Source organism: Pseudomonas sp. S32, from assembly GCF_016648095.1.
Classification (GTDB): Bacteria; Pseudomonadota; Gammaproteobacteria; order Pseudomonadales; family Pseudomonadaceae; genus Aquipseudomonas; species Aquipseudomonas parafulva.
Genome location: NZ_JACVVF010000041.1, coordinates 1 through 43,802, shown reverse-complemented (window position 1 = coordinate 43,802; position 43,802 = coordinate 1). Strand labels below are relative to the sequence as shown.

The 43,802-nt window shown below is 63.2% G+C and carries 42 protein-coding genes and 1 pseudogene; 15 read left to right on the top strand and 28 right to left on the bottom strand.

Translation table 11 applies throughout. The features are described 5' to 3' along the window. Nucleotides 1-81 precede the first annotated feature (81 nt). From IAE38_RS18925 to IAE38_RS23950, 3 genes and pseudogenes are all read left to right on the top strand, one after another. A pseudogene (locus IAE38_RS18925) lies at nt 82-864 on the top strand (LysR substrate-binding domain-containing protein); the annotation flags it as partial. An 81-nt stretch (nt 865-945) separates the two neighbouring features. Further along, nucleotides 946-1,650, top strand: a complete 705-nt coding sequence (locus tag IAE38_RS18920; protein ID WP_201218672.1) for an SDR family oxidoreductase — start codon at nt 946-948, stop codon at nt 1,648-1,650. A 141-nt stretch (nt 1,651-1,791) separates the two neighbouring features. Then, nucleotides 1,792-2,013 carry a hypothetical protein gene (locus IAE38_RS23950; RefSeq protein WP_060483132.1) on the top strand — a complete coding sequence of 74 codons (222 nt, stop codon included), beginning with the start codon at nt 1,792-1,794 and terminating at the stop codon, nt 2,011-2,013. A gap of 20 nt (nt 2,014-2,033) precedes the next feature. Here IAE38_RS23950 and uvsE read toward each other — a convergent pair whose 3' ends face one another. The 6 genes from uvsE to IAE38_RS18890 all read right to left on the bottom strand — a co-directional run bounded on the left by uvsE (nt 2,034) and on the right by IAE38_RS18890 (nt 9,462). Beyond that, on the bottom strand, nt 2,034-3,047 hold the full coding sequence (gene uvsE, locus IAE38_RS18915) for a UV DNA damage repair endonuclease UvsE (protein WP_201218670.1): 1,014 nt from the start codon (nt 3,045-3,047) through the stop codon (nt 2,034-2,036). A gap of 27 nt (nt 3,048-3,074) precedes the next feature. After that, complete coding sequence (locus tag IAE38_RS18910; RefSeq protein ID WP_201218668.1) at nt 3,075-5,267, bottom strand: xanthine dehydrogenase family protein molybdopterin-binding subunit; 2,193 nt, start codon at nt 5,265-5,267, stop codon at nt 3,075-3,077. Then, complete coding sequence (locus tag IAE38_RS18905) at nt 5,264-6,265, bottom strand: FAD binding domain-containing protein (RefSeq protein WP_201162851.1); 1,002 nt, start codon at nt 6,263-6,265, stop codon at nt 5,264-5,266. Before IAE38_RS18905 ends, IAE38_RS18910 begins: the two co-directional genes overlap by 4 nt. Then, complete coding sequence (locus IAE38_RS18900; RefSeq protein ID WP_201218666.1) at nt 6,262-6,768, bottom strand: (2Fe-2S)-binding protein; 507 nt, start codon at nt 6,766-6,768, stop codon at nt 6,262-6,264. The genes IAE38_RS18905 and IAE38_RS18900 overlap by 4 nt, the downstream gene beginning before the upstream one ends. 155 nt (nt 6,769-6,923) lie before the next feature. After that, nucleotides 6,924-8,297: a nucleotide 5'-monophosphate nucleosidase PpnN gene (gene ppnN / locus IAE38_RS18895; RefSeq protein ID WP_028633765.1), complete on the bottom strand. Its 1,374-nt coding sequence runs from the start codon at nt 8,295-8,297 to the stop codon at nt 6,924-6,926. A gap of 103 nt (nt 8,298-8,400) precedes the next feature. Next, the gene (locus IAE38_RS18890; protein WP_201162853.1) at nt 8,401-9,462 is read right to left on the bottom strand and encodes a YeiH family protein; all 1,062 of its coding nucleotides are present in this window, start codon (nt 9,460-9,462) and stop codon (nt 8,401-8,403) included. A gap of 109 nt (nt 9,463-9,571) precedes the next feature. On the opposite strand from IAE38_RS18890, the gene IAE38_RS18885 reads away from it, so the two are divergent. Next, complete coding sequence (locus IAE38_RS18885) at nt 9,572-10,447, top strand: LysR family transcriptional regulator (protein ID WP_201218664.1); 876 nt, start codon at nt 9,572-9,574, stop codon at nt 10,445-10,447. Between the two features lie 23 nt (nt 10,448-10,470). Here the strand turns inward: IAE38_RS18885 and yidD are convergent, their stop codons facing one another. Further along, nucleotides 10,471-10,719: a membrane protein insertion efficiency factor YidD gene (gene yidD, locus IAE38_RS18880; RefSeq protein ID WP_201218663.1), complete on the bottom strand. Its 249-nt coding sequence runs from the start codon at nt 10,717-10,719 to the stop codon at nt 10,471-10,473. Nucleotides 10,720-10,918: 199 nt separating this feature from the next. On the opposite strand from yidD, the gene IAE38_RS18875 reads away from it, so the two are divergent. Beyond that, nucleotides 10,919-12,100 (top strand): N-acetylmuramoyl-L-alanine amidase, encoded by a 1,182-nt coding sequence (locus tag IAE38_RS18875; RefSeq protein ID WP_201218662.1) that lies wholly within the window; start codon nt 10,919-10,921, stop codon nt 12,098-12,100. A 47-nt stretch (nt 12,101-12,147) separates the two neighbouring features. On the opposite strand, the gene IAE38_RS18870 is transcribed toward IAE38_RS18875, so the two are convergent. The 5 genes from IAE38_RS18870 to IAE38_RS18850 form a co-directional block, all read right to left on the bottom strand. Next, nucleotides 12,148-12,546: a GFA family protein gene (locus IAE38_RS18870; RefSeq protein ID WP_201162857.1), complete on the bottom strand. Its 399-nt coding sequence runs from the start codon at nt 12,544-12,546 to the stop codon at nt 12,148-12,150. An 83-nt stretch (nt 12,547-12,629) separates the two neighbouring features. Further along, entirely contained in the window at nt 12,630-13,916 is a 1,287-nt protein-coding gene (locus IAE38_RS18865) for an NAD(P)/FAD-dependent oxidoreductase (RefSeq protein ID WP_201218661.1), read from the bottom strand. Then, on the bottom strand, nt 13,913-14,656 hold the full coding sequence (locus tag IAE38_RS18860) for an amino acid ABC transporter ATP-binding protein (RefSeq protein ID WP_201218660.1): 744 nt from the start codon (nt 14,654-14,656) through the stop codon (nt 13,913-13,915). The genes IAE38_RS18865 and IAE38_RS18860 overlap by 4 nt, the downstream gene beginning before the upstream one ends. Continuing rightward, complete coding sequence (gene ehuD, locus IAE38_RS18855; protein WP_201162859.1) at nt 14,653-15,309, bottom strand: ectoine/hydroxyectoine ABC transporter permease subunit EhuD; 657 nt, start codon at nt 15,307-15,309, stop codon at nt 14,653-14,655. The genes IAE38_RS18860 and ehuD overlap by 4 nt, the downstream gene beginning before the upstream one ends. Before the next feature lie 45 nt (nt 15,310-15,354). After that, nucleotides 15,355-16,113 (bottom strand): ABC transporter substrate-binding protein, encoded by a 759-nt coding sequence (locus IAE38_RS18850; RefSeq protein WP_028633771.1) that lies wholly within the window; start codon nt 16,111-16,113, stop codon nt 15,355-15,357. Nucleotides 16,114-16,264: 151 nt separating this feature from the next. Between IAE38_RS18850 and IAE38_RS18845 the strand changes: the two genes are divergently transcribed. Beyond that, nucleotides 16,265-17,047 carry an IclR family transcriptional regulator gene (locus IAE38_RS18845; RefSeq protein ID WP_201162861.1) on the top strand — a complete coding sequence of 261 codons (783 nt, stop codon included), beginning with the start codon at nt 16,265-16,267 and terminating at the stop codon, nt 17,045-17,047. Nucleotides 17,048-17,087: 40 nt separating this feature from the next. Here IAE38_RS18845 and pncB read toward each other — a convergent pair whose 3' ends face one another. Together pncB and IAE38_RS18835 are read right to left on the bottom strand one after the other, a co-directional pair. Further along, a complete protein-coding gene (pncB, locus tag IAE38_RS18840) occupies nt 17,088-18,287 on the bottom strand; it encodes a nicotinate phosphoribosyltransferase (protein ID WP_201162862.1) in 1,200 nt (399 codons plus the stop codon). Continuing rightward, complete coding sequence (locus IAE38_RS18835) at nt 18,284-18,934, bottom strand: isochorismatase family protein (RefSeq protein WP_201218659.1); 651 nt, start codon at nt 18,932-18,934, stop codon at nt 18,284-18,286. The genes pncB and IAE38_RS18835 overlap by 4 nt, the downstream gene beginning before the upstream one ends. A gap of 138 nt (nt 18,935-19,072) precedes the next feature. Here IAE38_RS18835 and IAE38_RS18830 point away from each other — a divergent pair, with 138 nt between their 5' ends. Continuing rightward, nucleotides 19,073-19,777, top strand: a complete 705-nt coding sequence (locus tag IAE38_RS18830) for an NUDIX hydrolase (protein ID WP_201164670.1) — start codon at nt 19,073-19,075, stop codon at nt 19,775-19,777. Between the two features lie 9 nt (nt 19,778-19,786). Here the strand turns inward: IAE38_RS18830 and IAE38_RS18825 are convergent, their stop codons facing one another. Further along, on the bottom strand, nt 19,787-21,199 hold the full coding sequence (locus IAE38_RS18825) for a purine-cytosine permease family protein (protein WP_201164671.1): 1,413 nt from the start codon (nt 21,197-21,199) through the stop codon (nt 19,787-19,789). Between the two features lie 379 nt (nt 21,200-21,578). On the opposite strand from IAE38_RS18825, the gene IAE38_RS18820 reads away from it, so the two are divergent. Together IAE38_RS18820 and IAE38_RS18815 are read left to right on the top strand one after the other, a co-directional pair. After that, entirely contained in the window at nt 21,579-22,211 is a 633-nt protein-coding gene (locus IAE38_RS18820) for a LysE family translocator (RefSeq protein ID WP_201218658.1), read from the top strand. Between the two features lie 85 nt (nt 22,212-22,296). Continuing rightward, entirely contained in the window at nt 22,297-24,468 is a 2,172-nt protein-coding gene (locus IAE38_RS18815; protein WP_201218656.1) for a response regulator, read from the top strand. Here the strand turns inward: IAE38_RS18815 and IAE38_RS18810 are convergent. From IAE38_RS18810 to IAE38_RS18765, 10 genes are all read right to left on the bottom strand, one after another. Then, entirely contained in the window at nt 24,465-26,261 is a 1,797-nt protein-coding gene (locus tag IAE38_RS18810) for an ATP-binding protein (protein WP_201218653.1), read from the bottom strand. The two genes, IAE38_RS18815 and IAE38_RS18810, sit on opposite strands and share 4 nt — an antisense overlap. 73 nt (nt 26,262-26,334) lie before the next feature. Beyond that, the gene (locus tag IAE38_RS18805) at nt 26,335-26,898 is read right to left on the bottom strand and encodes an NUDIX hydrolase (RefSeq protein WP_201218651.1); all 564 of its coding nucleotides are present in this window, start codon (nt 26,896-26,898) and stop codon (nt 26,335-26,337) included. 2 nt (nt 26,899-26,900) lie between these two features. After that, complete coding sequence (locus IAE38_RS18800) at nt 26,901-27,653, bottom strand: GntR family transcriptional regulator (protein WP_060483146.1); 753 nt, start codon at nt 27,651-27,653, stop codon at nt 26,901-26,903. An 89-nt stretch (nt 27,654-27,742) separates the two neighbouring features. Continuing rightward, nucleotides 27,743-28,132: a carboxymuconolactone decarboxylase family protein gene (locus tag IAE38_RS18795; protein ID WP_060483147.1), complete on the bottom strand. Its 390-nt coding sequence runs from the start codon at nt 28,130-28,132 to the stop codon at nt 27,743-27,745. Between the two features lie 62 nt (nt 28,133-28,194). Then, on the bottom strand, nt 28,195-28,680 hold the full coding sequence (locus IAE38_RS18790; protein WP_028633784.1) for a flavin reductase family protein: 486 nt from the start codon (nt 28,678-28,680) through the stop codon (nt 28,195-28,197). Between the two features lie 13 nt (nt 28,681-28,693). Continuing rightward, nucleotides 28,694-30,175 (bottom strand): aldehyde dehydrogenase, encoded by a 1,482-nt coding sequence (locus IAE38_RS18785; protein ID WP_201218649.1) that lies wholly within the window; start codon nt 30,173-30,175, stop codon nt 28,694-28,696. Continuing rightward, nucleotides 30,172-31,005 carry an alpha/beta fold hydrolase gene (locus IAE38_RS18780; protein ID WP_028633786.1) on the bottom strand — a complete coding sequence of 278 codons (834 nt, stop codon included), beginning with the start codon at nt 31,003-31,005 and terminating at the stop codon, nt 30,172-30,174. Before IAE38_RS18780 ends, IAE38_RS18785 begins: the two co-directional genes overlap by 4 nt. Nucleotides 31,006-31,073: 68 nt before the next feature. Further along, complete coding sequence (locus IAE38_RS18775) at nt 31,074-31,670, bottom strand: amino acid synthesis family protein (protein ID WP_003256068.1); 597 nt, start codon at nt 31,668-31,670, stop codon at nt 31,074-31,076. Nucleotides 31,671-32,018: 348 nt separating this feature from the next. Then, nucleotides 32,019-33,059 carry an LLM class flavin-dependent oxidoreductase gene (locus IAE38_RS18770; protein WP_060483149.1) on the bottom strand — a complete coding sequence of 347 codons (1,041 nt, stop codon included), beginning with the start codon at nt 33,057-33,059 and terminating at the stop codon, nt 32,019-32,021. 75 nt (nt 33,060-33,134) lie between these two features. After that, nucleotides 33,135-33,620 (bottom strand): flavin reductase family protein, encoded by a 486-nt coding sequence (locus IAE38_RS18765; RefSeq protein ID WP_028633788.1) that lies wholly within the window; start codon nt 33,618-33,620, stop codon nt 33,135-33,137. A 314-nt stretch (nt 33,621-33,934) separates the two neighbouring features. On the opposite strand from IAE38_RS18765, the gene IAE38_RS18760 reads away from it, so the two are divergent. After that, entirely contained in the window at nt 33,935-35,335 is a 1,401-nt protein-coding gene (locus tag IAE38_RS18760) for a purine-cytosine permease family protein (RefSeq protein WP_201164676.1), read from the top strand. Between the two features lie 57 nt (nt 35,336-35,392). Here the strand turns inward: IAE38_RS18760 and IAE38_RS18755 are convergent, their stop codons facing one another. Both IAE38_RS18755 and IAE38_RS18750 read right to left on the bottom strand, forming a co-directional pair. Then, nucleotides 35,393-37,018: a methyl-accepting chemotaxis protein gene (locus tag IAE38_RS18755; RefSeq protein ID WP_201218647.1), complete on the bottom strand. Its 1,626-nt coding sequence runs from the start codon at nt 37,016-37,018 to the stop codon at nt 35,393-35,395. Nucleotides 37,019-37,237: 219 nt separating this feature from the next. Further along, nucleotides 37,238-38,149 carry an AraC family transcriptional regulator gene (locus IAE38_RS18750; RefSeq protein WP_201164678.1) on the bottom strand — a complete coding sequence of 304 codons (912 nt, stop codon included), beginning with the start codon at nt 38,147-38,149 and terminating at the stop codon, nt 37,238-37,240. Nucleotides 38,150-38,250: 101 nt separating this feature from the next. Here IAE38_RS18750 and IAE38_RS18745 point away from each other — a divergent pair, with 101 nt between their 5' ends. From IAE38_RS18745 to IAE38_RS18725, 5 genes are all read left to right on the top strand, one after another. Then, a complete protein-coding gene (locus IAE38_RS18745) occupies nt 38,251-38,814 on the top strand; it encodes a carboxymuconolactone decarboxylase family protein (RefSeq protein ID WP_028633792.1) in 564 nt (187 codons plus the stop codon). 99 nt (nt 38,815-38,913) lie between these two features. Next, nucleotides 38,914-39,978: an acyl-CoA dehydrogenase family protein gene (locus tag IAE38_RS18740; RefSeq protein WP_201218645.1), complete on the top strand. Its 1,065-nt coding sequence runs from the start codon at nt 38,914-38,916 to the stop codon at nt 39,976-39,978. After that, nucleotides 39,975-40,796, top strand: coding sequence for an ABC transporter ATP-binding protein (locus IAE38_RS18735; protein ID WP_201218643.1), 822 nt, complete (start codon nt 39,975-39,977; stop codon nt 40,794-40,796). Before IAE38_RS18740 ends, IAE38_RS18735 begins: the two co-directional genes overlap by 4 nt. Next, the gene (locus tag IAE38_RS18730) at nt 40,783-41,988 is read left to right on the top strand and encodes an ABC transporter substrate-binding protein (protein ID WP_201218642.1); all 1,206 of its coding nucleotides are present in this window, start codon (nt 40,783-40,785) and stop codon (nt 41,986-41,988) included. Before IAE38_RS18735 ends, IAE38_RS18730 begins: the two co-directional genes overlap by 14 nt. Next, a complete protein-coding gene (locus tag IAE38_RS18725) occupies nt 41,988-42,743 on the top strand; it encodes an ABC transporter permease (RefSeq protein ID WP_028633796.1) in 756 nt (251 codons plus the stop codon). The genes IAE38_RS18730 and IAE38_RS18725 overlap by 1 nt, the downstream gene beginning before the upstream one ends. Before the next feature lie 33 nt (nt 42,744-42,776). On the opposite strand, the gene IAE38_RS18720 is transcribed toward IAE38_RS18725, so the two are convergent. Continuing rightward, entirely contained in the window at nt 42,777-43,463 is a 687-nt protein-coding gene (locus tag IAE38_RS18720) for a GNAT family N-acetyltransferase (RefSeq protein WP_028633797.1), read from the bottom strand. Nucleotides 43,464-43,802: the final 339 nt, after the last annotated feature.

Sequence of the window (43,802 nt, the reverse complement as noted above, 5' to 3'; positions counted from 1 at the left end):
CAACCAAGGGCATGACGTGATTGTTGTGGTGGCTCGCAGATCGAGCGCCGCGCGGGCGGCGCTCGGTCTCATAGGCGAAACCAGCAGGTGCGTGGGCTGGAGGCCACCCTGCAGGTACGCCTGTTCGAGCGGTTGCCACGCGGGCTCGGGCTGACCGATGCAGGGCGTGCCTATAGCCACAGCGTGCGCAGCGCCCTGGCCATGATCGACGATGCAACACGGTCGCTGCGGCCGGCGGCCTTGCACCTTACGGTCAGCGTGACCCCTACGTTCGCCTCCAAATGGCTGATCCCACGGTTGGGCCAGCTTGCAGAGCTACACCCCGGGATTGACCTGCGGGTACTGGCCACTGACCGGCTTTCACATTTTCATACCGATGGCGTGGACCTGGCGGTGCGCTACGGTCGCCCGCCATTTGGCCCTGGGCTGGAAACCCTGCTGCTGATGGAGCAGCCCATTGTTGCCGTGGTGAGCCCGGGGTTGCTGAGCGAAAACGGGCCGCCAGAGACGTTTGCCGCGTTGCAACGCTACGTGGCATTGCACGATGCGCATGACTTCTGGCCTTCGTTTTGCGCCACGGCATTCCCCGGCCACCCGCCGGCCGCTGCCCGATCAGTGCGTTTCAACCAGACCTCGCTGGCTATCGAGGCGGCGGTGGGCGGGCAGGGCATCGCGTTGGCAAGTTACGCGTTTGTCTGCGACGACATTGCCGCCGGCAGGCTGGCGTTGGCGCTGCCCCAGCAACTGCAGCTGGACAAGGCGTTCTATCTGGTCTGGCCGCGCAAGGGCCAGCCTCACCCTACGTTGCAGGCGGTGATCGACTGGTTGCAAACCGAAGCAGGCGATAGAAAATCTACTGCCTAGCCCAGTGCCGGCTGCCTACCTGCACCTTGGTATCGCTGCTACCGTGAGTTCACGCATTTCCCGCGAACCACTGGAGGCAATATGGCAACTGAAAAGGTAGCGATCATCACGGCAGGCGGTAGCGGCATGGGCGCAGCGGCAGCCCGCCGGCTTGCCGCCGACGGTTTCAAGGTCGGCATCCTGTCGTCATCTGGCAAAGGCGAGGTATTGGCTGAGGAGCTGAATGGCTTCGGCATCACTGGCAGCAACCAGTCGGTCGATGACCTCCAGCGCCTTGTCGAGGGAGTGGTGCGCAAGTGGGGCCGCATCGATGTACTGGTCAACAGTGCCGGCCATGGCCCCCGGGGGCCGATACTGGACATCAGTGATAACGACTGGCACCTCGGCATGGATACCTACCTGCTCAATGTGATCCGCCCCACGCGGCTGGTGACACCGGTGATGCAGCGTCAGCAAAGCGGGGTCATCATCAATATCTCCAGCGCCTGGGCCTTCGAACCCAGTGACCTGTTCCCCACCTCGGCGGTGATGCGCGCGGGCCTGGCTGCCTTCAGCAAGATCTACGCCGACACCTACGCCGCCGACAACATTCGCATCAACAATGTGTTGCCAGGCTGGATCGACAGCTTGCCCGCCACCGATCAGCGCCGCGACAGCGTGCCACTCAAGCGTTACGGCAGCAGCGATGAGATCGCCGCCACGGTCGGGTTCCTGGCCAGCGACGGCGCCGCCTATATAACAGGCCAGAACATCAAGGTGGATGGCGGGCTTACCCGCAGCGTCTGAAACTGCAGTTGAACGATGCGTCAGGCCCAGCCACTAACCGTAGGTCAGGGCAACCGGCAATCGGGCGCCTAATTGCATGAGTATGCTTGATGCTTTCTCATAGCAGGACTAATACTAAGGTACTGCCGGAGAGGGACGATCATGCAGACGCGCTTCGTTGTGGTTCCCGCTGTACCGTTGATACGAGAAATACACCCACGACGCATCGGCTTTCCATCCGCACTGGGGGAAGGGTATGACCTCTACGATACCCAGGACAAAATACGGCTGAGCCTGAACCTGCCCACCCGCGCGCAGGCGGAGTACGAGTGCACGTGCCGCAATGGCTGTGTGGAAACTGAGGGCCGAACCGGCAGCGACTAAAGGCTGCCGGGGGCCGTAGGTCAGGCCAGGTAACGGTGGTAGTAGTCCAGGGTTGCGAGGTTCTTGTCCTTGGCTTCGAACATGATGTCGAACCACTGGGTGAACTGCAGCGCGTAGCGGTTGGTCCAGTCGTTCCACATCATTGCGCTGTGGGCATACAGGTCGCGCTTGTTCACCTGCGCCAGCAACTCGTCCATCACCAGTTTGCGCTCGGCGGTGAAGCCCAATGCCTGCAGGTGCTCAGGGGGTTGCGAGTAGTGCATCGTGGGGCGCACACCGCGCCAGCTGTCGATCACCCGCGCCACCCGTGGGTCGGCGGGGTCGATGTAATCGCCCTCGTGGATCCAGCAGTGGTGGATATCCAGCACCACCGGTGCCAGGTCGGCCAGTGCCAGGCAAGCGTCCAGGCCATAGGTTTTTTCGTCGTTCTCGAACGTGATCACGTTGCGCGCCACCTGGGACAGCCGCGGCCATGCATGCCGGATGCCTTCACCCCCCAGGCGGCCTGCAATGTGGATATTGCATTTGAAGTCCTGGAATACCTTGCCGTAGCCCATCATGCGGATCATGTCTGCATGGTATTCGAACTCGGCCAGGCTGTTCTCCACCACCTCCGGGCGATCCGAGCCTAGCACGCAGTACTGGCCAGGATGGAACGACAGCCGAATATCCTGCTGACGCGCCAGGGCGCCGATCGCCGCAAACCGCTCAGCCATCAGCCCCTGAAAATCGGCTTCCTGGTACACATGCGCCACGCTGGGGTGGCTGTACAACGGCAACAGGTCACTGCTCAGCCGCAACATGCGCAGGGCAGGGGGCAGCTCGCTGACATAGGCCAGCAGCCGAAGCTGGGCGTCGAGGTTGTGCTGCACCAGTTCGAGCAGTTTGGCGCGGGCCGCCTCCTGGCTGGCCCCGCTGACCCAACGCAAGGTGGTGGTACGCGGGTTGAACGTGCGTTCGATGGTTTCCAGCGCCTTCACCGCCAGGCTGCGGTGAGGGTGCCGGTACATGCAGGCAAAGCCCAGGCGTGACATGGGGATGCTCCAGAGGGCCCAGCCCGTTCAGATCAGTTTGTCCAGCGTGATGGGGAACTCACGCACACGTTTGCCGGTGGCATGGTAGATGGCATTGGCCACCGCTGCCGCCACCCCCACCACGCCGATTTCACCCACACCCTTGGAGCCCAGCGCGTTGACCACGCGGTCGTCTTCCTCGACGAAGATGACGTCGATGTCGCCGATGTCGGCGTTCACCGGCACATGGTACTCCGCCAGGTTGTGGTTGAGGATGCGCCCCAGGGCATGGTCGGTCTGGCTTTCTTCATGCAGCGCCATGCCTATGCCCCAGACAACGCCACCGAGTATCTGGCTGCGTGCGGTTTTGGGGTTGACCACGCGCCCGGCCGCCACCGCGCTGACCACTCGGGTAACGCGGACCGTGCCCAGGTCGTCGTCCACCTGCACCTCCACGAACACGGCCGAGTGGGTAGCGGTGGAGTAGGGCTTGCGCTTGTCGTCCGGGTTGGCTTCGACCTGCACCTCCAGGCATTGCTGCGGGTCCACGGCCAGCAGCTCAGCCAACGGGACCGAGTGCTTGCCGGCCTTCAGCTGGCCGTTTTCAAGGGTGAAAGCGGTATCCGCTTCGCTTGCCAACTCAGGCCGCTGCTGGCGGACACGCTCGATCAGCCGCTCGCGTAACGTCAGGCACGCCTGGCGTACCGCAGAGCCAACCGAAGACACGGTGAACGAGCCCCCTTGCAACGGCGCGGCAGGCAACGAGGAATCGCCCAGTTTGAAGGTCACGTTCCCTACCTCGATACCCGCGGCATCGGCCGCAATCTGGGTCATCACCGTGTACGTACCCGTGCCGATGTCAGTGGTCGCACTGCTGACAGTCAGGTGCCCGGTGCTGTCCAGGCTGGCCTTGGCACTGGCCTTCATCTGCATGGCCTCCCACACACCACCCGCCATGCCCCAACCGATGCGCTGGTTACCGTCGCGCATGGACCCGGGCGTGGCCTGCCGCCGGGCCCAGCCAAAGCGTTCGGCACCCTGCTCGTAGCAGGCAAGCAACTCCTTGCTCGAGTAGGGCTTGCCCTCGTTGCCATTGTGGCTGGCGAAGTTGCGCTTGCGCAGTTCCACCGGGTCTAGCCCGGCGGCACTGGCCAGTTCGTCCATCGCGCACTCCAACGCCAGTACTCCGGAGCCTGCGCCTGGGGCGCGCATGTCCAGGGGTGTGTAGACATCCAGCGGCGCCAGGCGGTAGCTCAACGCCACGTTGTCACACTGGTACAACATGCCGCTCCATTCCACCAGGTGTTCGGTGAAGTCTTCGAAGCGCGATGTCTGGCCGATGGCATCGTGCCCGATGGCGACCAGGGCTCCGTGTTTATCCACGCCCAGGCGCAGGCGTTGCTGGGTGCGTGGGCGATAGCCGAAAGTGAACATTTGCTGGCGCGTGAGGGTGAGACGCACCGAGCGCTTGAGGTGCAGCGCAGCCATCACCGCCAGGGGCAGCTGGTACTGCGGGCGCAGGCCGGAGCCGAACGCGCCACCGACGAAAGCCGCTTTGACCCGCAGCTTGTCTTTGGGCAGCCCGAAGACATTGTGCAGGTATTCCTGGCAATTCTGCGTGCCCTGGGTTTTGTCGTGGATGACCAGGCTGCCGTCGGCCTGATAGCACACCGTCGAGGCGTGGGGCTCCATGGGGTTGTGATGCTCGTTGGCGGTCAGGTAGGTCACGTCCACCTTGGCATCGGCCCCCGCGAAATGCCCTGCAAAATCACCGCGAGGTTCTGGTGTTTCGGCGGGGGCTTCGTGGGTTTGCTGTAGCGCAGCGAGCAAGTCGGATTGATGCGCTTGCTGGCTGTACTCAATGGTGACGAGTGAGCCGGCGTAGCGGGCCAGCTCCAGGGTGTCTGCAATCACCAGCACCAGCGGCTGGCCGCTGTACAGTACGCGCTCATTGAACAATGGGCGGAAGGGCGAGCCTTCGGCGGCGTCGTCGTCGCTGTAGTCGTCATCGTAGCTGGACACGTGCGGGCGGTTGGTATGGTCCAGCACGGCGATCACGCCGGGCACTTGCAGGGCCTTTTCGCTGTTCACCTTCACCACCCGTCCACGGGCGATGGTGCTGGACACCACGCTGGCATGCAGCAGGCCTTCTTGCGGGTGATCGGCGGCATAACGGGCCTGGCCGGTGACTTTGGCCGCGCCGTCCACGCGGTCCATGGGTGTTCCCACGACACTGTTCATTGCATACCCCCCTGGCTGTTGTCGGCTGCGCAGGCCTCGCTCAGTGCGCGGATAATGGCGTTGCGCGCAAGCGGCACTTTGAAGCCGTTCTGGGCAAGCGGTTTTGCCGCCTGCAGCAGGGCATCGGCAGCGTGAGTGAACAGCTCGGTACTGGCGGGTTTACCCTGCAACAGGGCTTCCACTGCCGGGTCTCGCCATGGCTTGTGTGCGACACCACCCAACGCCAGGCGCGCCTCGCGAATAACCCCGTTCTCGATCTGCAACGCAGCCGCCACCGACACCAGGGCGAAGGCATAGGAAGCCCGGTCACGCACCTTGATATAGCGGCAATGCGCTGCAAACGGTTCAGCGGGCAGCTCGATGCCGGTGATCAACTCATCCTGGGCAAGCTGGTTGTCACGCTGCGGCGTGTTCCCAGGCAGGCGATGGAAATCGGCAAACGGTATTTGCCGCGCCCCTGCGGGCCCGTGAACGTGCACCACTGCCGCGAGTGCGGCCAGTGCCACGCACATGTCCGAAGGGTGTGTGGCTACGCAGTCGTCACTGGCGCCAAGGATGGCGTGCATACGATTGAGGCCTTGGCGCGCGGGGCATCCGCTGCCTGGCTCGCGCTTGTTGCAAGGGGTCCCGGTGTCGTAGAAGTAATAGCAACGGGTACGTTGCAGCAGGTTGCCGCCGGTGCTGGCCATATTGCGCAGCTGCGGGGACGCGCCGGCCAGAATGGCCTGGGCCAGCAAGGGGTAGCGCGCTTCGACAAGCGGGTGCCAGGCCAGGTCGGCGTTGCTGACCAGCGCGCCGACCATTACGCCACCTTCGGGGGTTTCCTCGATCGCCTTCAGGGCCAGGCCCGTGATGTCGATCAGGTGTTCCGGGCGCTCGACGTTTTCCTTCATCAGGTCGACCAGGTTGGTGCCCCCGGCAATGAAGCGTGATGACGGGCCTGCAAGGCTCACGGCCTCATCGAGTGACGCCGGCTTGTGATAGCTGAAAGGGGTCATGGGCGTGCCCCTTTGATCAAGGGCAAGGCCTCTTCCACCGCAGCAACGATGTTGCTGTAGGCGCCGCAGCGGCACAGGTTGCCGCTCATCAGTTCACGGATGTCATCGCGGTTGTGGGCTCGCCCTTCATTGGCAAGGCCCACCGCCGAGCAGATCTGCCCTGGTGTGCAATACCCGCACTGGAACGCATCCTGAGTGATGAAGGCTTGCTGCATGGGGTGCAAGCGGTCGCCGTCGGCCAGGCCTTCGATGGTGACCAGCTCGGCACCTTCACACATCACTGCCAAGGTCAGGCAGGCGTTGATGCGCTTGCCATCGCGCAGCACCGTGCAGGCGCCGCATTGGCCGTGGTCGCAGCCTTTCTTGGTGCCGGCCAGGTCCAGCTGTTCGCGCAGCAGGTCGAGCAGGGTGGTCCAGGGGTATACGGTCAGCGCCTTGTGCTCACCGTTGATGGTCATCTGCAAAGGGCGCTGTAGGGCGCCCTGGTCAGGGGTTGCGGTCATGGTGCAGGTCCTCACGGGTCGGGTGCGCACAGTGGTCTGTGTCTTAGTGCTGCGACTTGCGTGGGGCCAGGAACGTTCAGCCTGTGTGCCCAGGCGCAGTTATTTTTGCCCGTGAGTACTGTGGTTTGCCTTTTATGCAGCGGCAGTTGGGTGGGTCAGGTCACCACTTGGTAGCAAGGCACGTACGCCGCCCCACCGGGTAACTTCATCCGGTGCTGGTCGACAAACGCCTGCAGCAAACGCCCCAGCGGGTCCAGCACGGCGCTGTCGCCGCGGATCTGGTAGGGCCCGTGCTCCTCGATCAGGCGGATCCCTTTGTCCTTCACGTTACCCGCCACAATGCCGGAAAACGCCCGGCGCAGGTTCGCCGCCAGTTCGTGCGGCGGCAGGTCGCGGCGCAGCGCAAGGTCGGCCATTGCCTGGTGCGTGGGGTCGAACGGCCGCTGGAAGCTTTCTTCGATCTTGAGCAGCCAGTTGAAGTGGAACGCATCGTTACGTTCACGGCGGAACTGCTTCACCTGCTTGAGCCCCTCCACCATGTGCCGGGCAACCTCTGCCGGGTCGTCGATGATGATCTGGTAGAACCGGTGCGCTGCCTCGCCCAGGGTCGCGCCGACAAACGCATGCAATTGCTGCAGGTAGGGCTCGGCGCTACGGGGGCCGGTCAGTACCACAGGGAACGGTACATCCTGGTTGTCCGGGTGCATGAGGATGCCCAGCAGGTAGAGGAATTCTTCCGCCGTGCCCGCACCGCCCGGGAAAATGATGATGCCGTGGCCGACACGCACGAACGCTTCAAGGCGTTTTTCGATATCCGGCAGGATGACCAGCTCGTTGACGATCGGGTTAGGCGCCTCGGCGGCGATGATGCCCGGCTCGGTCAGGCCCAGGTAACGGCTGCCCGGCATGCGCTGCTTGGCATGTGCGATGGTGGCGCCCTTCATGGGGCCCTTCATCACACCCGGGCCGCAGCCGGTGCAGATATCCAGCTTGCGCAGGCCCAGCTCGTGGCCGACTTTTTTGGTGTATTGGTATTCCTCGGTGCTGATCGAGTGGCCACCCCAGCACACCACCATCTTCGGTTCCACGCCCGGGCGCAGGGTACGGGCGTTGCGCAGCAGGTGGAAGACGTAATCGGTAATGCCCTGGGAGCTTTCCAGGTCGATGCGCTGGCTGGCCAGCTCGCTCTCGGTATAGACGATGTCGCGCAGGGCGCTGAACAGCATTTCACGGGTGCTGGCGATCATCTCGCCATCGACGAACGCGTCGGCGGGCGCGTTCAGCAGCTCCAGGCGCACGCCACGGTCCTGCTGGTGGATACGCACTTCGAAGTCCTGGTAGGCCTCGAGGATGGTCTTGGCATTGTCGACATGGGCGCCGGTGTTGAGGATGGCCAGGGCGCACTGGCGGAACAAGGTGTAGAGGCTGCCGGAGCCGGCTTCGCTCAGTTGCTGCACTTCACGTTGTGACAGCGTCTCCAGGCTGCCTTTGGGGCTGACGGATGCATTGATGACATGGCGTTGAGGCATCTAAGTCTTTCCTGTGCGGGTAAAACATCCTTCTTTGACAACACCATACCGAGAAATGTGGGCGGCAACGAGGGGGGTAGAAAAAAAGCCTCCAAATGGCCCATTACCCCAGCAGCTTCAGCACGCCGAGTGTGATGCCCAGGCCGCCGACCAGCAGCCACAGGTTCAGGATCGCCCCGGTAATCAGTGCCCGAGGCCCTGCCTGGCGAATCTGATCGATACGCGTCTCCATGCCCAGGGCAGTCATGGCCATGGTCAACGCGAAGGTGTCCAACCCATTTACAGCCTGGGTGAAGCTTGCCGGCAGTACCTGCAGTGAGTTCACCACCACCAGTGCGAGGAAACCAAAGGCGAACCACGGCACGTTGGTGCGGCCTTTGCCTTGGGCCAGCCCGGCCTGGCGTGTGCGGTTGACCCACACACCAACCAGCAGCAGCACCGGCACCAGCATCATGACCCGGGTCATCTTCACGATCGTGGCAATGTGGGTAGCCTGCGGGCTGATGTTGCTGGCTGCCCCCACGACTTGCGCTACTTCGTGGAGTGTGCCGCCCACCCACAGCCCAGCCGCCAGGGTATCAAGGTGCAGCCAGCCGCTTTTGACCAGCAAGGGGTATAGCAGCATCGACACGGTACCGAACAGCACCACGCTGCCCACCGCCATCGCACTTTTGTGTGGCGCGCTGCGCAGCGCCGACTCGAATGCCAGCACTGCCGCAGCGCCGCAGATCGCGCTGCCTGCGGCCGTGAGCAGGGCTGTGTCGCGGTCCAGCCCCAGCAGCCGGGTGCCGCACCACAGGCCGATCAGCAGTGTGCTACCCACCACCAGTACAGATACCAGTAGCCCTGGCCAACCCACCTGGGCGATCTCCTGCAGGCTTACCCGCAGCCCGAACAGGGCAACGGCGATACGCAGCAGGCCGCGCGCAGAAAAGTTCACACCAGCAGCCCAGCTGGCAGGCAGCCCCTCGCGCAACGCATTGCCATAAAGCGCACCCGCAACAATGCCGACGATCAACGGGCTGATGCCAAGGCCGGCGATGAAGGGCATGGCGGCCAGTTGGGTGACGGCGAGGGCGAAGAGTGCCACGAACAGCACACCGTTGAGCCGACCGCGGGTGGTCAGTACCGGGGTTGCCGCCGAGGGGGTGGAAGACGTGATCATGGCATTCACCTGGCAGGGGACAAGACAGGGCCACGATAATCTGGTTATAAGCTTATAAAAAATCGTAATTTGAAATGGCAAATATCCGCACAGCTGATACTTTACATTCATGACACCAGAACAGCTTATAACCTTCGCTACCGTCGCCCAGTTCGGCAACATCAGCCACGCGGCGCAGGCACTGCATCTGTCCCAGCCCGCCGTGTCGGGGCAGTTGAAGGTGCTGCAGGAGACCTTTGGCGAGCCTCTGTATCAACGGGCGGGCCGCGGGGTAAAGCTCACCGACGCCGGCCTGCAGTTGCTGGCACACGCCACACGCCTGCGCGACACCTACCGCCAGGCCCAGGCGCTGCGGGAAGCCATGCGCGGGCTGGAGCGGGGCACCTTGCGCATCGGTGCCAGTACCACGCCAGCCAGCTACCTGCTGCCCTATCTGATTGCCGACTTCCAGGCGCGCTACCCTGACGTGCTCATCACCACCACCCAGGGCAACACTGCCGAGATTCTGGCAGCGCTGGACAGCGTAGACATCGCCATGATCGAGGGCCCTGCTGGCCAGGCATTGCCGGTGGGCACCGAGGTCACAGCCTGGCGAGAAGACGAGATTGTCGCCATCGTGCCCGGCGGCCACCCGCTGGCCGGCACCGCTTCGCAAACCATGGCAGCACTGGGGGCTTACCCGTTGGTGCTGCGCGAGGGTGGCTCCGGGGTACGGCAGATCGTAGAGCGGGCTTTTGCCCGCAGCGGCGTGGCGATGCGAGTGGCTCTGGAGATTGCCGGGGTAGAAGGGGTAAAGGAGGCGGTGCGTGCGGGCATGGGCATTGGCTTTGTATCAGCCATGTCGATCCGGCACGAGGATGGCGCCTTGTGCAGAATACCCATCGCGCCGCAGGCGCTGGTCAGGCGGTTTTCAATCCTGATGCCCCATGCGGCCAGCCCATCGCGGGTGGCGGCGCGGTTTTACGAGCTTTGTGTCGGGCAGTAGGGGCCTGAAGCGCGTTGAGGGGCTTACGGCGCATCAGTGCTGTTGTTCCCAGGCGGCACCGGGTCGACCCCGCCTGGGTGTAGCGGATGGCACCGCAGCAGCCTGCGCAGCGTCAACCAGCTGCTCCGCCCAGCGCCGTGCACCCGCAGGGCCTCGATGGCGTAGTGTGAACAGGAAGGGTAGAACCGGCAGCGCGGCCCAAGCAGAGGGCTGATGATCAGCTGGTAGCCGCGGATCAGAGCGACGAGTGCCAGACGTGGCCAGTGTTTCATATCACGCTCCTGGGGCAGGCGGGCGCCTTGCGCAGTATCTTCAATGCCAAAGCATGCCCAGCAATCGGGCCGATGCTAACAGTCTGGCAGCTAGCTATGACCGCGATTTTCCCCGCAATGGGCTAGGTACAGTAACAGACATAAGTGTTATAACGTAACACTTTCGTACGTACCAGAGAAACCATGGTGTGGAAGCAGTATGGACAGACGTAGCCTTTTGAAATTTTTACTGGCGGGACTGGCGCTTCCGGCTTCGCTGCAGGCCTATGCAGCACAGCGCCTGCGAAATGTTGAAATTATGCGTTCACCAGGTGTCACCAAGCTGGTACTGAGCCTTGATGGCCCGGCGGTCGCCAACAGTTTCAGCCTGCAATCGCCTCCTCGGGTGGTCATCGACCTGCACAATACACAGCTCGGGACGCCATTGGCCGCCTTGAACCTGCACGACACACCGGTGGTCGCGATTCGTAGCGGCACAACCTCGTCTGGCGACCTGCGGATCGTGCTGGACCTCGCAGGGCCAGGCATTCAGGGTGAGTTGCATCATCGCGGGGGCAGGCTGGAACTGTGGTTGCCAACGGGCACTGACAAGCGCCTTGCGCCCCTCGCAGCCCCGGCTACCGCGCTGGCCTCGCGCGGCCGTGACCGCGACCTTCTGGTGGTAATCGATGCCGGGCACGGCGGTAAAGACCCAGGCGCCGTGGGTGCCCGGGGTGAGCAGGAAAAGCGCGTGGCGTTGGACATCGCCAAGCGCTTGGCCAGGCGGGTGGATGCGCAGAAGGGCTACAAGGCCCGGCTGGTGCGCAGCGATGACGTGTTCATCCCACTGCGCAAACGCGCCGAGGTGGCGCAGCGGCTCAATGCAGACCTGTTCATTTCGATCCATGCCGACGCGGCGCCCAGGCTTACCGCCTCAGGGGCCTCGGTGTTCGCCCTTTCACAGGGCGGCGCCAGCTCCTCGATGGCCCGGTGGATGGCAGCACGTGAAAACGGTGCGGATGCGGTGGGAGGAGGGCTGGCGGTGAAGCTGCAACAGGATGACCCCATGGTCGCCGGGGTGCTGCTGGACATGGCGATGAATGCAACGATCTCCACCAGCCTGGACCTTGGCCATGCTGTGCTCGAACAACTGGGCGGTATCGCCCGCCTGCATCAGGCGCGGGTGGAGCAGGCAGGCTTTGCCGTGCTGAAGTCGGCTGCTGTGCCGTCGATACTGGTGGAAACCGGCTTCATCTCCAACCCAACCGACTGCCAGCGGCTGCATGACAGCCGGCATCAGGACAAGATCACCCAGGCGATCTTGGCGGGTATAGAAGGCTACTTCCGGACGCGGCCACCGGCAGGCAGCCTGATAGCGGCGATGTACAGTAACGTGGGTTAAAACGGCATGCGGTGCCCTTGGTCCAAACCGCGCTGCCCCAGGGCAGCCTAAAACTGCCCCGGTCTAGCGCCGGCGTCAAACCACCAGCGGGGCTGCTTGTCTTCGAACGCATGAAACCTCGGTTGCAGCTCTGCCAGGTCATTGTCGTCAAAACCACCGACCAGCAATGCGACCGTCGAATCATCGTCAATGGCACCGACAGAACTGCCACACCGGCTGCAGAACGCCCGGCTGGAGTAATCTGATGACCTGAACAAGGAAGGCACGCCACCACCACCCACCCAGGTGACGCTCTGCTGTGTGAACTCCACCCACACCGCCGTCACGGCACCGGTATGGCGTTGGCACGTTTTGCACGAACAGGTGTGTGGCTGTATCGCGGGGGCCAGGGCTTTGTACCTGATCCAGCCGCACAGGCAGCCACCTTCGTAGGCAGTGCTTTGCATACCCATTCCTCTTCAGCTTGTGCGAGAGATGCAAGCTTAGCCGCAGTGGTTCCACTGCGACGGCTATTTGTTCAGCTGACCGTTCAACCAAAGGTATCCAACAACCGATACCAGGCAATGCCCGCGCCAAGGTACAGACGCTGCAAACCATGAAACGGGATCGGGTTGACTGGCGTGACCGGAAACACCAGGTCATTCGAGGCGCCCAGCAGGTGACCCGACAAATGCCGGGCCAGCGTAGTCGACATGGCGATGCCCCGGCCGTTGTAGCCCAGCAGAATGCTGAGCCCTGGCGCCGGTTCGTGGACGTGTGGCAGGAAGTCCCGGGTCAGCGCCACCCTGCCGCTCCAGTGATGTTCGAAGCCGATCCCTTCCAGTTGCGGGAACAACGCCGTGACGGCGCGCTTGAGCTGGTTGAAGTCGTCTGGCGAGCGCGGCTCGGAGAACGGCCCGCGGCCGCCTAGCAGCAGCCGCCCTTGCGCGTCCTTTTTGTAGTACAGCAGCAAGCGGCGGGCATCCGAGCAGACTTCGCCCCGCGGCAGGATCTGCTGCGCCAGTGCTGGGGGTAACACCGGTGTGGACACGATGAAGCTGTTGGCCGCGATGAGGGTTTGCCTCAGGCCGGGCCACAGGTCATCCGAATAGCCATTGGTCGCCAGCACCACACGTTGCGCGGTGACCCGGGCGCCCTGTTCGGTGGTGAGCACCCATTGATTGCCCTCGCGTTTAAGGCCGGTGACGCGGGTATGGCCATGTATTGCAGCGCCGTGATGGAGTGAGGCACCGGCCAGCCCCCGTGCCAGCTTCAGCGGGTGCACGCTGCCGGCGCGGGGGTCGACCCAGGCGCCCAGGTAGCCCTGGCTGCCGATGCGGGCAGCAGCGCCGCGTGCATCGAGCAGCTCAGCCGCAACGCCCCTGCGCTGCCACTGCTGGGCCCGCTGTTCGATGGCGCGCATGGCCGCCGGGGTGCAGGCAGGCTGTATCCAGCCCTGGCGTACCGCATCGCAGTCGATGCCGTAGCGGTCGATCAGCTTGAACACTTCATCCGCAGCCCCCCCGGCAACGCGAATGATCGCCTCCGCTTTCTCATCACCGAACAGCTTCATCAGCTCGTCCGGGTCGTACTTCAGGCCCGGAATCACTTGCCCACCGTTACGCCCCGAGGCACCCCAGCCTGGCTCACCTGCATCCAGTACACAGGTGGCTGTGCCAGCGCTAGCCAGATGCAGCGCTGTGGTGAGGCCCGTATAGCCGGCCCCGACAATGGCCACATCGACCTGTTTGTCCTCTGTCAGCGGCGGTGTTTGCGGCCCTGGCTGCGCCGTGGCAGCCCACAGGGACGGGGGCATGGCAAATGAATGTACGCTCATGCCTGTGCCTCGCTGCTGTTGAGAAGACGGCGCAGGAAATCCTGGGTGCGCGGGTGAGCAGGGCGGCCGAACACATCCTGGGGCACACCCGCTTCCACGATCTTGCCGCCGTACAGGAAGCACACTTTGTCGGAAACCTCCCTGGCGAAGGCCATCTCGTGTGTGACCACCACCATGGTCATGCCCTCTTTGGCCAAGGTGCGCATAACGCCCAGCACCTCGCCCACCAGTTCGGGGTCGAGCGCGGAGGTGGGTTCGTCGAACAGAATCGCCTTGGGCCGCATGGCCAACGCCCGTGCAATCGCCACGCGTTGCTGCTGGCCACCCGACAGTTGATCCGGGTAGGCGTCCAGGCGATGGCCAAGGCCCACCTTTTCCATCAGTTCCACCGCGTGCGCGCGGGCGGCGGCCGGGCTCTCTTTCTTCACGTACACCGGGCCTTCCATCACGTTCTGCAGGGCAGTGCGGTGCGGGAACAAGTTGAAGCGCTGGAACACCATGCCCACTTCGGTACGGATGGTGTGGATCGACCTGGCGTGCCGGTCTACCCGCTCGGACGACACCAGAATGTCGCCACCCTCGTAGGTTTCCAGGCCGTTGATGCAGCGCAGCAGGGTGGACTTGCCCGAGCCGGAGGGCCCGATCAGGCACACCACTTCGCCGCTGTTCACTTCCAGGTCGATACCCTCGAGCACGCGGGTGGACCCATAGCTTTTGTGCAGCGCCTTGATACTGATCATGCGTTGTTCCTCGTCCCAAGGCGGGCTTCCAGCCGCCGCAACCCATACGACAGTGGCAGGCTCAGCGCCAGGTAGAGCAGGGCCACCAAGGTATAAACCGTCATGTTCTCGAAGGTGGACGATGCGATCAGCTGGCCGGCCCGAGTCATTTCCGCCACGGTGATGGTGGACACCAGCGAGGAATCCTTGAGCATCATCACCAAGGTATTGCCGTAGGGTGGCAGGGCGATCTTGAAGGCCTGTGGCAGCACCACCCGGCGCATGATCATCGCCCCGCGCATGCCGATCGATTCGGCGGCCTCGATCTGCCCTTGCTGCACTGCCTGGATACCGGCGCGGAAGTTCTCGGCCTGGTAAGCCGAGTAGGCGATGCCCAGGCCGATCACACCCGCTTGAAACGCACTCAGCTGTATGCCGAAGTCGGGCAGCACGAAGTAGATGTAGAACAGCTGCACGATGATCGGCAGCCCGCGGATGATGTTGACGAGTGTGTAGCCGGTTCTGGCGATGAGCTTGCTGTTCGACACCATCATCAGGGCAAACACCAGCCCGATGACCGAGCTGAGAATGAACGACAGCGCGGTCACTTTAACCGTGACCACTGCCCCTTCCAGCAACACAGGAAGAAAGTCCAGAGCGTTCTGCAGAAACATAGAAGTACCCGCTTGTCCGGTAGGCGCCTGACGCGCGTAATGGCGTCAGTTGATGTGCCACTTGGCGATGATCGCATCCAGCGTGCCGTCCGCTTTTACCGCATCGATGCCGCGGTTGATCTGTTCCAGCAGCTGTTGGTCGCCTTTGCGCACGATCAGGCACACTTCGCCGTTGAGGCTGGGTTTGTAGCCGTCAACCAGGCGTACTTTTTTCAGCAGCCCTTGAGACGCCTGGTAAGTGAGGATCGGCTTGTCGGCAAAGCCCGCCTTGATTCGCCCCAGGGCCAGGTCGCGCAGCAGGTCGGAGATGGAGTCATACCCCCTGACTTCCTTGTAGATGCCACGGCGCTTGAGCTCGTCGATGAACACCGTGCCGACCTGCGCGCCTACCACTTCACCCTTGAAGTCGTCCATGCTGGTGTACGTGCCGTTGTCATCCTGGTTGACCACCAGCGCCTCGCCGTACTCATACACCGGCTTGGAGTACTGCACCACTTTCTCCCGCTCAGGGGTTTTAAGCATGGCTGCAGAAATGATGTCGATCTTGTTCGCCGTGAGTGAGGGGATCAGTGCCGAGAAGTTGTTCTGCAAGATGGTGACGTCAAACCCGCCCGCCTTGGCGATGGCCTGCGCCGAGTCGATCATCATCCCTTGTATCTGGTTGCTCTTCACATCCAGGAACGTGAAAGGCACGCCGGTGGCGGTGGCACCGACCCGGTAGGTGTCTGCGCTGAAGGCAGTACCGGTGATGAAGCTGGCTGCCAGGGCGGCTGCGCAAGTGAGTGCACGAAGTTGTGAACGCATGGGGTGGACTCCTGATTTCGTGGTTTTTATCGTTATCGAAAGAGTGAGGCCTTGGACCAGGGCAGGGGCCTTGAGTCGAATATAATTGATTTACAAAAATCGTAAAGAGATTTATAAATATCGCATATCGATATTTATAGGGTGAAAAACCGTGAGTGACATTGAAAATGCCCTGTTCAATCAATCCCTTGAGAAGGGGCTGGCGGTTTTGAAAGCGTTCAATGCGCGGCGCAGAACAATGAACCTGGCTGAAGTTGCCCAGGCAGCCGGCATCAATAAAAGCTCCGCCCAGCGCATGGTCCACACCCTCGAGGCCCTGGGCTACGTGCGCAAGAACGCAATCACCAAGCGTTTCCAGCTAACGCCCGAGGTGATGGAGATTGGTTACAACTACCTGGCGTCGAACACCCTGGTAGACGTGGCCAACCCGTTTTTGGCAGAGCTTGCCCAGGTGACCGGCGAAACCACCAACCTGACCGAGCCGGTGGCAGACGACATGATCTACGTGGCCCGGTTCGTGGGCCCCAAGTTCATCCCCATCCATATGCCCCTTGGGAGCCGTATTCCCATGTACTGCACAGCCTCCGGGCGTGCGTACCTGAGCGCACTGCCCCGCGAGCAGGCCCATGAACACCTGAGCGGCTGCACCTTCGTGCAGCACACGCGCCAGACACGGGTTGGCCTGGACGACATCCTCGAGCGGGTGGACCAGGCGCGCAGGGACGGGTTTTCGACCAACTGCGAGGAATTGTTCCTCGGGGACATGGCCCTGGCGGCGCCCGTGCGCAACAGCGAGGGTTTGCCCGTGGCGGCGGTGCACGTGGTGGCGCCCACCAGCCGGTGGACGGTGGAGGAAGCGGAGCGGCGGCTAGGGCCCGCAGTGCTGGAGTGCGCGCGGGCGATTACAACTTCGATACGGGCGTTGCAGTTGTAGGCTTAGTCGAGGCGCTTCGTTCTGCCGCCTCTGCTACCGCTCACCCCACGTTGAATACATGCCGCAGATACCCCACAAAGTTCTCATCCCGGCACTGCGTCTTCCCTGGGCTGTCCGAGATCTTGGCCACCGGCGCTCCATTGCACGCGGTCATCTTGATCACCATGTTCATCGGCTCCACGCCCGGTATATCGCACGTCAGCTTGGTACCGATGCCAAAGCTCACTTGAATGCGCCCGTGCAGTGCCCGGTACAGTGCCAGGGCCTTGGTGAAGTCCAGCCCGTCGGAGAAGATCAGCGTCTTGCTCATGGGGTCGATACCCAGTTTCTCGTAGTGAGCGATGGCCTTTTCTGCCCAGGCGAGTGGGTCGCCAGAGTCGTGGCGCAAGCCGTCGAAGAGCTTGGCAAAGTACAGGTCGAAGTCGCCAAGGAAGGCGTCCATGGTGATGCAGTCGGTGAGGGCGATGCCCAGCAAGCCGCGGTATTCGCGAACCCAGCATTCCAGCGCCGCCGCCTGGCTGTCCACCAGGCGCGGGCCCAGCTGTTGGTGGGCCATGAACCATTCGTGGGCCATGGTGCCGATGGGGCGCAGTTCGTATTCGCGGGCCAGGTGCACATTGCTGGTGCCGACGAAGCGGCCGGGGAAGTCGCGCTTGAGGATGTGCACCACCTCTTCCTGCACCCGGTACGAGAACCGCCGGCGGGTGCCGAAGTCGGCCAGCTGGAAGCCCGCCAGTTCGTCGGCGCTGGCCTCGGCCTTGAGCCAGTCGAGGTTCTGGTACAGCCGCTCGCGCACCTGTTCGATCACCACTTCGCGGTAGCGATAGCGGTTGCGCACTTCGCTGATGATGGCCAGCAGCGGGATTTCGTAGAGGATCACGTGCAGCCACGGGCCGCGAACGCGAATGGCCAGTTGCCCGGCATCGTCCAGGCCAACCTGTACGTAGCGCAGGTTGAAACGGAACAGGCTTAGAAAACGGATGAAGTCGGGTTTGATGAACGGGATTTTTTCCAGATAGGCCAGTTGGTCCTGGGTGACGCTGACCTCGGCCAGTTGCTCCACCTGGTAGCGGATCTCGGCCAGGTATGGGGCCAGGTTCTCGCCGTTGCGGCAACGGAACTCCCACTCCACCTCGGCATTGGGGTAGTTGTGCAGCACCGCCTGCATCATGGTGATCTTGTAGAAGTCGGTGTCCAGCAAATTCTGGATGATGCGTGGGCCGAAAACACTGTCGCTCATGAGCGCTGCTCCTTGATCAAAGCCAATTGGTGGTCGAGGGCGGCTTCATCGCCGCACAGCACCACACCCTCTGCTGCCAGCGCGCCGCAGGTTTCGATGGCACCGGCCTGGGTGAGGGCGCGGCAGGCCGGCAGGTACAGCAGCACCTGGAAGCCCGCCTGGCGCAGTTGCCGGGCGGTGGTCTTGACGCAGTAATCCAGGGCCAGGCCACCGACGATCACTGCACCTACCTGCTGCACCTTGAGGTATTCGATCACACCGGTGGAACGGCGCTCGGCCAGGTCGTGATAACAGGCGCCGTAGGGGTGCAGGTCGGGTTCGACGCCTTTCCACACGAAGTAGTCGTAGTCGATAGGGGCGGGCAGCCCCGGCAGCAGTTCGAAACCGGGGGTGCCGGGTACGCAGTGGCTGACCCAGGTAAGGTCGGCGTTGGCCAGGCTCAGCGGTTGCAGCATGTGTGCAGGGTCTGCCACAACCCAGCTGGCGTTGGCCGGGTGGGCGTCCTTGCTGCCAAGGCGCACGTCAGCGCGCAATGCCATGGCGTTGAGGTCGGGTGCGATCTCGTTGCCGTCGGGCACCGGCAGCTCGTGAGGGGCGTTGGCGGTGAAGCCGTTTTGCGCATCGACATCGAAACTGGCGATCTTCATGGCGGATCTCCTCGCTGGAATGGCTACATAATCCACCTGGTGTATTATGTATGTCAAGCCGCATCTGATAACTGCATTGGGCTTGCATTACTTTGCTGCTCTGGTGAATTATCACGGCCATTAACCAGGAGCCACCCTTTGAGTACAGCCGAAGTACTGGCCAGCGTCGACATCGTCGCCTTGCGCCTGTCGCCCGATGGCCAGCAACTGCAGGTGCTGCTGCACCGCCGCGAGCGTGAACCCCATGCAGGCCAATGGGCACTGCCCGGGGTCATCATCAATGGCCGCATCCCTGACACCAGCCTGGATGGCGCTGCCGACCGCGCCTTGCGTGAAAAAGCCCGGGTAACCCCCTGCTACCTGGAACAGGTGGGCACCGAAGGCAATGCCTTCCGCGACCCGCGGGGCTGGTCGCTTAGCACCTGCTACCTGGCATTGCTGGGCCCGCAACAGGCGGTAGACGGTGAGCAACTGGGCTTCTTCGACCTGGGCAGCGTGGTTGACCGCAAAGTGTTGCTGCCGTTCGACCACAACCTGCTGGTGCAGGGTGCCCGTGATCGGCTGGCCGCCAAGACGGTATACAGCAGCCTGCCGCTGTACTTGATGGGGGAGAGGTTCACCGTGCTGGATGCGCTGGGCGCCGTGCAGGCGTGCCTGGGGCAGCCGGTGAATGGCACCTCGCTGCGCAAGCGGCTTGAGCGCCTGCGCGAGCTGGGCTGGGTAAGGGACACCGGGCAGAAGAATCAGCCGCGGCTGGGGCGGCCGCAGCAGCTGTACCAGTACACGCCCCAGGGCGAGCGGCCGTTCATGTTCGACCGCAGCCTATTGCCTGAGGGCAGTTGAGCGGTACGGTCAGTGGCCCAGTGCTACCTTGGCGCTGGTCTGGCGACGACGGTAGGCGCTGTCGCGGCTCGCCAGCCACCAGTACAGCGGCGAGGTGACCGCCAGGCCAACCAGCCAGGACAGGTCGGCGCCGTTGATGTGCTCGGAGATCGGGCCCACGTACAGCGGGGTATTCATGAACGGAATCTGCACCGCGATGCCGATCGCATAGGCCAGCAGAGCCTGCGGGTTGTAGCGGCCGTAGATACCGCCGTCCACCTGGAAGATCGACTGAATGTCGTAGTCGCCTTTGTGAATGGCATAGAAGTCGATGAGGTTGATGGCCGTCCAGGGCACCAGCACCACCAGCAGCACCAGCACCATGTCCACGAAGTGGCCGATGAAGTCGGCCGAGGCGAACACCGCCGCCACGCAGCAAGCGCCCAGCACGATCAATGAAAGCACCGCACGGCTCTTGGCCGTGGGGATCCAGCGGTAGGCGAAGGTTTGCACCAGGGTGATGATCGACAGCACTGCCCCATACAGGTTGAGGGCGTTGTGGCTGATGACGCTGAGCAGGAACAGCACCAGCATCAGCGGGCCGAGGCTGCCGGTGGCCAGCTTCACCGCCTCCATGGTGTCCATGCCAGCCGGGATCGCCAGCACAGCGACGGCGCCGAAGATGAAGGACAGGCTGGAGCCCAGGGCCGAACCCAGGTAGGTGGTCCAGAACGTCGAACTGACCTTCACATCAGCGGGTAGGTAGCGCGAATAGTCCGACACATAGGGTGCGAAGGCGATCTGCCACAGGGCTGCAAGTGAAACGGTGGCCAGCCAGCCGGCCAGGTTGAAGCCCCCGCGGGTGAGGAAGTCGTCACTCTGCACATGGCTGAAAATGTAGCCGAAGCCCACCACGATACCGATGCCCAGCACCCAGGTGCCGATACGGTTGAGCACGTGGATGAAGCGGTAGCCGATGATGCCGATGATCCCCGACCCCAGCGCACCGATGATGATGCCCACGGGCACCGGCACCGACTCGGCCACGCCATGCAGGGACTTGCCGGCAAGCACGATGTTGGATGCGAAGAAACCGATGTACATCACGCCGGCGATTACCACCACCAGCAGTGCGCCGAGCGAACCGAACTGGGCGCGGCTCTGAATCATCTGCGGGATGCCCATTTGCGGGCCTTGGGCAGAATGCAGCGCCATCAGCACACCACCAACCAGGTGGCCCACCAGGATGGCAACGATGCCCCACACCAAGTTCAGGTGAAACAGTTGCACGCCAAGGGCGCCAGTGACGATGGGGAGCGGCGCGATGTTGCCGCCGAACCACAGTGTGAACAGATCCCTTACCTTTCCATGGCGGTCTTGCGGGGGCACATAGCCGATCGTGTGTTTTTCGATGAGAGGGGCCGAGCTGGCTGCACTGGTCATGACTGACTCCAAGGCAAGGTAGGGCATGGGGAACTGCCCGGGGGCGTGCCGGCGAAGGGCAACGCGTTCTTGTTGGAGCGATGATGCGGGGCGCGGGGGGTAACGAGAAATTAGTAAATATGTACCCATAAACCTTAAAAAACCTAAGGCTGACAAAAGCTTAAGCGGTGGACGGCAGCAAGAAGGGTGCCAGTGCCCTGAAGGCCCCGCTGCAGAGCCCCTCGACCGATGACGCCTGCTTGCCCATGGGCCGAACTGGTGCGTGGCGGGCCAACACAGGGCATGAAAAACAGCTGTGCCGGCGGCACGCCGGTGAATTCCCGTGCGCAACCGCTTCGGCTAAGCTGGCACCTCCCATTGCGCGACAAGGATGTGCCTGATGCCCGATACCACCCAACTGCTGGCCTTCGCCCTGATATCCCTGGGCATGGTGCTCACGCCCGGGCCTAACATGGTCTACCTGATCTCGCGGTCCATCTGCCAGGGCCGCATGGCCGGCCTGATCTCGTTGGGCGGTGTGGCCATGGGTTTTGTCTTCTACATGCTCTGTGCGGCCCTGGGGATCACTGCCCTGGTCATGGCGGTGCCTTACGCCTACGACGGCCTGCGCATTGGCGGCGCCCTGTACCTGCTGTACCTGGCCTGGCAGGCGGTCAAACCCGGTGGGCGCTCACCGTTCCAGGTGCGTGATCTGCCTGCCGACAGCCCGCGCCGCTTGTTCGCCATGGGCTTCGTCACCAACCTGCTCAACCCGAAGATCGCCGTGATGTACCTGTCGCTGATGCCGCAGTTCATCAATCCGGAGCACGGCAGTGTGCTGGCACAATCCGTGGTACTGGGTTCGCTGCAGATCGCCATCAGCGTAACGGTCAATGCACTGATCGCGGTGATGGCCGGCTCCATCGCCGTATTCCTGGCGGGGCGCCCGCTGTTCCAGCAGGTTCAGCGGTGCCTGATGGGTACGGTGCTGGCGGCACTGGCCGTAAGGATGCTTGCTGAAGGTCGGCGTTGAACGAGCGTTCAATGAACGGGGAACGAACGCCGGTTGCGCTGCTCTTATCCGAAGACGGATGGCACAAGCCGCGGACTCCCCCGAAATGAAATCCCTTCAACAACCACCTGTGCATGCAGGGCAACCACCGCTGTGCTTCCTGCTGAACGGCGGCACCATCGGCGGTTTGATGCAGTCGATGCAGTGGGGCGATTCGCCGCTCGGGCCGCCCCATGGCTGGTCACCGCACCTGCAAGCGGTGATGGCCACTCTGTTGCCCGCCCAAGCGCAGGTTGTGTTGTTCTGGGGTGAGTCCTATGTGGCGCTGTACAACGATGCTTACGCCCCCACCATCGGCAACAAACACCCCCATGCCCTGGGCCGGCCCGCCCAGGAGAACTGGTCTGAGCTGTGGGACGACCTTGAGCCGTTGCTGCGCGGGGTGCGCGAAACAGGCCAGACCTTCTCGGCCAAGGATCGCCCTTTCTATATAGAACGCAGTGGGCACGGCGAGACGGTGTATTTCGACGTGTCCTATTCCGCGGTGCGCGAGGCCGATGGGAGCGTGGGTGGCATTCTGTGCCTGGTATCGGAAACCACCGAGCGGGTGCGCTTCCAGCAACGTCAGGCCTTCTTGCTGGAGCTGGGCCGTACATTGCCCGGGCTGGGCGGTGCCGAGCGCATCGAGGCCTACGCTGTGCAACGCCTGGCCGAGCAACTTGGCGCTGCGCGGGTCTGTTTTGGGGAAGACCAGGGTGATGGCGAGTGCTTCACGGTCAGCCAGGACTGGGTCGACGGCGTGCCTTCAGTGGTCGGTACCCACCCATACCAGGCCTTCGGTGCTGACTTCCATGAGCAGTTGGCGGCTGAGCAGACGGTGCTGCAGGTGTATGACAAGGCACCGCCGCACCTGGCAGGCCTGGGCGCTGCCCTGCATGTACCGGTGGTACGTGCAGGCCGCCTGGAAGCGGTGCTGGGCGTGTATTTCCGCGACGCGCGCAAGTGCCTAGAGGAAGACTGCCAATTGGTGGAAGAAACCGCCAAGCAAACCTGGGCCGCCATCATTCATGCCCGCGCCGAACGTGCCTTGCACTTGCTCAACCAGAGCCTGGAAGAACGCGTGGCGGCCGCACTGGCGCAGCGTGAGTCGGCCATGGTGCAACTGCATGAAGCCCACAAGATGGAAATGATCGGGCAATTGACTGGCGGCATCGCCCACGACCTGAACAACATGCTCACGCCCATCATCGGCTCGTTCGAGCTGTTGCACCGCCAGCCGAACGCCGAGCGTGCCCCGCGGCTGATCGACGGCGGGCTTCAAGCTGCAGAGCGGGCCCGCAACCTGGTCGCGCGCCTGCTGAGCTTCGCCCGCCGCCAGACACTCAAGCCTCAGGCCGTGTGCCTGGCGACACTGCTGGACGACATGCGTGAGTTGATGGCACGTTCCATCGGGCCCACCCTGACCGTGCACGTGGATATCGACCCGGCACTGCCCTCTGTGGTGGTCGACCCTCACCAGCTGGAGCTGGCGTTGCTCAACCTGGTGGTCAATGCCCGTGATGCCACGGGGGACGGGGGCTACCTGCAGATCGTTGCCGGGCATGACCCGCATTGCCCTGTACCGCCAGAAGGCATGGCTGCTGAGCGCCTGGTATGGATCGAGGTCAGGGACAACGGCTGCGGCATGGACGAAGAGCAGGTGCGCCGCTGCATGGAGCCGTTTTTCTCGACCAAGGGCATCGGCAAGGGCTCTGGGTTGGGCCTGCCGATGGTGCAGGGGCTGGCGGTACAGTCCGGCGGAGGGTTTGCCATCCGCTCAACGCCGGGGCAGGGCACCCAGGCTACCTTGTGGCTGCCGGCCAGCAATTCATCGGCTGCCAGCCGCGGCAGTGAAAGCGGTGAAGCACCGACGGCCGCCCGCCCAAGCCGGGTGCTGCTGGTGGACGATGAGGAAATCGTGCGCCATGCCACAGCCCTGCAGCTGCGCGACCTGGGCTACGAAGTGACCGAGGCGGCGAGTGCGGCCGCCGCGCTGCGCCTGGTAGACAAAGGCTGGTTGCCGGACCTGCTGGTAACCGACCACGTGATGCCGGACATGACCGGTGTGCGTTTTGCCCAGCAGATGCGCCAGCGGCATGCCGAATTGCCGGTGTTGATCATCACCGGCTACGCCAACCTTACGCCGTCCCAGTTGAGCGGCTTTGAGGTATTGCGCAAACCTTACCGGCGCATGGAACTGGCGCAGAGTGTGGCGAAGTTGCTGGCGGCCAAGCGTTAACGTTCGCCCGGTAACGCAGCGTCTTGCGCCTGCTGGGGCAGGTACAGCGTGAACGTGGTGCCCTGGCCCTCAATGCTGTTGACCTTAACATCACCCCCGGACTGCTTGGCGAAGCCGAACACCTGCGAGAGGCCCAGGCCAGTGCCTTCACCCGGTGCCTTGGTGGTGAAGAAGGGGTCGAAGATACGCTCGAACAATTCCGTAGGGATACCGGCCCCGGTGTCGCTCACCGAAATGGCGGCGAAGGCGCCGGCCTGTGGCGCCTGGCCTTGTGCTGCCGGCAGATGCTGATCGGCCAGCAGGCGCAGCTGCAGTGTGCCGGCACCGCCCATGGCATCCCGGCCGTTGAGCATCAGGTTGATGACGGCGGTTTCCAGCTGGCTGATGTCGGCCCGGATATGGCAGGGCGCCTCGGGCAGTTGCAGTTGCACGTGGATGCGCGCACCCGCCGCCGTGTCGAACATGTCGGCCATTGCCTCAAGCCGCTCGCTGGCTTCGAACACCTGCGGGTTCAATGCCTGGCGCCGGCCAAAGGCCAGCAACTGGCCTGTGAGCTTGGCGCCGCGTTCCACGGTTTCGGATATGGTCTTGATATACCGATCGCGCCGCTGCTCATCCAGGTTGGGGCGCTGCAGAAAATGCAGCGACGCGCGGATGATGGTCAGCAGGTTGTTGATGTCATGTGCTACCCCGCCAGTCAGCTGGCCGATGGCTTCGAGTTTTTGCGCCTGGCGCAACTCGGCCTCGGTGTGCAGCAACTGAGCGGTGCGCTCCTGCACCCGCTGCTCGAGGTTGGCGTTGAGGGTTTCCAGCGCTGCGATTGCCTGCTGCACTTCACCGTGGGCCTGAGCCCGCTGGATATGCGCCCAGCTGCGTTCGGTCACTTCACTGATCAGCGCCCGTTCGTAGGCGCTCCAGGCGCGCGGCGCACTGTTGTTGATGGCCATCAGCGCGGTCAGCCTGCCGGCTTTTATCAGCGGCATGCAACAGGTGGCCGCGATGCCGATGGCCGCAAAAGTGGCGGCCTCGTCGGGGGCCAGTTCGCGGTGGCTGTCGTGGATGATCAGGGGTTGGCCGTTGCGCAGGCGGTTCACCGCCAGGCGGCCGAAGTCATGCAACTGGTAATCGCCCAGCAGGTGAGGGGCCCCGGGGGCCACCGCTTCGCCGCAGATGGTGAAAGTGTCCTGGTCGGCCTGCATCACCGCATAGGCGCAGCTGGACAGCTCAAGGTGTTCCACCAGCATGCGCGTGGTAATCGCCAGAATGTCTTCGGGCGCTGAAGCTTCAGCGACTGCCCGTGCCAGGCTGTCGAGAAACTTCAGCCGCTGGTTGCTCACCACGTTGGCGGTGGTTTCGGTGACGGTGTCGAGCATGCCCAGCACTGTGCCGTCATGGCCGCGGATGGGGCTGTAGCAGAACGTGAAATAGGCCCGCTCCGGCGTGCCATTGCGGTCGATGAGCAGCGGGAAGTTCTCGATGAAGACTGCTTCGCCCGCCAGTGCACGGTCTGCCAGTACGCGGATGTCCGACCAGGCCTCGCGCCAGACTTCACTGAACGGGGTGCCCAGCGCCAGCGGCTTCTGGCCCAGAATCGGCAAGAATGCATCGTTGTGCAGGGTAATCAGGTCGGGGCCCCACAGCACCGCTTGTGGGAACCGCGAGGCCAGGCACAGTGCCAATGTGGTCTTGAGCGCATCGGGCCAGCCATCGAGCGGGCCCAGACGGGTGGATGCCCAGTCATGCTGACGGATACGCTCGCCCATGAGGCCACCGCCCTCTAGCCACTTCGCCATGTGTTCTGCCGGTCGTGAATACAAAGGCCCCTAGGGTGCACCGAGAACACGTGGTTGGCGAGCGGTTTGTGCACTAGCGAATGAAGTGCACTTTGCCGGTGTCGTCATTGCCCGTGTAGATGCCATATACCCCGGCCTGGCGCTCGAGAATATAGCGCTCGAGGATCTGCCGGATGGCGGGGTAGTAGATATCGTCCCAGGGGATCTGGTCGGGCTCGAAGAACCGGTAGGCCAGGGTTTCCGGGCCGTACTGGCCGGTTTCCTCGGTGGCGACGGCGCGGAAGATGATGTACACCTCGCTGATCTTCGGCACGCTGAAAATCGAATAGGGGCAAACGATTTCGGCGTGCACGCCGCTTTCTTCCCACACCTCGCGCAGCGCTGCCTGCTCGGTGGTTTCGCCGGCCTCCATGAAGCCGGCGGGCAGGGTCCAGGTGCCCGGGCGCGGTGGAATGGCGCGCTGGCAGAGCAGGTACTTGCCGTCGCGTTCGATGATGCAGCCGGCGATGATCTTGGGGTTGATGTAGTGAATGTAGCCACAGCTACTGCAATGCAGGCGTTCGTGGGTATCGCCGGTGGGAACGCCCCGTGCCAGTTCCGTGGTGCAGTGTGGGCAGTAGCGCGGGGCATTGGGCATGATCAGCGACCTATGCGGGGTTCCTTGAGGGCCAGGGGCTCGACGATGTCGCGCACCTTGGTGGTGTCGTCCTGCTTCTGACGCAGGTATTCCAGGGCGACCTTGGCCGCAGCGCGCACGTGCTCCACGCAGGCCTGGTGGGCCACCACAGGGTCACCGCCCTTGATCGCCTCGACCATCTTTTCCATTTCCAGGTTGCTGGCGCCGCGGCGGTTCACTTGCGACACCGAGGTTGCCCGCAGGTAGCTGATCCGCGCCTGCAACTGGCGCAACTGCTGGGCCGCCACCTGGTTGCCCGAGCCTTCCAGCAACACGTCGTAGAAGCCCTGCACCGAATCCAGTACCTGTTGCAGTTCGCCTTCTTCCAGGGCCTCGCGGTTTACCTCCAGCGCACGTTCCAGGGCGCGGATGTCCTTGGCCTTGGCGTTGAGGGTGAACAGTTGCACGATCAGGCCTTCGAGTACGCAGCGCAGCTCGTAGATATCGCGGGCATCCTCGAGGGTGATGATGGCCACACGAGGGCCCTTGGCGTCTGCGAACTCCACCAGCCCTTCGGACTCCAGGTGGCGAAGGGCCTCACGCACCGAAGTACGGCTGACCCCGAGGCGGTCGCAGAGGTCGCGCTCGACCAGGCGATCGCCCGGCAGCAGGTGGAAATTCATGATCGCACCGCGCAGCTTGTCGAGCACGATTTCGCGCAGGGTGACGGGGTTGCGGTTGACCTTGAAGCTGTCGTCGAGTGGCTGGCGTTTCATCAAGTGCGCTCTGAAAGAGGCTGCCCGATTACGCTCGCAACAGCACCATGAACCGGGGTGCTCCTTGCGCGGGTTCGAACAGCCCGGTGTTAACGGGTGGGCTCCGCATCAGCCTCGGCGAACGCTTCCCGGGCCAGGCGGAAGCTGTCCACCGCGGCCGGTACGCCGCAGTAGATGCCGACCTGGAGCAGGATTTCGCGTACCTGCTCGCGGCTAAGGCCATTACGCAGTGCGCCGCGAATGTGCAGCTTGAGCTCGTGGGGCCGGTTGAGTGCGGAAATCATGGCCAAGTTTATCATGCTGCGTTCTTTGAGCGACAAGCCTTCACGGCCCCACACGTGCCCCCAGCAGTATTCGGTGACCAGTTCCTGCAGCGGTTTGGTGAATTCGTCGGCGTTCTGGATAGAACGGTTGACGTAGTCCTCACCCAGTACCTGGGTGCGGATTTGCAGGCCTTTCTCGTATTTTTCGTTGCTCATGCGTGGTGTTCCTATGTGATTGGGTGGCCGGGGGCTGTACGGCGAACCCGGCTATGCCAACGTCAGCCCAGGGGCGGCAAGGCGCCCAGTTTGCCCTTGTGATAAACCATGGGCGTCACCGGCTCGGCCGGCAGCACCAGGTTTTTCACGGCGCCGACGATGATCGCATGATCACCACCGTCATACTCGCGCCACAGCTCGCACTCGATGATCGCGGTAGCCTTGGCCAGCAGCGGGTTGCCAAGTTCGCTCAGGTGCCATTCCACATGCTTGGCTTTATCTTTGCCCTTGCCGGCGAAGGCATAGGCTTCTGCGGTCTGTTCGGCAGACAGCAGGTGAATGGCGAACTGCTTGCTGTCACGCAGCACAGGGTAGGTATCAGACGCGTAGTTGGGGCAGAACAGCACCAGCGCCGGGTCGATCGACAGCGCGCTGAAGGCACTGGCGGTGATGCCGACAATGCCGCCATCCGCGTCCAGGGTGGTGACCACGGTCACGCCGGACGGGAACGAGCCCATCACGTCTTTGTAGATGCCAGGTTCGATCATCGGGTGTTACCTCTTAGCGCATCACGAACGGGTCGGGCATGGGCGCGGTGGACAGGTTGATCCACACGGTCTTCAGCTCGGTATAGGCCAGCACCGAATCGATGCCGCTTTCACGGCCGTAGCCGCTGTTCTTGAACCCGCCGATCGGTGCCATGGCCGAGACGGCGCGGTAGGTGTTGACCCAGATGATGCCCGAGCGCACGTCGCGGGCCAGGCGGTGGGCGCGGCCCAGGTCGCGGGTCCAGATGCCGGCCGCCAGGCCGAACTGCGAGTCGTTGGCGATGGCCAGCGCTTCTTTTTCGGTCTTGAAGCGGATCACCGCAGCGACCGGCCCGAACACCTCTTCCTGCATGATGGTCATCGAGTTGCGGTCGCACTCGAACAGGGTGGGCTCGTAGAACCAGCCGTCGCCTTCAACCTCGGCACGCTTGCCCCCCATGTGCAGCTTGGCGCCTTCGGCCTTGGCTGCGGCCACCAGGGTTTCGACCACTGCCAGCTGTTGCGCCGTGGCCATGGGGCCCATTTCGCTGGCGTCATCCTGCGGGCTGCCGATGCGGATACGCTTGGCCCGGGCGATGAGGCGTTCGACGAACTCATCGAAGATCTCGTCCTGTACCAGCAGGCGCGAACCGGCCACGCAGCTTTGCCCGGAGGCGGCATAGATACCGGCTACTGCGCCGTTGATGGCGCTGTCCAGGTCGGCGTCGGCGAAGATGATGTTCGGCGACTTGCCACCCAGTTCCAGTGACAGCTTGGCGAAGTTTTCTGCACTGCTGCGCACCACGTGCCGGGCCGTGGCGGCGCCACCGGTGAAGGCGATCTTGCGCACCAGCGGGTGGCGGGTGAGGGCAGCGCCCGTGCTGGGGCCGTAGCCGGTCACCACGTTGACCACGCCGGCAGGGAAGCCAGCCTCCAGCGCCAGGCGGGCGAGCTCGAGAATGGTGGCCGAAGCATGCTCGGACGGCTTGAGCACAATGGTGTTGCCCGCCGCCAGGGCAGGGGCCAGCTTGATGGCGGTGAGGTACAGCGGGCTGTTCCACGGGATGATCCCGGCTACCACGCCGATGGGCTCGTGCACGGTGTAGGCGAACAGGTCCGGCTTGTCCAGGGGCAGGGTGCCGCCCTCAAGCTTGTCGGCCAGGCCCGCGGTGTAGTGGAAGAACTCCGGCAGGTAACCGACCTGGCCGCGGGTTTCGCGGATCAGCTTGCCGTTGTCGCGGCTCTCCAGCTGGGCCAGGTGCTCTTTGTTCTCGGCAATCAGGTCCCCGAGGCGACGCAGCAGTTTGCCACGCGCCGTGGCGTTAATGCTGCGCCACTGCGGGCTGTCAAAGGCGCGCTGGGCGGCCTGCACAGCCAGTTCCACATCGGCCTCGTCGGCGTCGGGCAGTTGTGCCCAGGCCTGGGCCGTGGCCGGGTTGAGGCTGTCGAAGGTCTTGCCGCTCTGGGCATCGTGCCATTGGCCGTCGATGCACATCTGGAAACGAACGAGGGTCATGCAACAATCCCCTTGGCGGATTCGGTCAGGCTGCGGGCGTTTGCAAGAAAGTCCAGCAGCATCTTGTTGACTTCACGTGGTGCTTCCACTGCCATCATATGCCGTTGTTCAGCAAGGACCACGCTGTGGGCGCCTGGAATACTGGCGGCAAGCTGGCGGGTCATGGCGGGCGTGGAGCCGGCGTCGAGCTCGCCGGTGGCGATCAGCGTGGGCACCTGGATACTGCCAAGGTCGCCTGCGCGGTACATGTCCTGGGTAGCGAACAGTGAATAGGTGGTGTGGTAGCCCTGCGGGTCGTTGCCGGCCAGCACCTGGCGGATGGCGGCCACCTGAGCGGGGTTGGCCGCTTTGTATTCACGGCTGAACCAGCGCTCGAGCGCGGCGTCGACGTTGGCGTCAGGGCCAAGCTCCGCGGCCTGTGCGGCACGGGCGATAACGCCGGCGCTCTGCTCGGGGCTGCGGTTGAACACGCTGTTGAGCACCACCAGCGCAGCCAGGCGCTGCGGGTAGTGCAGGGCGAAGGCACGGGCCACCAGGCCCCCCATGGAGAAACCGATCACGGTTGCCTGGGGGATCTGCAGGTGGTCCAGCAACTCGGCCAGCTGGGCGGCGTAACCCTCCAGGCCGGTGTCGGCAGCTGGCAGGGCGCTTTGGCCGTGGCCGAGCATGTCGTAGGCGATGACGCGGTAGTCGTTGGCCAGGCCAACGATCTGCCCGCCCCACATTTCCTTGTTCAGGCCCACGCCGTGGATCAGTACCACAGGCTGGCCCTGGCCCACGCTCAGGTAGCTGGTGCCGGCGGGGGTGCGTTCAGCGACAGGCTGAATCATGGAGGGCGCTCCTTGAAGGTCGGGCGCGGCGGGTACACACGCCACGCCCCGGCCCGTCTTGGTTATTGTTATTGAGCGTTGGCTTTTTCGGCAGCCAGTTCTTCGAGGTCGATATAGCGGTTGCCGATGCGCGGGTGCAGGCGGCCACCGTCGGCAGCGCCCAGCACCACCACGATCTCGTCGGCACGCGGCGCGTCTTCGATCTGCATTTCCAGGGTGATGTAGTGCGAACGCAGGCCTTCGTCGTCCTTCTGCATCATCGGGATCTGGATCGAGGTGCCAGGGCCGCCGCGCTTGTTGGTAAAGCTCAGGTAGCTCTTGGCCTGGACCGCTTCGCGGTAGTGGTTGCCGAAACGCAGGGTATGGATCACGGCCGAGGCGTGCTCGATTTCGCCGTCTGCACCGACCACGGCGGCCTTGCCATAGGCCTCGATCTTGTCGGCACCGCCGATGGCAGCGGTAAGGCGCTCTACCATCAGTGCACCCAGTTCCGAGCAGTTGGCGCGAATTTCGGGCTTCAGATCTTCAACAAAACCGCGACCGGCCCAAGGGTTCTTGATGACCACTGCCAGCCCGACCATGGTCACGGGCTTGTCGGTGGCCTTGCCGCCTTCGATGCGGGTCTCTTCGGAGTAGGTGACGATCTTGCGAATTTCGAAACTCATGGATGGCTCCTGGTGAGGTTGATCAGTTCTTGTTGTCTGATGGTATACCATAATATTTGTTGTGCAAGAGGTGCCTGGAAATTTCTCGTTCGCGGGGACGAAAGGTGGCGGGCTTGGGTGTGGTGGTGGTGGTGAGATCGAGCGCCGCCCGCGCGGCGCATCGCGAGCTGCGCTCGCTCCTACGCTTGTTTCGGGCCAATTATTCCTGCGCCATTTGCGCGCGAACGCTTGGCCCTTGATTGCCCAATCAACACAAAGCTAATGGCGTACACCTAAAAAGCCCGCTCACGCGGGCCACTCGGGCTCACGGGAGCGGGCGTATCCCGCAATCAATCAGGCAATGGGAATTCAGGCGAACGCCGGCACCACTTCCTTGATGAACAGTTCAAGCGACTTTTTCTTCTCGGCGTGGGGCAGGCTGTTGTCGCACCAGAAGCTGAACTCGTCGACGCCCAGCTCCTGGTAGTAGCGGATGCGCGCGATGATTTCTTCCGGCGTGCCGATCATGGTGTTCTTGCGAATATTCTCCAGCTGGAACGCCGGCACTTCGGCGAACTTCGACTCCGGGCTAGGCGCCAGGAAACCGTTCACAGGCACGGTCTTGTTGCCAAACCAGGCATCGAAGGTACGGTAGAAGCGCGAAATGGCCTGCGCGCCCACCTTCCAGCCTTCTGGCTCGTCTGGGCTGTGCACGTGGGTGTGGCGCAGCACCATCAGTTGTGGGCGCGGCACGCCCGGGTTGTTGTCCAGGGCTGCCTGGAACTTGTTCTTCAGGTCCAACACTTCCTCGTCGCCCTTCATCAGCGGGGTGACCATGACGTTGCAGCCATTGGCCACGGCAAAGTTGTGCGAGTCCGGGTCGCGGGCGGCGATCCACATCGGTGGCGTGGCGTTGAACGGCTTGGGTACGCTGGTGGAGGTGGGGAACTTGTACACCTCGCCCTCATGGGCGTAGTCGCCTTCCCACAGTTTGCGCACCACCGGCACCATTTCGCGCAGGGCCTTGCCGCCGTCCGTTGCGGGCATGCCACCGGCCATGCGGTCGAATTCGAACTGGTAGGCACCCCGGGCCAGGCCCACTTCCATACGGCCGTTGCTGATCACGTCGAGCAGGGCGCACTCGCCGGCCACGCGGATGGGGTTCCAGAACGGTGCGATGATGGTGCCGGCGCCCAGGCGAATCTTCTCGGTGCGTGCCGCCAGGTAGGCCAGCAGTGGCATGGGGCTTGGCGAGATGGTGTATTCCATGGCGTGGTGTTCGCCAATCCACACGGTGCTGAAACCGCCGTCTTCGGCCATCAGGGTCAGTTCGGTGAGGTCTTCGAACAACTGGCGGTGGCTGACCTGTTCATCCCAACGTTCCATGTGCACGAACAACGAAAATTTCATGGGGGGTTCCTCAACGCTTGAAAATGTCTGGCGCCGGGCAGGGCTGGCGCCATGGGCTTTGATACGGGGAAGGGGTCAGGCGAACGCCGGCAGGGTGGCCATCTTGCCGCGGCAGTACACCATTGGCCGCGGCGCTTCATCCGGGACAATCAGGTTGTGCACTTTGCCGACCATGATGGCGTGGTCACCGCCTTCGTATTCGCGCCACAACTCGCATTCGATCACGGCGGTAGCCCCGGCCAGGATCGGGTTGCCCAAGGCGCTCAGCGACCATTCGATGCCGGCAGCCTTGTCCTTGCCTTTTTTGGCGAACGCATAAGCCTGCGCTTGCTGTTCACCGGAGAGCAGGTGAATGGCAAAGCGCTTTTGGCGAATGAGCACTGGGTAGGAATCAGATGTGTAGTTGGGGCAGAACAGGACCAGCGGCGGGTCCATCGACAGCGACGAGAACGCGCTGGCGGTCAGGCCGACGACCGCGCCGTCGTCGTCCAGGGTGGTGATGACGGTAACGCCGGACGGGAAGGAACCCAGGACGTTTTTGTAGACGGTTGCGTCGATCATCTTGTGTACCTCTAAAGCTGCGGTGGGCCGCGGTTTTTATCGTTGATGTGTCTGATGGTATACCGTAATACCTATTTTGCAAGCGGAATTTTTGTACGTGGAATATGCGCGATGAACGGCTGCAGGCCACGTATATAAAGGGGTTGAGCACCAAGTTGATTTTTCCCAGGGGCTGCGGAAACGGATCAGCTGGGTTTTTTTAATGCGTATCAGTGTTGTCAAAAGTTTGGAATACCATAATATGGTCCGCAGCTGAGAGGCCGCCTTGATGCGGTTTCCTACAAAGATAAAAACGACCTTTCGAGCTAAAAACCATGTCCCAACCGTCGTCGCAACACCAGTTTGTCGAGAATCACACGGTCGATTACGTTCCACCTGCCGAGCGCCATGGGAAGGCGCGCGACCTGTTCACCCTCTGGTTCAGCACCAACATCGCGCCACTGCCCATCGTCACCGGCGCCATGGTGGTCCAGGTGTTTCACCTGAACCTGCTGTGGGGGCTGGTCGCTATCGTGCTGGGCCATCTGGTCGGGGGGGTGGTCATCGCCCTTGCCTCTGCGCAGGGACCGCAGCTGGGCATTCCGCAGATGGTGCAGAGCCGTGGCCAGTTCGGCCGCTACGGTGCGCTGCTGATCGTCTTCTTTACCGCGCTGATCTACGTCGGCTTCTTCATTTCCAACATCGTGCTGGCAGGCAAGACCATTCATGGCATTGCCCCGAGTGTGCCGATGCCGGGGGCCATCGTCATCGGTGCTCTGAGCGCCACGGCCATCGGCGTCATCGGCTATCGCTTCATCCATACCCTCAACCGCATCGGTACCTGGGTGATGGGCTCGGCGCTGCTGGCCGGCTTCATCATGATGTTCGCCCAGACCCTGCCCGCCGACTTCCTTACCCGCGGGGCCTTCAACCTGTCCGGCTTCATCGCCACGGTCTCGCTGGGCATCATCTGGCAGATCAGCTTCTCGCCGTACACCTCGGACTACTCGCGGTACCTGCCCCGTGAGGTCGGGATCGCCAAGCCGTTCTGGGCCACCTATTTCGGCGCCACCCTGGGCACTATCCTGTGCTTCAGCTTCGGGACGGTGGCGGTGCTGTGCGTGCCGGAAGGCACTGACGCGATGGATGCAGTGAAACAGGCCACTGGCTGGCTGGGGCCGATCCTGATGGTGTTGTTCCTGCTCAACATCATCAGCCACAACGCCCTTAACCTGTATGGCGCCGTGTTGTCGATCGTGACCGCCATCCAGACCTTCGTGGCCCACTGGACGCCCAGCATCAAGGTACGCGTGGTACTGGCCAGCGTGATTCTGGCGGGTTGCGGCCTGGTTGCCCTGAATGCGTCGGCCGACTTTATCGGCCAGTTCATCGGCCTGATCCTGGCGCTGCTGCTGGTGCTGGTGCCCTGGGCATCGATCAATCTGATCGACTTCTACTTGATCAAGAAGGGCCAGTACGACATCGCCTCGATTTTCAGCGCCGACGGCGGCATCTATGGCCGCTTCAACCACCACGCCATCATTGCCTACGCCTGCGGCATCCTGGTGCAGTTGCCGTTTGCCAATACATCGCTGTATGTGGGGCCGTACTCGAACATCGTCGAAGGGGCAGACCTGTCCTGGCTGTTCGGCCTATTGGTGACAGTGCCGCTGTATTACTGCCTGGCGACCCGAGGCAAGGTGGAGAAGGCAGGGCGTGCAGTGACGGTGAAGTAAACCCCCTGTCAGGCTGAATTGACCGGGGGCCGCCATGCGGCCCCCGGTCTTTATGGGTCAGACCTTGAACTGCGCCACCATGGCATTGAGGTCCACTGCCAGGCGCGACAGGTCCTGGGCCGCTGCACTGGTCTGGTTGGCACCGGCCGAGGTCTGCATGGACAGGTCGCGGATGTTGACCAGGTTGCGGTCCACTTCCCGCGCCACCTGCGCCTGCTGCTCCGATGCGCTGGCAATCACCAGGTTACGCTGGTTGATCGAGGCGATTGCCTCGGCGATCACCTCCAGCGCCTGGCCGGCACCCTGCGCCACTTCAAGCGTGCCAGACGCTCGGTCCTGGCTGCTGCCCATGGCGGTGACCGCACGCTCGGTACCGTTCTGGATACCGGTGATCATCTGCTCGATTTCTGCGGTGGACTGCTGGGTACGGTGGGCCAGCGCGCGTACCTCGTCGGCCACGACCGCAAAGCCCCGGCCCGCCTCGCCAGCGCGGGCCGCTTCGATGGCGGCGTTTAGCGCCAACAGGTTGGTTTGCCCGGCAATGGCGCCGATCACATCCAGCACCCGGCTGATCTCGTTGGCACTGCTGGCCAGTTGCTGGATCTCGCCGGAGGTGCCGGTCACTTCCGCCACCAACTGCTCAATGGACGCCAGCGCCTGGTTGACCCGGTCACGGCCGTCGCGTGTCGTCTGGTCGGCACCTTTGGACGCATCGGCCGTGCTCACGGCGTTGTTGGCGACTTCCTCGACAGCGGCGGTCATCTGGTTCACGGCGGTGGCTGCCTGATCGATTTCCGCGCTTTGCTGGTGGAGGCCGCGGCTGGTGTCCTCGGTCACGGTGTGCAGCTCTTCGGACGCCGACGCCAATTGGTCGGACGACGCGACGATCTTGCCGATGGTTTCGCGCAGGTTGCCCTGCATGCGGCTCAACGCCGCCAGCAGCAACGCGGGCTCGTCGCGGCCGACCACACGGATCTGCTGGGTGAGGTCACCGGTTGCGACACGTTCGGCCACGGCCACGGCGTCTGCCAGGGGTACCACGATGCTGCGGGTGAGCAGGGTGGCGATGGCCAGCAAGGCCAGCATGATGATGACCAGCGCGCCGATGATGGCCACATACGCTTCATCGGCCACGTCACTGCTCAACTGCGAAGCAGCTTCGGCACCTTTGCCATTGAAGGTGATCAGGGCAGTCATGGCCTGCATCATGGTGTCGGCCCGGTCAGTGAGCGGGCCAGTGATCGACTGTTTGGCGTTGTCCAGGCGGCCGGCCGAGATGTCCTGCAGCACCTCGGTCTGGACCTGCAGGTAATCCCGGTAGGTACTTTTAAAGGTTTCGAACAGGGCGCGGTCTTCTTCGCTGACTATGGTACCGACGTAGTCTTCGATACCTTTTTGCAACTGAGTTTCTACCCCCCGGATCAGCTCCAGGTTGCGGCTGCGTTCAGCGGGGTCGTCGTCCAGTGCGCTGCGCAGGGTGAGTGCGCGGGCCCGGCCAAGGTTGCTGTTGATATCGCTGAGCGACATCACGGTGGGCATCCAGGTCAGGCGTATTTCATCCGTAGACTGGTCCATCTTCTGGGTTTCATACAGGGCGGTCATGCCCAGTATCAGTACCAGCAAACCCAGCACGGCAAACACGCTGGCTGCGCGAACGCCGATTTTCATATTCCTCAACTGCATCAGATGCTCCTACGGTGGCAGGCAGGCCTCGGGAGCTGGTGACGCAATGCCATGTCACCGGAAAGGCGCCAGGCTCTGGAAGCGCTGCGGATTAGGGAGTGGACCGTACCCTCACGAATACTGTTTTGCTTTGGATGATTACATATAGCCATTATTGTTGAACAGTCATACAACGTAACGGCATGAGTGGCAGCGCGCGCTGGACAGCGCTTCGCGCTGCTAACGGCTGTCGTGCTGGCGCCGGTACGCACCAGGCTGCACGCCGATGGCCTTGGTGAAGGCCCGGGTGAACGCGGCAACCGACTGGTACCCGGCTTGCACGCCCACTTGCTCCACCGTGTGCCCCGCCCGCAGCAACTGGCTGGCATGGCGCATGCGCAGCGCCAGCAGTACCTGCCCAGGCGACTGGCCGGCCAGTTCGTTGAAGCGTTTGAAAAATGCCGACCGCGACAGGCCGGTGCACGCCGCCATGCGTTCCAGTGTCCAGGGCTGCCCGGGGTCACCGATCAGTTGCTCCAGCAGTTCGGCAAAGTTGGGCTGGCGGGCGAGGGCGATCAAGCCCCCATACTTCTGCCCGGCATGCACTTGTTGGCGCAGTGCATACAGGAACAGCAGATGAGTCAGGCGCTCCAGCAATACCTGTGACGGCCCGGCCGGGCGCCGGCATTCCTCCATAATCAACCCGAACAGCGCCTGGGCTGCACTGCCCGCCGGGTCGTCGGCGCGGAGCACGATAAGGTCGGCCAGCCCTTCGGCAATCAGCGAAGACAACCCGCTGCTGAAGTGGAAAAAGCCGCACACCAGCCCCACGCCGTCCACCGCTTCGGCATCCAGCGTCTGCATGGCCTGGCGCGGTTGGGCGCAGGCGCCCGCGGTGTCCTGCTCACTGGCCAGCCGGTAATCGATGTCACGCAACAGAAACACCGCATCACCACGCTCGAGCCGCACCGGTTGCGCTTGCCCGGCTGCGTGCAACCAGCAATGGCCCTGTACCACCAGGTGAAAACTGGCGTGGCCCATGCCATGGGTGCTGGCGTGCCAGCCGCCGCAATAGCGGCCCACGTGAAACAGGCTGGCATCGAGTTCCAGGCTTTCTAATAACCATTCAATGAGGTGGCTGGCGCAAATCATCTAATACAAACACTCTGGAGCAAGTAAAAGCGACTGATGAATATGGAGCGAATTTCTTATAACCAACAGACTGTGGGCACACCCAGTATGGAGACTACCTCATGTCCTCGCGCATTACCCTACATACCCTGCAAAGCGCCCCCGAGGCGGCCCGGCCGTTTTTGGAAAACGCCCAGAAGAACGCCGGCTTCATCCCCAACCTGCTGGGGGTGCTGGCCAATGCACCGGCTGCGCTGGAAACCTATGTGACCGTTTCTGCATTGAACGGCAAATCGGAACTCACCCTCGCCGAGCGCGAGGTGGTGCAGTTGATTGCCGCCACCCAGCACGGTTGTGACTTCTGCGTGGCAGGCCACACGGCCGTGGCGCTGAACAAGGCCAAGCTGCCCCAGGAGGTGGTCGATGCACTGCGTGCCCGCGGTGAGTTGCCCGATGCACGCTATGAAACCCTGGCGGCCTTTGCCCGCGAAGTCATCGCCACCCGTGGCAATGTCAGTGATGCGACCTACCAGGCGTTCCGTGACGCCGGCTTCACAGAAGGCAACGCCCTGGAAGTGATTCTGGGAGTGAGCCTCGCAACCCTGTGCAACTTTGCTAATGTGTTCGCCCAGACGCCGCTCAATGACGAGCTGGGCAAATACCGCTGGCATCAGCCGTCTGCCTGATTCACCCAACGGGCTGCCAGGTGGGTGGTCGGTGTAGGAGCGGCCTGGTGCCGCATAGGGGTCGCCTGGCGGCCGCGGCGTTTTACAAGGAGCAAGATCATGCAAGATTGTGCATTTCGGACGTGGCTGGATGCCAACGCCGAAGCCATCGACCGGGGCCAGTGCGAACCGCATCAGGTGCTGGCGCACATTGCCGACTCGCAGCTGTTGCAGGTTGGCGTTGACCCTGCGTTGGGCGGGGTCGGCGGCCAAGTCACCGATGCCGTGGAGGCAATTGCCGCCATCGCCAGCCGCTCGCTGGCCACGGCGTTCGTGTGCTGGGGGCAGCGTGCCTTTATCGAGTACCTGCTGTACAGCCCTAACCAAGGCCTGCGCGAGCGGCTGCTGCCGCAGCTGCTAAAGGGTGGACTGGCCGGCGCCACCGGCCTGTCCAATGCCATGAAGTTCCTGTCTGGCATCGAGGCGCTGCAGGTGCGTGGGCGCCCCACCTATGATGGCTGGAACCTCGAAGGCCGCCTGCACTGGGTGACCAACCTGCGCAAAAGCGGCTTCGTGGTCGCTGCAGCCATCGAGGACGATGCCGGGGGGGCTCCGTTCGTGCTGGCTATCCCGTCCGGGGCACAGGGCCTGGAACGGTCCGACGACCTGCAGTTGATGGGCCTGCAGTCCAGCAATACGGCGGCGCTGGCTTTTCACCAGGTGCAACTGGCCCGCGACTGGCTGCTGCATGAAAACGCCCATGAATTTCTGCCTCAGGTCCGGCCTGCGTTTCTCGGGCTGCAGTGTGGCATGGCCATCGGCCTGGCGCGCCGGGCGTTGCAGGAGGTGCAACTGCACCTGCATGGGCGGGCGTCGTTCCTTGAGGAGGCGCAGCAGGTGCTGGCCGCACGGCTGGAAAACACCGTTGCCGAGCTCAAGCAGGGGCTGTTGGACGAGCGCTTCCGCCAGCAGCCGGCGGCCCTGTTCAAGCTGCGCATCACCCTGGCCGAATGTGCGGCCGATGCTGTACAGCTGGAGCTTCAAGCCAGCGGTGGCAAGGCCTACCTGAGCGAGTATGGCGAAGGCTTTGCCCGGCGCTGGCGCGAGTCGGCCTTTGTGCCGATCGTGACGCCGAGCCTGGTGCAGCTTCGCGCCGAGCTGCAGCGCCAGGCCGCCTCGGCATGACGCAGGTAGTGCTGGAAGCCCGGGATATCAGCCTGGGTTACCCGCGCGAGGGCGGCTGGCAGCAGGTGCTCGCCCAGTTCGATCTCCAGCTTGCACCGGGGGAGGTTGTGAGCATTCTGGGGCCAAGTGGTGTGGGCAAATCGAGCTTGTTGCGGGTGTTGGCTGGCCTGCAGCAGCCCCGCAGCGGCACCGTGAGCCTGCATGGGCAACCGTTGCGGGGCCCGCATCCGCGCCTGGCGGTGGCGTTCCAGGACCCGAGCCTGTTGCCTTGGCTGAACCTTGAAAAGAACGTTGCCTTCGGCTTGGACTTTGCGCGCCAGCCCAACCTGGCCGCGCACGAGCGTCGCGCACGGGTCGACCATGCCATCGCCGCCGTGGGCCTGGGCCATGCGCGCAACCAGTACCCGGCGCAGTTGTCGGGCGGCATGGCCCAGCGAACGGCGCTAGCCCGCTGCCTGGCGCGCCAGCCACAGGTGCTGCTGTTGGACGAGCCGTTCGGGGCTCTGGATGAAGTGACCCGGGCCGATATGCAGCAATTGCTGCTGCAACTGATCGCCACCCATAACACGGCGGCGGTGCTGATTACCCACGACATCGACGAAGCCCTGCTGTTGTCCGATCGGGTATTGCTACTGGGCGATCACCCAGCGCATGTCCTCGGCCAATGGCCCATCGACCTGCCGCAACCGCGGACGCAGCAGGTCGAGGCGCTGGGCGCCTTGCGCATCGACATTCTGAAAACCCTTCGGCGGGCAAGCCGCACAGTCGAACCCCACCCAACCCTGTTGCCCTCGGAGGCTGTCCATGTGCATGGATGACTGCTGCTCCTCTTCTTCACGCCGTGATTTTCTAAAGCTCGGCGCCATGTTCACCGCTGCCGGCGCCTTGCCGCTGCTGTCCAGCCTGCAGGCGCGCGCTGCCGCCGAGCCGGATGCGCCTGTGCGCATTGGTTACCTGCCGATCACCGATGCCACACCGTTGCTGGTGGCGCACAATAACGGCCTGTTCGAAGCCGAAGGCATCAAGGCCGAGCGGCCGGTGCTGCTGCGCAGTTGGGCGCAGGTGATCGAAGCGTTCATCTCCGGGCAGGTCAATGTCATCCACCTGCTGTCGCCCATGACCGTATGGGCTCGCTATGGCAGCAAAGTACCGGCCAAGGTGGTCGCCTGGAACCACGTGGGTGGTTCGGGGCTGACGGTGGCGCCAGATATAAGCGATATCAAGCAACTGGGCGGCAAAACCGTAGCGATCCCGTTCTGGTATTCCATCCATAACGTGGTGTTGCAGCAGATACTGACCGACAATGGCCTTGAAGCCGTTTCCAAACCCGCCAATGCGCCGTTGGCGGCCAACCAGGTCAACCTGCTGGTGCTGCCACCTTCGGACATGCCCCCGGCCCTGGCCAGCAAGCGCATCGCCGGTTACATCGTTGCCGAGCCATTCAACGCCCTGGCCGAGAACCTCAAGGTGGGCCGGGTGCAGCGCTTTACCGGCGATGTGTGGCGCAATCACGCGTGCTGCGTGGTGTTCATGCACGAGCACGACCTCAACAACCGCCCGGAATGGTCGCAGAAGGTGGTCAACGCCATCGTCAAGGCCCAGCAATGGACCCGCGACCATCGCGCCGAGGCGGCCGCGCTGCTGTCCAAGGCCGGCCCCAACAAGTACACGCCCCACGAGCCCGCCGTGCTGGCCAAGGTGCTGGCGCCCGCTGCCGACGACCGTGCCGGGTACATCGCCAGCGGCGCCATCCGCCATCAGCAGTGGGATGAAAAGCGTATCGACTTCCAGCCTTACCCGTACCCGAGCTATACCGAAGAACTGGTAAAGCGCCTGAAGACGACGTTGATCGAGGGGGACAACCGCTTCCTCGCCAATCTGGACCCTGCCCACATAGCGCGCGACCTGGTGGATGACCGCTTTGTGCGCAACGCCATTGCGGCAGTAGGTGGGCCCTCGGTGTTCGGCATCGCCGACAACTTCGAGCGCAGTGAGGAGTTCGCGGTCTGATGCGCAAGCATGTCGTTCATGCCAGCCTCGGGCTGGCCGGGTTGCTGGCGCTGTTGGTGCTGTGGTGGGCCGGGGTGGAAGTGTTCGGCCAGGCCGATGGGCTGTCGGCGCGATTTTCACCGGCGGCGACCCTGGCCAGCCTGGTCGAGCTGTTAGGGCAGGGCGAGGTGTACGGGCATATCTGGGTGAGCCTGAAGCGTATTCTGGTGGGCTTGCTACTGGCGTTGCTGATCGGCGTACCCCTGGGTTTGCTGGTGGGCAGCTACCGCCACCTGGAAGCCGCAACCACGCCGGCGTTCCAGTTTTTGCGCATGATCTCGCCCCTGTCCTGGATGCCCGTGGTGGTGATGCTGATGGGGGTAGGGGACCAGCCTATCTATTTTCTGCTGGCGTTCGCCGCGCTGTGGCCGATTTTGCTGAACACAGCAGCAGGTGTTCGCCAACTGGACCCGCGCTGGTTGCAATTGAGCCGCAGCCTGAGTGCCACCCGTTGGGAAACCCTGTGCAAGGTCATCGTGCCCGGGGTGATCGGGCATGTGCTGACAGGCGTTCGCCTGGCCATCGGTATTCTCTGGATCGTGCTGGTGCCCTGCGAAATGCTGGGCGTGAGTGCGGGCCTGGGCTACTTCATTCTTGATACCCGCGACCGCTTGGCGTACTCCGAGCTGATGGCCATGGTGCTGTTGATTGGTGTACTGGGGTTCGCGCTGGATGCCGTGGCGCGTGGGTTGCATCGCCGCTGGGTGCACGCCTGAAACAAACGGGCTGCGCAGGCAGCCCGCGCAGCCTCAATGTACTGTCTGGCGCTGGCGCACGCAGGCCTGGGCTTGCAGGCTCAACGCGTCCAGGCGCTCGTCGCGCTGCTGTTCGGCCTCGATCATGGCATCTTCACCCTGCTGGTTGAGCAGGTAGGTGTGAATCTGCATGACCTCGGTGGTTTCGTAGATGGGCGCGATGTCCAGGCGGCCGATCAGGGCGCCGCTTGGTTGGCCGGTGCTGCTCATCAGCACCTGTGGGCCGTTGGCGGCCACTACCTGCATGCCCATGGCTTCGAACCACGGTACCTGGCTGGCGAAGGCATTCAGCTCCACACAGGCTTGCCGGCCTTGCAGGTCGCCCAACAGGGCGCGGGCGATCCCCTGGCGGCGGTGGTCGGGGTGCACTGCCAGGAACGCCAGCTCGCATGCCTGATCATCGTCCTGGGCGGGCAGGGTGAGGGCAAAGCCCAGCAGCTTGTCGGGTGCATCGGCGTCCAGTGCCAGTGTCAGGGCCACTGACAGGCCGCGTGTGCCATCCAGCGCTTGCAGGTACTGGTGCACCTCCATGCCGACGCCATACTGGTACAGCGGGTAGAGGGGGTTGTCGGCAGTGATGGCGACGCTGCTCAGCGTGCCCACGGCATGAATCACCAGCTCGCGGATCTGGTTCTGGAAGGACTCGGGTGGCACGCTGTCGAGGCGGCTCAGGATGAACATCGGGTGACGGGCTCCGGCGGGTCGGGGTAGGGCCTGCCAATGTAGGTGGCAGGTGGCACAGTTTAACCGTTTGCTGCGGAGCGTGCGAAAGCGCCGTCGATGGGCAGGGTTGAAGTTGATGGTTCTAGTCGGCGTGTTTATGTCATCTGTAAGAGACAATGAATCACTTTCAGTCGGCGTTAACGAAGACGCGTTATAGCGTGGCAACTGCAACTGCAAACCTAAATATATCCACGCATTAACTAAATAAACTCGACCGCTCTTGCTTCTAAGAGCGCGGTAGTTCAGGCAACACAGATTGCGACTTCAGGAGGCCGAGCGTAGGGATTGCGGAGGGAG

Excerpts from the sequence above, each read along its gene's own strand:
- IAE38_RS18920 (WP_201218672.1), top strand. The coding sequence starts at position 946 with ATGGCAACTGAAAAGGTAGCGATCATCACGGCAGGCGGTAGCGGCATG.
- IAE38_RS23950 (WP_060483132.1), top strand. The coding sequence starts at position 1,792 with ATGCAGACGCGCTTCGTTGTGGTTCCCGCTGTACCGTTGATACGAGAA.
- uvsE (WP_201218670.1), bottom strand. The coding sequence starts at position 3,047 with ATGTCACGCCTGGGCTTTGCCTGCATGTACCGGCACCCTCACCGCAGC.
- IAE38_RS18910 (WP_201218668.1), bottom strand. The coding sequence starts at position 5,267 with ATGAACAGTGTCGTGGGAACACCCATGGACCGCGTGGACGGCGCGGCC.
- IAE38_RS18905 (WP_201162851.1), bottom strand. The coding sequence starts at position 6,265 with ATGACCCCTTTCAGCTATCACAAGCCGGCGTCACTCGATGAGGCCGTG.
- IAE38_RS18900 (WP_201218666.1), bottom strand. The coding sequence starts at position 6,768 with ATGACCGCAACCCCTGACCAGGGCGCCCTACAGCGCCCTTTGCAGATG.
- ppnN (WP_028633765.1), bottom strand. The coding sequence starts at position 8,297 with ATGCCTCAACGCCATGTCATCAATGCATCCGTCAGCCCCAAAGGCAGC.
- IAE38_RS18890 (WP_201162853.1), bottom strand. The coding sequence starts at position 9,462 with ATGATCACGTCTTCCACCCCCTCGGCGGCAACCCCGGTACTGACCACC.
- IAE38_RS18885 (WP_201218664.1), top strand. The coding sequence starts at position 9,572 with ATGACACCAGAACAGCTTATAACCTTCGCTACCGTCGCCCAGTTCGGC.
- yidD (WP_201218663.1), bottom strand. The coding sequence starts at position 10,719 with ATGAAACACTGGCCACGTCTGGCACTCGTCGCTCTGATCCGCGGCTAC.
- IAE38_RS18875 (WP_201218662.1), top strand. The coding sequence starts at position 10,919 with ATGGACAGACGTAGCCTTTTGAAATTTTTACTGGCGGGACTGGCGCTT.
- IAE38_RS18870 (WP_201162857.1), bottom strand. The coding sequence starts at position 12,546 with ATGCAAAGCACTGCCTACGAAGGTGGCTGCCTGTGCGGCTGGATCAGG.
- IAE38_RS18865 (WP_201218661.1), bottom strand. The coding sequence starts at position 13,916 with ATGAGCGTACATTCATTTGCCATGCCCCCGTCCCTGTGGGCTGCCACG.
- IAE38_RS18860 (WP_201218660.1), bottom strand. The coding sequence starts at position 14,656 with ATGATCAGTATCAAGGCGCTGCACAAAAGCTATGGGTCCACCCGCGTG.
- ehuD (WP_201162859.1), bottom strand. The coding sequence starts at position 15,309 with ATGTTTCTGCAGAACGCTCTGGACTTTCTTCCTGTGTTGCTGGAAGGG.
- IAE38_RS18850 (WP_028633771.1), bottom strand. The coding sequence starts at position 16,113 with ATGCGTTCACAACTTCGTGCACTCACTTGCGCAGCCGCCCTGGCAGCC.
- pncB (WP_201162862.1), bottom strand. The coding sequence starts at position 18,287 with ATGAGCGACAGTGTTTTCGGCCCACGCATCATCCAGAATTTGCTGGAC.
- IAE38_RS18835 (WP_201218659.1), bottom strand. The coding sequence starts at position 18,934 with ATGAAGATCGCCAGTTTCGATGTCGATGCGCAAAACGGCTTCACCGCC.
- IAE38_RS18825 (WP_201164671.1), bottom strand. The coding sequence starts at position 21,199 with ATGACCAGTGCAGCCAGCTCGGCCCCTCTCATCGAAAAACACACGATC.
- IAE38_RS18820 (WP_201218658.1), top strand. The coding sequence starts at position 21,579 with ATGCCCGATACCACCCAACTGCTGGCCTTCGCCCTGATATCCCTGGGC.
- IAE38_RS18815 (WP_201218656.1), top strand. The coding sequence starts at position 22,297 with ATGAAATCCCTTCAACAACCACCTGTGCATGCAGGGCAACCACCGCTG.
- IAE38_RS18810 (WP_201218653.1), bottom strand. The coding sequence starts at position 26,261 with ATGGCGAAGTGGCTAGAGGGCGGTGGCCTCATGGGCGAGCGTATCCGT.
- IAE38_RS18805 (WP_201218651.1), bottom strand. The coding sequence starts at position 26,898 with ATGCCCAATGCCCCGCGCTACTGCCCACACTGCACCACGGAACTGGCA.
- IAE38_RS18800 (WP_060483146.1), bottom strand. The coding sequence starts at position 27,653 with ATGAAACGCCAGCCACTCGACGACAGCTTCAAGGTCAACCGCAACCCC.
- IAE38_RS18795 (WP_060483147.1), bottom strand. The coding sequence starts at position 28,132 with ATGAGCAACGAAAAATACGAGAAAGGCCTGCAAATCCGCACCCAGGTA.
- IAE38_RS18790 (WP_028633784.1), bottom strand. The coding sequence starts at position 28,680 with ATGATCGAACCTGGCATCTACAAAGACGTGATGGGCTCGTTCCCGTCC.
- IAE38_RS18785 (WP_201218649.1), bottom strand. The coding sequence starts at position 30,175 with ATGACCCTCGTTCGTTTCCAGATGTGCATCGACGGCCAATGGCACGAT.
- IAE38_RS18780 (WP_028633786.1), bottom strand. The coding sequence starts at position 31,005 with ATGATTCAGCCTGTCGCTGAACGCACCCCCGCCGGCACCAGCTACCTG.
- IAE38_RS18775 (WP_003256068.1), bottom strand. The coding sequence starts at position 31,670 with ATGAGTTTCGAAATTCGCAAGATCGTCACCTACTCCGAAGAGACCCGC.
- IAE38_RS18770 (WP_060483149.1), bottom strand. The coding sequence starts at position 33,059 with ATGAAATTTTCGTTGTTCGTGCACATGGAACGTTGGGATGAACAGGTC.
- IAE38_RS18765 (WP_028633788.1), bottom strand. The coding sequence starts at position 33,620 with ATGATCGACGCAACCGTCTACAAAAACGTCCTGGGTTCCTTCCCGTCC.
- IAE38_RS18760 (WP_201164676.1), top strand. The coding sequence starts at position 33,935 with ATGTCCCAACCGTCGTCGCAACACCAGTTTGTCGAGAATCACACGGTC.
- IAE38_RS18755 (WP_201218647.1), bottom strand. The coding sequence starts at position 37,018 with ATGCAGTTGAGGAATATGAAAATCGGCGTTCGCGCAGCCAGCGTGTTT.
- IAE38_RS18750 (WP_201164678.1), bottom strand. The coding sequence starts at position 38,149 with ATGATTTGCGCCAGCCACCTCATTGAATGGTTATTAGAAAGCCTGGAA.
- IAE38_RS18745 (WP_028633792.1), top strand. The coding sequence starts at position 38,251 with ATGTCCTCGCGCATTACCCTACATACCCTGCAAAGCGCCCCCGAGGCG.
- IAE38_RS18740 (WP_201218645.1), top strand. The coding sequence starts at position 38,914 with ATGCAAGATTGTGCATTTCGGACGTGGCTGGATGCCAACGCCGAAGCC.
- IAE38_RS18735 (WP_201218643.1), top strand. The coding sequence starts at position 39,975 with ATGACGCAGGTAGTGCTGGAAGCCCGGGATATCAGCCTGGGTTACCCG.
- IAE38_RS18730 (WP_201218642.1), top strand. The coding sequence starts at position 40,783 with ATGTGCATGGATGACTGCTGCTCCTCTTCTTCACGCCGTGATTTTCTA.
- IAE38_RS18725 (WP_028633796.1), top strand. The coding sequence starts at position 41,988 with ATGCGCAAGCATGTCGTTCATGCCAGCCTCGGGCTGGCCGGGTTGCTG.
- IAE38_RS18720 (WP_028633797.1), bottom strand. The coding sequence starts at position 43,463 with ATGTTCATCCTGAGCCGCCTCGACAGCGTGCCACCCGAGTCCTTCCAG.